This is a genomic window from Tabrizicola sp. TH137, assembly GCF_002855575.1.
Classification (GTDB): Bacteria; Pseudomonadota; Alphaproteobacteria; order Rhodobacterales; family Rhodobacteraceae; genus Paragemmobacter.
The window spans coordinates 337,284-382,779 of record NZ_PKRQ01000005.1 but is presented as its reverse complement, the minus strand read 5'-3'; the positions used below and the strand labels follow the sequence as shown (position 1 = coordinate 382,779).

Genomic DNA, 45,496 nt, shown 5'->3' with positions numbered 1-45,496 from the left:
CGGCCCGGGGCGGGGCGCAAGTCTTGGGCCGGGTGGGTGAGCCGGAGCGGGGGGCTGTCCCCGGCTTTCGGGATCGCGGGGGGGTGTCTGTCTGGCGGGGCGCGGGGTGGAGGCGGCGGACCGGGGGCCTGCCCCCGGACCCCCGGAGTATTTTGGGCCAAGATGAAGGGGGAGGGTTTGGGGTGGGTGTCGGGGGCGTGTCTGGCTGGCGGGGAGCGGGGTGTGGGTGGTGGACCGGGGGATGTTCCCGAACCCTCGGAGGTTTTCGGTCCAAGATGAAAGGAGAGGGTTTGCGGTGGGGGGCGTGTCTGACTGGCGTGGCGCGGGGTGGGGTTTTCCTTCGGGCCGCTTTCTCCTATCCCATGGGGAGGTTTTTGCGGAGGCTGCGAGATGATCCCGGTTCTGGGCTATCAGGGGCGGAAGGTGGCGGTGCTGGGTTTGGGGCGGTCGGGGCTCGCGACGGCGCGGGCGCTTCTGGCCGGGGGGGCGGAGGCGTTGCTCTGGGATGACAGCCCGGAGGCGCGCGGAAAGGCCGAGGCGGAGGGGTTCGCGACGGTTGACCTGACGCGGCACGGGGCCTTGGAGGGGGTGGCGCTCCTGGTGGTTTCGCCAGGGATTCCGCATCTTTACCCCGCACCGCACAAGGTGATTGCCCGCGCGATGGAGGCAGGGGTGCCGGTGGACAATGACATCGGCCTGTTCTTCCGCAGCTATGCGACGAAGGACTGGGACGGGTTCGATCAGGCGCCGCGGGTGGTGGCGGTGACGGGGTCGAACGGGAAATCCACCACGACGGCGCTGATCCGCCATATCCTGGACGAGGCGGGGCGGCCGGTGCAGATGGCGGGGAATATCGGGCGGGGGGTTCTGGACCTTGATCCGGCGCAGGAGGGCGAGGTGGTGGTGCTGGAACTGTCGTCCTATCAGACGGAGCTTGCCCGGGCCCTTACCCCGGATGTGGCTGTTTTCACGAACCTTTCGCCCGATCATCTGGACCGGCATGGCGGGATGGGGGGGTATTTCGCGGCGAAGCGGCGGCTGTTCACCGAAGGCGGGCCGGATCGGGCGGTGGTGGGGGTGGACGAGCCGGAGGGGCGGTTCCTGGCCGATCAACTGGCGCAGGGGGCGGGGGATGACCGGGTGATCCGGGTGTCTTCGGGAGCCAGGCTGGAAGGGTTCGGCTGGGCGGTCTTCGCGCGCAAGGGGTTTCTGGCGGAATGGCGCAAGGGGCGGCAGGTGGCAGCGATAGACCTGAGGGATATCAAGGGCTTGCCCGGTGCGCATAATCACCAGAACGCCTGCGCGGCCTATGCGGCCTGCCGGACTCTGGGCCTTGGGCCGAAGGAGATCGAGGCGGCGTTGCGGAGTTTTGCGGGGTTGCCGCATCGGAGCCAACTGGTGGGCGAGCGGGGGGGCGTGCGCTTTGTCAATGACAGCAAGGCGACGAATGTGGACTCTGCGGCCAAGGCCTTGCAGGCCTTTGACAGGATCCGCTGGATCGCGGGGGGGATGGGCAAGGAAGGGGGCATTGCCGCCTTGCAGCCGCTGCTGGGATCGGTGGTGAAGGCCTATCTGATCGGCCATTCGGCGCGGGATTTCGCCTTGCAGATCGGGGACTTGCCCCATGAGATCTGCGAGACGATGGAGCGGGCCGTGGCGCGGGCGGCGGAAGAGGCGCAGGCCGGGGAGGTGGTGCTGCTGGCCCCGGCGGCGGCGAGTTTCGACCAGTATCCGAATTTCGAGAAACGGGGCGAGGATTTCATGGCGCGGGTGCGCGGGGTGCTGGGCCAAGGGCCTGCGGACGCTGGATAAATCCGGGGGAGCGGGCGGTTTCGGCTGTGCCGGATGCTGTGCCGCAAACTGTGCAGCAGAGTGTGGCCACGCACGGGCGGGTCATGGGGCGTTAAGGTTAACGGTTTGGCGCGCGAGTCGGGCTGCCGGGGGGCGCTGGTGGCTGGAGGGAGGCACGTGGTTCGGGCGGCAGAGGCCCGGAGCGCGGAGGTGCCGGGAAGGTGGCCGGGTCGGACGATGTGGCGGCGGCGGGTGCGCGGTCACGGGGGGAGGCGGATTTTCGGAGCGGATCGCGGCAAGGGCTGCCCATGGGGTGCCAGTGGAGCCTTGCGGGTGGGGAATGGGTGAAGCGGCCAAGCGTCAGGAACGGCCCGCCGCTGCGGGTGGCAGGACGCGGCGCGGCGAAGGCGGACAGGCGATGCTCCGCCGGGCGGCCGGGTTGCGGGGGTGATGCGTTGCGAGGGGATTTTGCCCTGGCAGCAGGCCGTCACGAAACTTCGGGCAGGCAGAGCGGCGCTGTGTCGTGACCCTCGACATGGATGGCATAGGTGAAGAGGAGACGGTTTCCGTCATAGGCTTGCAGAAGGTAGCGCCCTTGCGGAAGCGGTTCGCCGAAGGCGGGCACCCGGCCGAAATAGACTGTTCCGTCCGGGTCGATCTCCTGATCCCAGAACCCCACATCGCCGACCGGAGGCTGGATCCTGACGGTCACGATCTGCCCGGCCCTGTAGCCGGAGATGCGGACCCGAATGCCGATGCCCAGTCCCAGTTGCGCCGGAAGCACATCGCCGCGAATGACATAGGGAATATCCTCATAGTCCCGCCAAAGCTGACCCTGGCTGGCATTCGGCGACGGGATCAGGGCATCGGGCGGCTCGTCGCATTGGCCGCCGACATCAATGACCTGAACCGGCACGGGGCTTTTGAGCATTTCCGCCAGCGCCGGAGACGCGCCCGCCAGTGCAGCCAGAAGGATGCCGATGCGGAGGGTGGTCATTCCTGCTCCCGTTTTGGCGACGGCTGACCGGTTGGTACCGGCTTCTTCTGGATGCCTGCACATCCGGTGTCTTTTGGAGCAGGCTTCGAAAAGGGCTGTCAAGAAAAAGCAGGCATCGGGCGGTTGATCGTCCTGTCGGACGGAACGGCTTGCGCCTGCCATGATTGTATCCGGAGCCAGTCGCGGCGGCTATGGCGTGGGTCGCGGCGCGGGGGGCGGCGGGGGCTCCACGGCTTCGGCGGTGGCTTGTGCGAGGTCGAACAGGTCTGCCGCCGTCAGGCCCATGGACTGTGCTGCCGCCTTGACGGTTGACAGGCCTTCGATCATCGCGACGATCCGGGTCGCGGCGCGGTGGGCGTCGGATGGCGGCATGTCGGCATGACGGCGCATGAGGATGTCGCGGACTGTTCCGAGGTAGAATTGCATGAAGCGGTGCAGGGCGCGTTCGGTGGCTGCATCGTGCCGTGACCGGGCTTCCAGCATGGCGAAGAGATCGCCTGTCCTGTCGTCGAGCGTCTGGCGGACGGCATGGGTGATGAATTCCGCCAGTTCCCGATCCGGGGTGCAGCGGGCGCGGAGGGCCGCGACCTCTTTGCGATAGCCGTCGAGCAGGGAGTCCACGAAGGCGGCGGTGAGGGCGGTCTTGCTGGGGAAATGATATTGCAAGGCGGCGAGGGATATCCCGGCCCGCTTTGCGACATCCCGCATGGAGAGGGCGTCGAGCCCCTTTTCGAGGGCGATTTCGGCCATCAGGGCCAGGACGCGTTCGGCCGTGTCGGGCAGTTCGGTTCCGTCCTTCGCTGTCTTTTGCACGCAATTCCCCCGCCAGTGCCTTGCCATGCGGGGGAGGCTGTCACTTGACAGGTGAAGGGTCAATCGCCAGTTTACCTGTCAACTGACAGGTAGCGGGGCATGGCCATGACACAGCGTTCGGCATCGCGGCGGGCGGGTTCTGCGGGGGGCGCAGGTGGCGGGATGGCACTGCCCATGGTTCGGGCGCCGGGCGCCGGGGCGGACGGGGCAGCGGATGTGATCGTGATCGGCGCGGGTCTGGCGGGACTGTCTGCGGCCCGGCAGCTTTTGGCGCAGGGGGTGAGGGTGCTTGTGCTGGAGGCGCGGGGCAGGGCGGGTGGTCGTGTCCTGTCGCAGCGGCTGCGCGCGGGTGGGGTGATTGATCTGGGGGCGCAGTTCATGGGCGATGCGCAGAGGCATGTTGCCGCGCTTGTGGAGGAGGCCGGATTGCGCCGTGTGGCGGCGGCGGTGGCGGGGGAGGGGATTTACCTTGCCGGCGGTGATGCGGTGCCGCGCCGGGGGGCGCGGACGGGGCCGCCGCTTTCGATGATCGGGCGGCTTGATGCCTTGCAGGCCTCGTGGCGGATCGAGCGTTCGGCGCTGTCGCTGCGCCGGGAGGATCGGCTGCGGCTGGACGGGATCGACGCGGCGTCCCATCTGCGCGGCAAGACCTTCCTCGCCCCCGCCTTTCGCGCGATCTCGGGATATATCGAGGGCGAGATGTGCATGGCGCTGGCCGGGATATCGGCCTTCGAGCTTTTGGATCAGGTGGCGTCCATTGGCGGAATGGCGGGCGAGGCGGCCTCTGCGCAATGGTATCTGGCTGAGGGTGCCGAGGGGATGACGCGCCATCTGGCCGATGCGATTGGACCTGCGCTGCTGCTTGATGCATCGGTGTCGGGGGTGGTGCAGGATGAGGGTTCGGTGACCGTGACGGCCAGAACAGGCCGCTATCGGGCGTCCCGCGTGGTGGTGGCGGTGCCGCCGCAGCTTTATGGCGCCATCGGCCTGTTGCCGGAGCTGCCGCCGTCCTGGCAGGCGGTGCTGGGGGCCTGGCGGACGGGGGCCGTGGTCAAGACGATCCTGGTGTTCCGGGAGCCGTGGTGGCGCAGATCGGGCCTGTCCGGCGCGATCCACAGCCCCGGCGGGCTGTTCGGGGCCGCGATCGACGCCTCGCCGGAGGAGGGTTTGGGGATACTGGTCGTCTTTTCCACCGGGGAGGGCGCGCGGGCCCTTGGACAGATGGGCCGGGAAGAGGAGCGCATCGCCGCCGCCTTGCGCTGGCTGGGCCAGGCCTTTGGCGGGGCGCTGCCGGAGCTGGTGGAGGCACGGTCCATCGACTGGACGGGCGATCCCTTCAGTCTGGGCGGCTATGCCAGCCGGAGGGGGATCGGCGGCTGGACGGCGGCGCCGGAGCTTTTCGCGCCGCTGGGGCGGATCCACTTTGCCGGGACGGAGACGGCGCGGGGCTGGCGGTCGTTCATGGAGGGCGCGGTGGAGTCGGGGCTGCGGGCGGCGGCGGAGGTTCTGTTGGCCGGTTCTGCGCCAGCGGGGGGGCGGGCCGCCTGACGCGGTGCGGGGGGCGTGATTGCGCCGGTTCGGGCCTTGCGGAAGGGGGGCGGGAGGTCCCGGCGCGTGCCACGGGCGGGACAGTCTGTTTCCGTCCGATTGCGGATAAAACGGCCCTTTGGCGCTCCGTTACCGCATCTGTGAACCCTTCAACTGCCATTGGAGATCTCTGGATGCGTTTTCGTATTGCCCTGTTCGGTGCCGCCGTTTGCGCGGTGCTGGCAGGTCCCGGCCTTGTCCATCCGGTTCAGGCCGAAAACATCAGTTTCAGCCCTGTTGCCAAGCATCGCGCCGCCGGTGTGACGATCGGCGAGGGCCCCTCCGCGCCGGGCGCGGGGACGGCTGTGGCGCTGGGCCGCCCCGATCTGGCCCCCGAGCGGAGCGCCTCGCGCACGACAACGGCCCAGAGCGCGGCACGGCCGACGCTTCAGCCCTGGATGCATGGCGATGTGGCTGCTGCCTGGGCGGCGGGCTTTCGCGGGCAGGGCGTCACGATCACCGTGGTGGATGACTTTACCAGCGGAAGCCGCAGTGTCGGCAACCTTGGCACCGGGCAGCAGGTGCTGCGGCACGGGGAATGGACGCGTCTGGAAGCGTCGCTGATCGCCCCGTCGAGCACGACGGTGGCGCATGACTTCGCGTCGGGCCGGGCGGTCGCGCTGACGCCGAACCGACTGAACGTCGTCAATCTGAGCTATGGGATGATGGCGCGGGCGGGCTTTAGCGCGGCGCAGATCCGCTGGTCGGCGCAGGAAAACTCGATCATCAGCCATGCGCGCAATGGCAGTGCGGTGATCGCCAAGGCGGCCGGGAATGACGCGGTTGCGGTGGGGGCGGCGAACCGGTCCGGCAATGCCGATTACCTGAACATGGCGCTGGTCGGCACCCGGTCCACGATTTTTGTCGGGGCGCTGGATCGCAATGGCGCGGTGAACAACCGGGCGAACCTTGCCAGCTATTCCAACTTTGCGGGCAGCAACACCACCGTCCAGCGGCAGTTCCTGACCGTGGGCGTGCGTGGTGACCTGACCGGGCTTTACGGCACGTCCTTTGCCGCGCCCGTGGTCGCCGGTTATGCGGCGGTGCTGGGCAGCAAGTTCACCACGGCGACCCCGGTGCAGATCACCAACCGCCTGCTGGATACGGCGCGTCAGGACACGATCAACAATTACAACGCCGCGATCCATGGGCGCGGCGAGGCGAGCCTGTCGCGCGCCATCGCGCCGTCCAGCATCCGCTGATGACCGAATTGCCGGTGCCCGGCAGAAGCGGGGCCGCAAGGCCCCCTGTCGCCGGGCACCGGTGCCGTTTTCCTGTACTGGCCGGATCCTTGTCGCATGCCCGAACCCGCATCCCGGCATGGGCCGGAGAAGACCCTGCGGCACCCGTCCGGCAGATATGCGCTGCCGGGCGCGGCGCTTTGTGCCGCGCTGCTGGCGGCCCCGGCTGCAACTGCCAGTGAAACCCATCTGCTGGATGTCTATCTCGGTTCGTCGCGGTCCGATCTGGTCGGGTCGGTGCGGGCGGGGAGCTATGAACTGGCCGATGGCGAGGTGATCCGCTTTGACGAGTGGTATGCGCCCGCCATTCCCGACCTGACCGTCCTGATGCTGACGGAACTGACGGACAATCTGGGGTTGATCTGGGGCGCGTCGATGGGCGAGCGCGGCGAGAAATACCGGATCGAGCCGGCCATCCATCTGGGCCTGACCTGGCAATTGCGCCTGTCCGAGACGGCGATACTGTCCACCAGCCTGCATACCTTGATCGGCGGCGACCTGCGCGAGAGCAGTTGCAGCGCCGATTACGGGACCTTCGGGGTCAGCGAGGTGAATTGCCGGCTGGCGGCATCGCTGCTGCCGCCGGAAGAGACGCTGGACTACATGCTGGACATGCCCGGCTGGAAGGAAACCCGCCTGTCGGTCCGTTTCCAACTGCTGTTCTGAGCCTGGCGGGCCGGTTGCCCTTTACAACTTGATTTCGACTTTCGGCGCCTTTGCCTGTTCGGCTTTCATCGCCTCTTCCATCTTCCGGCGCATCGCGTTCTGGTCCATCAGCCGCGTGACGAAGAGATCGCTGACCGCGCCGTCCAGGGGCGGGTTCGTCACATGGGTTGCCCAGCTTCGCATGATTTCGGCCCGGACGGTTTCCTTGCAGCCCGCCTCGGCCCCGGTGCTGGCACCGAGGCTGTAGATCAGGTTGGAGGAGCGCGCGAGGACGAGCACCTCGGCCGCATAGGCCGGATCGGTTGCGGCCCGTGTCGGGTCGATCGGCGAGGTTGCCATGGCGGCGCCTTCGATCAGGGGGGCACCGACCCAGGAGAGGGTATATTGCGCGCCGCCATCGGCACAGCCGTAAAGCCGTGGCGATTCAGAGAATTGCCAGCCTGCCCCCGGTTCCGGATCGCCGTATTTCCCGATAAGCTGCTTTGCCAGATCGCCATCGCTGACGACGCCGGAGGGCAGGAAGAGGTTGCGGGATATCGCCATGACGGTGGGCGTGAGGGCGACCGGGCCATAATTCACGATGATGAACTCGTTGCCCGTGTCGTTGATGTAGAGGCGGACCATCTCGCCCACGCTGTTGGGAGGCACGGTTTCGCTGCGCCATTCCAGCACGCGCGCCACTGTCATGTGCTGCTTGATGGCGGCGGCGGCGTCTTCGAGTGTCATGCCGAGGGTGAGGCCCACGATATCGAAGGTGATCTCGGGCGGCTGGGGAGCCGGGGCTGCGGCGGCCGGTTCGGGCGTCGTGGGCGGGGCCTCTGGCGCGGCGGCGGCGGTGTCTTCGACCGGGGCCGGGGCCGGGGCGGGGGCCTCCTGCGCGGCGGCCTGTGGTTCCACGACGGCAAGCCGCCGCGTCTTGTCATCGGGATCGGCCAGATGCAGGGCGATTGCGGAGGCGTCGATGACATAGCGTCGGCGTCCGTCACTGTCGCCCGTGATCTCTTCGCTGGCGGTTTCGAGGCGCAGTTCGAGCGCGGCTTCGAAGTTGCGCGACGGGTAGGCCGCCGCCAGGGCGCGTGCCGCGTCTCGCTCCATCGGGAGGTGCTTCATCGCGTCGATGTTCGTGACACGGATCTGGGCCGTGTCGCCGGGCAGCGAATAGCCCGATGGCGAGGCCGTGTCGTGTCGGAAAACCTGGATATCGGTGATCGGGAAGCCGCCGCTGCCATATTGGCCCAGAGACACCTTCGCCGGGAACAGGACCGCTTCGCCCGGCGCCGGGGTTTCCTGCGCCATCGCCACCAGTTCATCCGCAATCTCGGGCCGGGTGAATTCATCCGCGCCCGACCTGCCGGCCGAGCGGTTCGCATTCTCGGTCAGGATGGAGGGATCGGCCCCATTCTCCAGCGCATAGGCGACGAGGCTGGTCTGCGTGGGAAATTCGCCGTCGGGCATGGCCGAGCCGGCCACCTCGCCCGGTCTGGGTTCGAGGCGTTTCAGCGGCATTTCCCGGATCGGGCGGGTCAGCGCCGCGTCTTCGTAGAACATGGCCTGCGACACGCTGGACTGGAAGCTGAGGGTCGTGTCGGATTGTCGCTGCCCCCTGCCGGCCATCAGGCCGTAATTGGTGCTGGAGGTTTTCGCCTGCACGGAATCGAGCGTGAGGTCGAAGGCGAGGAAGATGGTTTGCTCGAGGTCCGGCATGGCGCCGACTTCGGATTTGAGCCGGGCGTTCAGCGCCTTTGCCTCGTCCACCGGCATGGCGATTTCGGCCTTGCCCAGGGCGACGTCCATCCTGAGTTTGCGGAAATCCGGCTGCGCCGTGAGATCGAGGACGAAGGGCCGCACCTGTTCTGCCTCGTCGTCATAGGGGTTGCTGCTTTGCGCCAGTCTGACGGGGAAGACCTGGCGATCGAAGTCATAGTTGCCGAGCCGCACGGGAAGAACGAGGCGCGCGGCGACGGGCAGTTTCGGCGCGCGGGCGCGCAGGGCGGGGCCAAAGGTCGTTTCGAAGCGGCCCCTGATTTCGGCGAGGGCAAATTCGTCATTGTGGATGGCATAGCCGTATTGGCCATCGTCAAGATTGCCGCCGAAGAGCGTTCGCTGTTCCTCTTCCGTGAGGAACGAGGTGCCGTAATAGGCGATCTCGCTCATCGAGAGGGTGCTGTCGGGGGAATTCAGCAGGGTGAGGTAGTCGAGGGCCGGTTCGAGAAGCTGTTGCGCCTGATAGTTCAGCGCCGGGATCACCAGACGTTCGTCGGCGACGACGGCGCCGAGGCGGGACCAGCTTTCCACCGCGTCGCGGGCCGGTCCGAGATCGGAGACGGTTGCGGCGGAGGGGGCTTGCGCCGGATCGGGCACGACCAGCAGGGTCGGACCGATGATGTTGGCGGAACGATTGGCGGTATCATGCAGCGAGACGGTTTCCACGGAAAGGTCGCTGACGGCGAAGCCGTCGGCGTTCTGGCGGAAATTGCTGAAGGTCATGCGCATCACGACGTCCACGAAGCCGTTGGCGGCATGCACCTTGCTGGCGAGGATTTCGGCTTCGGCTTCGGGGACGGTGAGGGATGACACCTCGGCCCAGCGTCCGGGAGTGGCGAGGATGGTGATGCCTGCGCCGGGGCCGAAATAGGTCGGGTCGCCGAGGTTGAAGATCTTTGCAAGGTCGAGGGGGAAGCGGCCTTTGTTGAAGTCGTATTCCGGGAAGTGAATCCGTTTCACCGTGACCAGTGAGAGCGGCGCGTTGCTGGCCTGGTCGAACAGGAAGAGGGTGAAGGCCTCATGGGCTTTCTGACGTTCGAATTCGGTCCCGCGGGAGGCCTGCTCGCTCCATTCCACGACGCGGGGGTCGGCGAAGGCGTTGTTCCTGGCGCTGTTGAAAAGGACCGTCCCGATGAAGGCCGCGTCATCGGCGCGTTCGGGGACGGCGCTGAGGTAGCGCAGCAGGAATTCGCGGTAGAGACGCGCGCGCATCTCGCGCGTTATGGCGGCATTCTCGGCGTCGATCAGCAGGTCTGGCCCTGTCAGGGCCTGGTCGATGGTGGCGGGATGAGCCGTTGCGACCGCCGGTTGCGCGGGCATGCCCGGTGCCGCAGGGTCGAGGGAGGGTGGCGCCATGGCGATGAGGCTGTCGGCCTGTTCGCGTGTCAGATATCCCGACCCGTCCGCGCCGACCGAGCTTTGCCATGCCGCGATGGCGGATCGGCTTGCCGGGCCGATCGCGCCATCTATCGCGCCGTTGTAGAGACCGGCGGCGGCCAGGGCGCGCTGCACGGCCATCCGTTCGGCCACGTCCATGCTGGGTTGTTGCGGCCCTTCGACGGCGCGGGGGGCCGTCCCGCCCTGCGCTGTCTGCCCAGAATTGGCGGCGCCGCCATTCCGCATCGCTTCGTTCAGGATGAAGCCGAATATGGCGCCCGCGATCTGATCCTTGTTCTGGGACCAGACCGGAGTTGAAACGGATTGCACGGCCACCAGCGAAAGAGCGGCGAGAATAAACTTTTTCAAACCGCTTCTCCCCCAAAAAGGATGCAATTCCTTGAGGGTAAAGGGCGGTTCTTCGATTCTGCAAACTATTCCTGACTGCAAAATGCCAGTCGATGATGCATGAACTGACCTCGGGTTGAATGGCGAAATTCGGGCTCATCCATTGGCAGGCGGGGCCATCAATCCCGGATGGAAAGGCGCGATTGGAGGGGCGGATTTTCCTTTGCGTGACTGGCCGAAGGGGGGTGTTTCTCTAAGCGCTCGACTCGAAAATCAAAGTTCAGCATAGTTTCTGCATGTTGAATTTCGTCATCCCGACCCTGACCCTGTGCCTCTGTCTTGCCCTTGCGGGGGCGCCGGGGGCCATGGCGCAGCAGGCCGTGGATTTCGATGTGAATTACGAGGAATGGGATCCGGTCTGGCCGGTCTCGGGGCAGGTTGTCGTCGGGTTGAATGTGGAGGGCGAACCCACGGCTGATCCTGTCGTTTCGGTTCTGACCGGAACACTCGCCCCTGCGTCGCTGTGTCTGGAGATCGCAAGCCGTTTCCGGAACTACCGGATGCAGGCGGAATCGAAGGAGGCGTCGGAAAATCCGGTCACCGTCTTTACCATCTACAATTCGACATCGCGGGTGGACGAGTTGAGGAAATTCGCGGCGGAGGAACTGGCGATACGCGGCTTTGTCGGCAGTTGCGAAGAGGCATCGGGGGCCTTGCCGGTTTATCTTCTGTCGGCCTGGGGCGAACCGAGCGAGGGCGGGGTCACGGAATTCGACGTGCTTCTGAATGCCCGAAGCGATGAGGCCTATCTGATGATCGGGTCCGATCCACCCAGCCCCTGCATCCGGCAGCCCGATCCGCGCCAGACGGGTTTTGATTTCCGCTGCGAAATCACCACTGCGGCTGTCGGGGAGCTTACGGCAACGGTGTTCCGCCGTCAGTCGGGCGTGGCCCTGGAAAGGACGAGCTTCAAGATCGTTCTGCCATGACGGACGGGGCGGGCAAGAGGGGAGCGGGCCGAAGCGTGGCGCAGGGAAAGGCGCCGGGGGCGCCTGCCAGCCGACCCGCAGGTCGGAGCGCGCAGGAGAGGGCATCCGGGGAAGGACAGGTGCCGCCCCCTGCACGCCGCCGATGGCTGGTGGAGGCGGTTGCCGGGCTGGCAGCGTGGGCTGGGCGCCATCGTCCGACGCGGCTCCATCTTCTGATCGTGGTCGCGGCGGTTCTGCTGCTGGTGGTGATTGCCGCCTTCAACCAGCATCGAAGCGGTTTCGTGATCCATGCCCGCAGCGAGGCGGTCCGTATCGGGGCGATCAAGCCCTTTCCGAATGATGGCTGGCGCATCGACGGTGCCGAGCTGTGCGAGGATCGTCCCTTTACCGCAGCCGAGCCGGAACCGCCCCCGATCTGTCTGGCGGCGCTTCCGCCGGAGCCGTTCTTTACCCCGGCGGATGGAAGCGCGGTGACGATCCGCAGTCTTGAAAAGGGGCGGCTTGAGGTGGTGATCGTTCCTGACGTCGCGGCGGCCGGGGAGGCGGAGGCGGCGGCTGCGGGCAAGGGATCGCGGCTGCGCCCCTATGCGGGGGGCAGCGCCGAGATGCGGTTCAGCGGCACGGTGCGCATCACCTGGACCGGGGTCGCGCCGCAGAGCCCGCTGGTCTTTCTGGGTCCGGCGCAGATCGGCTTTTCGCCCGAGAGCGGGACTCCGGGCCTGACGATGGGAGGAACGGCGGCGGGCTATATGGCGGCACGCGGGGGGGCGCCGAGATTCGAGGTGTCACGGGCGGAGATCGTGCCGGGCGATGTCATTTCGGCGGAAATGCCGGGCCGCCGATCCCTCCTGCATCGCCAGACATGCGACCTGCTGGCAGGGCTGCGGATCATCGACCGGGAAAGCTGTGAAACCGCGGGTCCGATGCATGGCGTGATCCTTTTCGATCCGGAAGAGGATGAGCGGGGGTTCGAGATCGTCTATGCCGGTCCGGCGCAGCGGATCATCGTGGACAGGCTGGGCGCGCGCTTTGAACTGGCGCCGGATTGGACGAGCCGCATTCGCAACGATCCGCTTCTGCTGATCCTGTTCGGGGCGATCACCCTGGCGATCAGCATTGCGGGGCTAGTCCTTGGCCAGAGAAAGGGAAAGTGACGATGCGGTGCGCAGGTCTTGCGGTGATGGCGGTGCATCTTGGCGCCTTGCCCGTGCTGGCCCCGGCGGCCTGGGCGGATCAGGCGCATGTCACGGCGGGAGCGGAGGTCGGGCAGGCGGTTCTTTTCCTGGATGGCGGCACCTGCTTTGGCCTGACGCCCCAGCATGTGATTGATGCGGGGAACGGCTTTGGCAACCTGTTCCTGCGCGATGGTGTGCTGAAGGATGGCTGGGCGCAGAGGACCATGGACCTTGGCCATGACCTTTCGCTGCTGACCATCGACGGGGCGGTGACGGATGCCTGTTCCGCGCCGCTTGTGCCGCATGACGAGGCGATGGCCCTTGTGCTGGCTGCTGGTGGCAAGATGAAGATGCGGATCGTCCTGGCCAGCGGCGAGACCATCTTCCGGGATGTCGAACTGGTCTTCCAGAGCAAGGACAAGCTGACCTTCCGGGAGATCCAGGACGCAAGGCAACCGCCCTGGTCGGTGCAACCCGGTGACAGCGGGGCGCTGCTGATGATCGGCGATGTTCCGGTGGGGATCGTGCAGACACAGGGGGCGGCGGACAGCCTGCCGACGGCCATTCCCTGGCCCTATGCCGTCTATCTGGCGGATTGGCGGTCCAAGGGCGCGGTGGCGCCGCCGGAACCCGCCGCAACTGTTGCCGCGGCGGCGGCTGTTGCGGTCGAGCGGACGACGGCCCGTCCCCTGGCCCCGGATCAGGCGGCGGAAGTCCTGACCCTGCCGCGCGAGGCCGGGGGGGAGTGGCATGCAAGCCCGGTCGAATGGCCTGTCGAGGTCGTGCTGGCCTTGACGGGCGAGGATGTCGGGCGGGTTTCGGCGCTGACCTTCGTGCGGGCGGCCGGCGCGCCGCAGGCGCATCCGCGCGAGGTGGAGGTCTTTCTTACACGGGATGCCGAGGGCGAGGGATCATGGCAATCCTTCGCCAATGCCGTGCTGAGCAAGGATATCGAGGTCCAGACCGTCGATTTCGGCGTGCCGCGTCTGGCCCGGCGCATCCGTATCCTGATCCACAGCGGATGGAGTGCGGATGGCACCGTCAGCCTGGGGCGGATCGAGGTGGGCGGGGAGTGAGGGCGGACCTTACATCCCGCGCAGGTTGACCTCGATCGGCAGTCTCTGATCGGTGCAGATCTGTTCGCCGACAAGGGCATCATCGTCGTTCAGGACAAGTTCCAGGATGCACTGGTTGTATTCGATCACCACCTGGAGGCCCTGCACGCGCCCCGGCCTTCTGGAGCCCGACTGGGCGACGAATTCGCCGTTGCTGTAATCCCTTTCGATCAGGCGGTAGGCTTGCGGCGGCAGGTCCGTCCCCGGAAATTCGACGAGGATGGCGTCGCGGTCGAAGAGGCTGTAGCGCAGGGCGAGCATCCGCATGGTTGCATCTGCCGCGGAGAAGCCTTCGTCAAAGGCCATCTGGCGCACCAGCGGATCTTCGACGACGGCCAGTTTGGTGAAGGCGGAATGGCGGATGTCGGGATCGGGATTTCGCAGGATGTCCCGATACTGGTTCATGAGCGCGCCCTGTTCGTCGGCCCCGGCAAGCAGGCTTTCGGGGCTGGGCAGGTCCTGGGCGGGGAGGGAGGTCGCGCAGACAAAGGACAGGGCAAGGGCCAGAGAGCAAAGTCGGGCTAGGTGCAAGGGGGCCTCCAAGGGTTCTGTCCTGCCTGGCGCGGCAAGGGTCTGTGCCGCGGGAACGGTGTCATGTGATGGCCCTGCCGTCTTTGGATCAACAGATGTGAATCGGGCGGGGCCAGTCGGGTTGTTCCGGTGACTATGGGAGTTGACCTTCTTGTCGGTCAAGCCGGGGCCAGGGGCGGCGCCGTCGTTCCGATGGGGGACGCCGGGCCTGTCGCCTGTGGGTCCTGCGCGGATCAGCGAACGCGCGGCAAGCGCGCGGGGTCAGGGGTCGCGGTCGGCATCGAGGAATTTGCGAAGTGCTTCGAGATCGGGAAGCAGCCGTGCCACCCTGTCGGGGGGAAAGGCGGCGGCGATCCGGGCGATGTCGGGGGCGAAGGCATCCATCGCCGCCTGCCGGAAGCTGCGGCCGGCCTCGGTGATATAGACCAGCTTGGACCGGCCATCCTGCGGATTGGGGCGCATCTCGATCAGGCCCGCGCGTTCCAGCACCGTGAGGGAATGGGTCATCGAGTTCTTGGGAACCTGAAAGGCCTGCGCGATGGCCAGGGGGGTGCGGCCATCGCCGACCCGCACCAGATGGTTGAGCACGGTGAACTGCGCCATGACGAAGCCCGGCGGCAGCCGGGCCTCCAGCAGGCTGCGCGACAATTGTCCGATGATCCCGATTTCGTTGAAGAGCCGGAAGTAATCGGACATTTCGCGTTCAGGCATGGATGATCCTGCTTTCCAAGGGCCAGCGCGGGCTGGTGCCGACGGCGGGACCATAGCCGATGCGCGCCAGCATTTGAACCGTGCCACCTTCGGGTGCAAGGCGTTCATGCACGCGGGCATAGGGTTCGGCCATTTCGGGGAATTCCTGAAGGGCCTGGCTGAGGGGCTGGAACCCGAGGCCCTGCGCCGTTGCGGCGAGGTTGACCCGCAGCCAGTCCGCGCCGGTTGCAAGCTGCGTCTCGCGGCTGTTGTCGGCGGTGACCAGCCAGACATGGCCCATGGCGGTATCGGTATTGGCAAAGACCGCATCCAGCCCGGAGCGGAAGGCGAAACTTGACGGGTCGGCGGCACTTTCCCGGCTGAATTGCCCGGTGAGGCGCAGGGTTTCGAAGAGGGGGCCGGAGAAATCAATGCCATCGGGGTTGGCATCCACCTCGCGATGGCCAATGCGGAAGAGATCGACGCTTTCCTGAAAGGTATGGGGGCGTTTCCACCTCGATCCGCAGCGCCTCGCGGGTGAGGTCGCGCCAGTGCCGAACCTCGGTCTCGTCCACGGTGCCGCCGAAGCGCGCGCCGTTGCGGACGGCGGCCGCCAGCGGGTCCAGCATCGCGGGCGCGACCGGGCGGGTGAGATCGAAGGGTTCCTTGTTGGACCGCCGGTCGGGGGCCTGTGCGAAGAGCGGGTCGCGGGCGATGGCGGGATCGGCGGTCAGGGTGATCCGGGCGACGGGGCGCGCGTCGAGGCCCGTGGCGGCGCTGCCCTGCGGGAAGAGGGCCGTCTCGGCGCGGAAGCCGTCTTCGGCGGCGGCCATGCGGAGGAGTTCGAGGAAACAGCCGAGGCCGATGGTGATCTGCCGGTTGAACGGGTCGGTGTGGGGCAGCAGCCGGTCGCGATCCACATAAAGGGTGATGACGTCCGGTTCGGACAGGTCGGCCAGCCAGGGCTGGCGATTGTGGGGATTGGGGGCGAGCAGCGCCCAGGACAGCGCCCGCATCCGCGGATCGTCATAGCTGCCGGCCCTGTCCCAGGGCAGGTAGGCGCTGCGCGGGCTGCGGGTGGCTGCACAGCCGAAGCCCGCGCCGGCCGCGAGGACGGCCCCGCCGCCGAGGAGAATGATCATCTTGCGTCTTGTCAGGGTCATGGCTCACTCCTTGGTTCGATGAAGAACTATAATGGTTCTTTGTAGAACTAAAATCAAGGGGCATCGTGATCGGACCAGGGGGACGGGCCAGAGCGGGGGGGCGGGGTGGTTGCGGGAGGGGTGGTCTTTGGTCTGGCTGCCCCTTCAAACGGGACCGGTCGGCCATCCGAAGCGCGGCAAGCGCAGGGCCGGACGGCGGGAAAAATCGCTGTTTTACGCCCCTCCGTTAAAAGTTACCTGCGACACTCCGTCCTCTCCTGCAGGTTGTTCCTGAAATCTCGGAAGGAGATTGCAATGAAACTGCTTGGTCTCGTGGCGGTGCCTCTGGCATTGATCGCCACCGTTTCGGTCGCGCAGGATTATGATGCGGCGATGAAGGACTATCTGGATGGGTCGATCCGGACCTGGGCCAATGATCCGGTTCTGGTGGAGGCCATCACGGCGGCGAATGCCGAGCGGGCCGGGTTCGATCAGGCCAAGATCGACAGTATGGACGCGGCCTGGCGGGCCGAGGTCGGGCAGTCGGACAGCCCGACCATCACCCCTGCGCTGACCAGTGCAGCGGCGGATTTCCTGCGCGCGCAGGTCGAGGCATCGGGCGGGAAGATCACCGAGGTCTTCATCACCGACAATCTGGGCCTGAATGTCGCGGTGTCGGCGCCGACGTCGGACATGTGGCAGGGTGATGAGGAGAAGTTCACCAGCGTCTTCCCGGCCGGCCCGGATGGCGTGCTGTTCGGCGAGATCGAACTGGATGAATCGACCCAGACCTATCAGGGCCAGATTTCCATTTCGATCACCGATCCGGCCAGCGCGCAGGTGATCGGCACGATGACGATCGGGGTCAATGCCGAAGCATTGATGTGATCCTTCGCCTTTCTTCCCTCCAGACAGGATGACTGCATATGGCCGTGCCCTTTCCGCGTCGGTTCAGACTATCGGTCTTTGGCAAGTGTCTTGTTATGATGGTGCTGCTCGCAATGATCGTTGCGGGCAGCATTACCTATAGCGCGGCGGGGCTGCTGCGCAGCGTCGCGATGGAGGGGTTGCAGGCCCTTGCCTTCGACAGCACGCGCAGCACCTCGCGCGAGGTGGCGGGGGCGATCAAGTTCGGCAAGACCGAGGTGATCGACGCGGTCTTTGCCGATCTGGAGACGCGGGCCGCCGACAAGCTGACATCGGCGGTTGCCTTTGACGCGGAATTCGGCGTGAGGGCGCAGAGCGGCGATCTTGACGGGCCGGCGATGGAGCGCGCCTCTGCGCTGGCGCAGAAGGCCATCGCCTCGGGTCAGGTGGAGCGTGCGGAGGAGGGGCTGCTGATCGCCTCGCCCGCCCTGTTCGGGGAAAAGGGCGATGTGACGGGCGTGGTCGTCACGCATTGGTCCGCCACGGAGATGGAGGCGAAGTCGGAGGCGAAGCTTGCGCGGATCGTCTGGCTTGCGGTCGGTATCCTGGCCGTCCTGCTGGCGCTGGCGGCGTGGTTCCTGCATCGGACCCTTTCGGTTCCGCTGAAATCCATCGCGGTGATCGGTCGGCGCGTCGCCGAGGGGGATCTGAGCGAAGTGGCGCCGCAGAAGGGGAGCGACGAGATCGCGCAGTTGCAGCGGACGATCAGCGAGATGGTCGAAAGCCTGCGCGATGTGGTGGGCAATGTGGCCCAGGCGATCAATGGCGTCACCGATGGCAGCGCGGCGATTGCCAGTTCGTCCACCCAGTTGAGCCAGAGCGCGAGCGTGCAGGCGGCGGCCACGGAACAGGTTTCGGCTGCAATCGAGCAGATGACGGCGAATATCCAGCATTCGGCGGAGAATGCCTCGCAGACCGAGAAGATCGCGGCGCAATCGGCCGTCGATGCCCAGAAGTCGGGGCAGGCGGTGGCAGAGGCGATGGCGGCGATGGCGCGCATCTCGGACCGGATCACGGTGGTTCAGGAGATTGCGCGGCAGACCGATCTGCTGGCGCTGAATGCCGCGGTGGAGGCGGCGCGGGCGGGCGAGAACGGGCGCGGCTTTGCCGTGGTGGCGGCGGAAGTGCGCAAACTTGCCGAGAAGAGCCAGGCTTCGGCGGGCGAAATCTCGGGCCTGGCGACGCAGACGCTGCGGATGGCGCAACTGGCCAGCGACATGCTGCATCGGCTGGTGCCGGCCATCCAGCAGACATCCGAGCTTGTCACCGGCCTGTCGGCCAATGCGCGCGAGCTTTCCCTTGGGACGTCGCAGATCGCCACGGCGATCCAGAGCCTTGACAGCGTGACGCAGCAGAACACCTCGGCGTCGGAAAGCCTGTCGTCCAGCGCGGTGCAGCTTTCGGCGCAGGCCGAACAGGTGCGGGGAACCATCGCCTATTTCCAACTGGCCCGGACGGAAGATCCGCTGGACCGGGCGGTGGTCGACGAGGAGGAGGCACCGCCCGCCGCGGCGTGACATGGCCGCCCCCCGGAGGTCTTGCGGGGGGCGCGCGGCTGCGGATGAGGGTCACCGCAGAAGGCAGGCGGTCCGGCCAGGGCGCGTGAGCGCGTGAGAGGCGCGTCTGCCGGGGGGGGCGGTCGGGAAAGCAGGCATTTCGGGGCGGCGCGGGGGCGCCTTTGCACTGGCATGGGGCGGGAAAGTCGGCTAGACTTTCGCCCAAGCCCGGAGAAACGGGCATCGAGCAGTGCAGGCGACAGGCGGTTCATCCATGACTGAGATGGTCTATGGCTCCATGCCCTCACGGGTGACGGAGCCTGTTCTTCCCCGTTGGTGGCGGACGATCGACAAATGGTCGATGACCTGCATCCTGATCCTGTTCGGGATCGGGCTGCTGCTTGGTCTGGCGGCGAGCGTGCCTCTGGCAAGCCGGAACGGGCTGGAGCCCTTCTTCTATGTGCAGCGGCAGGCGTTTTTCGGCGGTGTCGCGCTGGCGGTGATGGTGGGCGTGTCGATGATGAGCCCGGCCATGGTGCGGCGGCTTGGCATCCTTGGCTTTGTGCTGGCCTTCATCGCGCTGTGCCTGCTGCCCTTCGTGGGGACGGATTTCGGCAAGGGGGCGGTGCGGTGGTTCTCGCTTGGCTTTGCGTCGGTGCAGCCGTCGGAATTCCTGAAGCCCGCCTTCATCCTTGTCGTGGCCTGGCTGATGGCGGCGAGTTTCGATCTGAACGGGCCGCCGGGAAAATCGGTGAGCTTTGTCATCTGCATGGCCATCGTGGCGCTGCTGGCGATGCAGCCGGATTTCGGGCAGGCGGCGCTGGTTCTGTTCGGCTGGGGTGTGGTCTATTTCGTGGCGGGGGCGCCGATGACCCTGATCGCCATCGTGGTCGGGATGGTCGCGGTGGGGGGCTTTGCCGCCTATGAGAGCAGCGAGCATTTCGCGCGCCGGATCGACGGGTTCCTGACGCCCGATGTGGACCCGCGCACGCAGCTTGGCTATGCCACGAATGCCATCCAGGAGGGCGGGTTCTTCGGCGTGGGCGTGGGGGCGGGGCAGGTGAAATGGTCGCTGCCCGATGCCCATACCGATTTCATCATCGCGGTGGCGGCGGAGGAATATGGCCTTGTCCTCGTCCTGCTGATCATCGCGCTTTATACGACGGTGGTGGTGCGGTCGTTGATGCGGCTGACGAAGGAGCGGGACCCGTTCATCCGGCTGGCGGGGACGGGGCTGGCCTGCATCTTCGGCGTGCAGGCGATGATCAACATGGGGGTGGCGGTGCGGCTGCTGCCCGCGAAGGGGATGACGCTGCCCTTCGTGAGCTATGGCGGGTCTTCGGTCATCGCGGCGGGGATCACGGTGGGCGCGCTGCTGGCGATGACGCGGGCGCGGCCGCAGGGGACGATGGGCGACATCTTCGGGCGCGGAGGGCGCTGATGGCGGGGCCCTTGCTGTTGATCGCGGCGGGGGGGACGGGGGGGCACATGTTCCCTGCCCAAGCCCTGGCCGAGGCGATGGTGCGCAAGGGCTGGCGGGTGAAGCTGTCTACCGATGCGCGGGGCGCGCGCTATACCGGCGGGTTTCCGCATGTGGTGGCAGTGGAGCAGGTGGCGAGCGCCACCTTTGCGCGGGGCGGGGTGGCGGCCAAGCTGGCGGTGCCGTTCCGCATTCTGGGCGGTGTGGTCGCGGCCATCTGGGGGATGCTGCGGGACCGGCCTGCGGTGGTGGTGGGCTTTGGCGGCTATCCCACGATCCCGGCGCTGGCGGCGGCCTGGGTGCTGCGGCGGCCCCGGATGATCCATGAACAGAATGGCGTGCTGGGCCGGGTGAACCGGCTTTTCGCGCGGCGGGTGGACAAGGTGGCCTGCGGGACATGGCCCACAGACCTGCCCGCGGGCGTGGAGGGCATCCATACCGGCAATCCGGTGCGGGCGGCGGTGCTGGAACGGGCGGCGGCGGGGTATATTCCGCCGGGCGACTATCCCATGAGCCTGCTGGTCATCGGGGGATCGCAGGGGGCGAGGGTGCTGTCGGATGTGGTGCCTGCGGCGGTGGCGGCGCTGCCTGAGGGCATCAGGCGCTATCTGCGCGTGGCGCAGCAGGCGCGGGAAGAGGATATGGCGCGGGTCGTCGCCGCCTATGAGGCGGCGGGGATCATGGCGGAGGTGGAGCCCTTCTTCCGCGATATCCCCCGCAGGCTTTCGGAGGCGCAACTGGTGGTGAGCCGGTCGGGCGCGTCCTCGGTGGCGGATATCAGCGTGATCGGGCGGCCTTCGGTGCTGATCCCCTTCGCGCAGGCGACGGGAGATCACCAGACGGCCAATGCGCGCGGGCTGGTTGACGCGGGGGCAGCGGTCCTTATTCCGGAAAAGCTGCTTGACCCTGCGACGCTCTGCGCGCAATTGGGGTCGATCCTGGCCTCGCCCGATGCGGCGGTGGCGATGGCGCAGCATGCGCTGGGGCAGGGGCGCCCCGATGCGACCGAGCGGCTTGTGGCGCTGGTCGAGGATTTGGCGAAGGGAATTTCACGATGAACGCGGCGACGAAGCTTCCGGGGGAACTGGGTCCGATCCATTTCGTGGGGATCGGCGGGATCGGGATGTCGGGGATTGCCGAGGTTCTGATGACGCTGGGCTATCGGGTGCAGGGGTCGGACAGCAAGGCCAGCAAGATCACCGATCGGCTGGTGGGTCTGGGCGCGGTCTTCTTCGAGGGGCAGCGGGCCGAGAATATCGGGGAGGCGGCGGTGGTGGTGATTTCCTCGGCCATCAAGAAGGGGAACCCGGAACTGGAAGAGGCGCGGCGGCGCAAGCTGCCGGTGGTGCGGCGGGCCGAGATGCTGGCCGAGCTGATGCGGCTGCGGTCGAATATCGCGATTGCCGGGACGCATGGGAAGACGACCACGACGACGATGGTGGCGACGCTTCTGGACAAGGGCGGGTTTGACCCGACGGTCATCAACGGGGGCGTGATCCATGCCTATGGATCGAATGCGCGGGCCGGGGCGGGCGAGTGGATGGTGGTGGAGGCGGATGAGAGCGACGGGTCCTTCAACCGCCTGCCTGCGACCATCGCCATCGTGACCAATATCGACCCCGAGCATATGGAACATTGGGGATCCTTCGACGCGCTGCGGAAAGGGTTCCTCGATTTCGTGTCGAACATTCCCTTCTACGGGCTTGCCGTCTGCTGCACCGATCACCCGGAGGTGCAGGCGCTGGTGGGCAAGGTGACGGATCGGCGGATCGTGACCTTTGGTTTCAACGCGCAGGCGGATGTGCGGGCGGTCAATCTTTCTTATCGGAATGGAAAGGCCCATTTCGACGTTCTTCTTCAGAACGAGGGGGAGGATGCGATGATCGAGGGCTGCACCTTGCCGATGCCGGGGGATCATAACGTGTCCAACGCGCTGTCGGCGATTGCCGTGGCGCGGCATCTGGGGATGAAGAAGGACGAGATCCGCGAGGCGTTGGCGGGATTTGGCGGGGTGAACCGGCGGTTCACGCGGGTGGGTGAGGTGAATGGCGTCACCATCATCGACGATTACGGCCATCACCCGGTGGAGATTGCCGCCGTGCTGAAGGCGGCGCGGCAGGCGGTGGCGGGCACGCCCGGCGCGCGGATCATCGCGGTGCATCAGCCGCATCGCTATACCCGGCTGAGCAGCCTGTTCGAGGAGTTCTGCACCTGCTTCAACGAGGCGGATGTGGTGGCGATTGCCGAGGTCTATGCGGCGGGCGAGGACCCCATTCCGGGGGCAAGCCGGGATGACCTGATTTCCGGCCTGATCGCCCATGGGCATCGGCATGCGCGGGGGATCACGGACGAGGCCGATCTGGCGCGTCTGGTGAAGGAACAGGCGCGGCCCGGCGATATGGTGGTCTGTCTGGGCGCGGGGACGATCTCCGCCTGGGCGAACAACCTGCCGGGGCGGTTGATGGGAGCGGCGGCATGAACTGGGCGCTGATCGCGGCCTTTGTCTGGCTGATCGTGGCGAATGTGGCGGCGATGCTGCCGAGCCGCAACAACCATTGGCGGCGGGCCTTCGCCCTGATCATCGTGGGGATACCGATCCTGGGCTGGGTGACCTGGACGGCTGGGCCGATCTGGGGGATGGTGGTGCTGGCGGCGGGGACGAGCGTGCTGCGCTGGCCGGTGATCTATCTGGTGCGCTGGCTGCGCCGGAAGGGTGCGGAACCGGCGGAGTAGTGGCCGGGGCGGACCTTTGCGGTGGCGCGGGGTATCGGCCTGCCGGTTGCCGCCACGGCTTGCATTCGGGGGGCGCGGGCGGCTACGAAGCGGCATGGCGCAGCATCTTCCCCATCCCCGTGGCACCCTGACCGAGCAGCGGCCCTTGGCCGATCTGACATGGCTGCGGGTGGGCGGGCCGGCGGATGCGCTGTTCCAGCCTGCGGATGAGGCCGATCTGGCGGCTTTCCTGCGCGACCTTGACCCTGCGGTGACGGTCTTTCCGATGGGGGTCGGGTCGAACCTGATCGTGCGGGATGGCGGGATACGGGCGGTGGTGATCCGGCTGGGGCGGGGGTTCAACGGGATTTCGGTCGAAGGGGACCGGGTGACGGCGGGGGCGGCGGCGCTGGATGCGCATGTGGCGCGGAAGGCGGCGGAGGCGGGGCTGGACCTGACCTTCCTGCGCACGATCCCCGGCAGCATCGGCGGCGCGGTGCGGATGAATGCGGGTTGCTACGGGTCCTATGTGGCGGATCACCTGATCTCGGTCCGGGCGGTGACGCGGGCCGGGGATGTCGTGACGATCCCGGCGGCGGACCTGGAGTTGCGCTATCGGCAATCGACGCTGCCGGAGGGATGGGTCATCATCGAGGCCACCTTCCGGGCGGGGGCGGGGGAGCCTGCCGCGCTGGAGGCGAAGATGGCCGAGCAGATCGCCAAGCGCGATGCGAGCCAGCCCACGAAGGAGCGCAGCGCGGGGTCGACCTTCCGCAATCCGCTGGGGCGGTCCTCGACGGGGCGGGCGGATGATACGCATGAGTTGAAGGCCTGGAAGGTGATCGACGGCGCGGGCATGCGCGGCGCACGGCGGGGCGGCGCGCAGATGAGCGAGATGCATTCCAATTTCCTGATCAATGCGGGCGGCGCGACGGCGGCCGATCTGGAAGGATTGGGCGAAGAGGTGCGAAAAAGGGTTTTCCAACACAGCGGGATCACGTTAGAATGGGAAATCATGCGCGTCGGTGAACTGACGGCGGAATAATGAAAAATCGGGCGCAAGACCCGGGTTTGAGGCGAAATGGCGGGCGGTTCGGGCAGAAGCGTCCCCCTTGTGGCGGTGTTGAAGGGTGGGCTTTCCGCAGAGCGGGAGGTCTCTCTCGTTTCAGGGCGCGAATGCGCCAAGGCATTGCGCGAGGCGGGATATGAGGTTGTCGAGGTCGATTGCGGCCTCGATCTGGCTGCGCGCCTGACGGAGATTTCCCCCGACGTCTGTTTCAACGCCCTGCATGGCCGCTGGGGCGAGGATGGCTGCGTGCAGGGGATGCTGGAATGGCTGCGCATTCCCTATACGCATTCCGGGGTCCTGGCCTCGTCGCTGGCGATGGACAAGCAGCGGGCCAAGGACGCCTATCGCGCGGCGGGGCTGCCCATCGTGGAGAGCGTGGTGGTGCCGCGCGAAGAGGTGGAGGCGGGGCATGTGATGCCCGCGCCTTACGTGGTGAAGCCGGTGGCGGAAGGGTCTTCGGTCGGGGTCTATATCGTGCATCCCGGATCGAACGCGCCGCGGCTGGCCGCCGAGATGCCGGCCACGGTGATGGTGGAGGCCTATGTTCCGGGGCGGGAACTGACGGTTTCGGTGCTGGGCGACCGGGCGCTCTGCGTGACAGATATCCTGACCGATGGCTGGTATGACTATGACGCGAAATACAAGCCGGGCGGGAGCCGCCATGTGGTGCCTGCCGAGGTGCCGCAGGAGATCACCGATGCCTGCCTCGACTATGCGCTGCGGGCGCATCGGGCGCTGGGCTGCCGGGGCCTGAGCCGGACCGATTTCCGCTGGGACGAGGCGCGGGGGATCGACGGGCTGATCCTGCTGGAGACGAATACCCAGCCGGGGATGACGCCCACCTCGTTGAGCCCGGAACAGGCGGGGCAGGTGGGGATGAGCTTTCCGGAGCTGTGCCGCTGGATCGTGGAGGATGCGTCATGCAACCGCTGAGATCCGAGCCGCGCCTTCAGGCCCGTGCGGCGCGCCGTGACCCGGCGCCGACGAAATGGCAATACAAGATGCAGCGGCTGTGGCTGACGCCCTATTTCCGGGTGCTGGCGCGGGTGGGTCTGCCGGTGTTCCTGATCGCCGCCGCTGTCGGGCTTTATGCCGGGGATGAGGGGCGGCGGGCGGCGCTGCTGGGCACGTTCACCGAGCTGAAGGAGAAGTTCCAGAACCGGCCGGAATTCATGGTGAAGCTGGTTTCGGTGGATGGCGCCTCGCCGGAACTGGCCGAGGCGATCCGGGCGCGGCTGGGGCTGAAGCTGCCGCTGTCGTCCTTTGATATCGACCTTGCCGCCGTGCAGGCGCGGGTGGAGGAACTGGACGCCGTGGCGCAGGCCGAATTGCGGGTGCGGTCGGGCGGCGTGTTGCAGGTGCGGATCACCGAACGGATGCCCGTCGTGCTGTGGCGCGTGGGCGAGCGGCTGGAGATGCTCGACGAGGCGGGGAACCGCGTGGCGGGGCTGGCGGCGCGGACGGACCGGCCCGACCTGCCGCTGATCGCGGGCGAGGGCGCGGATCAGGCGACGGGCGAGGCGCTGGAGATCTTTGCGGCGGCGCAGCCGATCCTGCCGCGGGTGCGGGGTTTGGTGCGGATGGGCGAGCGGCGCTGGGACCTGATCCTGGACCGCAACCAGCGCATCCTGCTGCCGGAGCGGGACGCGGTGGCGGCGATGGAACGGCTGATCGCGCTGGACCGGGCGGAAGACCTGCTGGCGCGCGACGTGCTGAGCGTCGATCTGAGGAATGACAAGAGACCCACCCTGCGGCTGGCGCCATTTGCGCTGAACGAGCACCGCAAGGCGATGGGCATTGATGTGAGCGGGAGCGAACTATGACAGGTCTTTACGAATCCCAGCGGGCGATGCGGCATATGCGGCGGGCGGCGATGCAGCGCGGCGTGGTGGCGGTGCTGGATGTCGGGACGACGAAGATCGCTTGTCTGATCCTGCGGTTTGACGGGCCCGAGCGGCTGCGCGAGGTGGAAGGCGTGGGGCCGATGGCGGGGCAGTCCTCGTTCCGGGTGATCGGGGCGGCGACGACGCGGTCGCGCGGGGTGCGCTTTGGCGAGATTTCCGTGATGAACGAGACGGAGCGCGCGATCCGGACGGCGGTGCAGGCGGCGCAGAAGATGGCCAATGTGCGGGTGGACCATGTGATCGCCTGTTTCAGCGGGGCCGAGCCGCGCAGCTATGGGCTGGCAGGCGAATGGGACCTTCAGGATTCGGTGGTGACGGAGCAGGATGTGGCACGGGTGCTGGCGGCCTGCGATGTGCCGGACCTGGGGCCGGGGCGCGAGGTGCTGCATGCGCAGCCGGTGAATTTCGCACTGGACCATCGGACGGGGCTGGGCGATCCGCGCGGGCAGATCGGCAACCGGCTGGCCTGCGACATGCATCTTCTGTCCGTCGATGGGTCGGTGGTGCAGAACCTGCTCTATTGCATCAAGCGCTGTGACCTGGAACTGGCCGGGATTGCGTCTTCGGCCTATGTGTCGGGGATCTCCTCGCTGGTGGAGGATGAGCAGGAACTGGGCGCGGCCTGCATCGACATGGGCGGCGGGTCCACGGGCATTTCCATCTTCATGAAGAAGCACATGATCTATGCCGACTCCGTGCGGATGGGCGGGGATCATGTGACCTCGGACATCTCCAAGGGCTTGCAGATCCCGCTGGCGGTGGCGGAGAAGATCAAGACCAAGCATGGCGGCATTCATGCCACCAGCATGGACGACCGCGAGATGATCGAGATCGGCGGGGAGAGCGGTGACTGGGAAAAGGACCGCCGCCAGATCAGCCGGACGGAACTGATCGGGATCATGCGGCCGCGGGTCGAGGAGATTCTGGAAGAGGCGCGGGCGCGGCTGGATGCGGCGGGGTTTGACCATCTGCCGAGCCAGCAGATCGTGCTGACCGGGGGCGGAAGCCAGATCCCCGGCCTTGACGGGCTGGCTGCGCGCATTCTGGGCCAGCAGGTGCGGCTGGGCCGTCCGCTGCGGGTGCAGGGCCTGCCGCAGGCGGCCACGGGCGCGGCCTTTGCCAGCGCGGTGGGGCTGTGCCTCTTTGCCGCTCATCCGCAGGATGAATGGTGGGACTTCGAGATTCCGAGTGAGCGCTATCCCGCGCGGTCGCTGAAGCGGGCCTTCAAATGGTTCAAGGACAACTGGTAAGGTCAAGATGCTGTGTCTGTGGCGAAATCCCGCTTATTGAGGCGGCCGTTTCCCCATATTTTGTGGTGTTTTTGCGTTTTTCGCGTGACCTGAGGCGACCTTGTGGATAGAATCGTGGATAAATTCGGATTCCTGCGCCCGGGACAGGCGCGAATAACAGCCGGACGGCAAAAGACGGCGGCACAACGAACAGCAGGCGGAGTGGCAATGACCCTGAACCTCATGATGACCTCGCAGCAGGATGAGCTGAAGCCGCGGATCACCGTCTTTGGTGTTGGTGGTGCGGGTGGCAACGCCGTCAACAACATGATCGACAAGAACCTCGAAGGGGTCGAGTTCGTTGTCGCCAACACGGATGCGCAGGCGCTGAAGCACAGCCGGGCACATGCGCGCATCCAAATGGGGCTGAAGGTGACCGAGGGGCTGGGCGCAGGGGCGCGGCCGACGGTGGGCGCGGCGGCGGCGGAAGAGACGATCGAGGAGATCGTGGATCATCTGGCCGGGGCGCATATGTGTTTCATCACCGCCGGGATGGGGGGCGGCACCGGGACGGGTGCGGCGCCGATCATCGCGCAGGCGGCGCGCGAGCTGGGCGTGCTGACTGTGGGTGTGGTGACCAAGCCCTTCCAGTTCGAGGGCGCGAAGCGGATGAAGCAGGCCGAGGAGGGCATCGAAGCCCTTCAGAAGGTTGTCGATACGCTGATCATCATTCCGAACCAGAACCTGTTCCGTCTGGCGAACGAGCGGACCACCTTTACCGAAGCCTTCGCCATGGCTGATGACGTGCTGTACCAGGGCGTCAAGGGCGTGACGGACCTGATGGTGCGGCCGGGCCTGATCAACCTCGACTTCGCCGATGTGCGCGCAGTGATGGACGAGATGGGCAAGGCGATGATGGGCACGGGCGAGGCGACCGGCGAGGATCGCGCGGTGCAGGCGGCCGAGAAGGCCATCGCCAACCCGCTGCTGGACGAGATTTCGCTGAACGGCGCCAAGGGCGTGCTGATCAACATCACCGGCGGCTATGACCTGACGCTGTTCGAACTGGACGAGGCGGCGAACATCATCCGCGAGAAGGTGGACCCGGACGCGAATATCATCGTTGGCTCCACGCTGGATGAAAGCATGGGCGGCGCGATCCGCGTGTCGGTCGTGGCGACCGGCATCGACGTGACCCGGTCGGCCAAGCAGGAGGCGCCGGTGGCGCGGCGCAGCATGGCGGCCCCGCTGGCCCATGCGCCGGAGCCGCGCCGCGAGGTGCCGGTGACGGTGCAGGCCGTGGCCCCCGCGCCGCAGCCGGCGCCTGTGCCGCAACCCGCGCCGATGCCGATGGCCGAGCCGGTGGCCGTGGCCCCGGCGGCGGCGGCCCCGTCGCTCTTTGATGCGGCGCCCGCTTTCGAGGCAATGCCCGAGGATGAGGCGATGGACGATCTGCCGCCCCCGGCCTATCGCCCGCAGCCAGTGGCGCAGCCGCGCCCGGCGCCGACTTCGGTGGATCAGGATGCGGCGGCCTTCGTGGCCCCGCGCCCGCGTGCGCCGGGAACCCCGTCGCCCGAAGCCATTGCCCGGCTTCAGGCCGCGGTCAGCAAGTCGCCCGGCGCCGCCCCGGCGCAGCGCCCGATGGCGGCGCAGCCGCGCGTCAGCACCCCGCCGGCGAAACCCGCCGCCGAGGCCCCGCGCCCGCGTTTCGGGATCGGGTCGCTGATCAACCGCATGGCGGGCGGCGGCCAGGCCGAGGCGCAGCCGCAGCGCGCCCAGCCGCAGGTGCAGGGCTATGACGACGAGCCGGAGATGAGCGCGGATCAGGAACGGATCGAGATTCCGGCCTTCCTGCGGCGTCAGGCGAACTGAAACGAGCAGTCACAAGATGAAGAAGCCCGGGCAGAAAAGCCCGGGCTTTTTCTTTTGGATCAATGGTTTGCATTGTTTCAGCCCCTGTCACACTTCGTCACAAAGAGTGAGTTGAGTTCGCAGGTGCAGCAAATTAGCTAAAAGGCGCGGAACCGTGGGGGCTTCGCCTTGCCTGTGCCGGATCTGACCGGCGGGTGAAAGAGTGATCTGGAAAGACCTGACGTGCAACAGACCCTGACATCGTCCGTGACCTTTACCGGGCTTGGCCTGCATGGCGGCGCGCCGGTGCGCATGGTCGTGAATCCGGCTCCGGCGGGGCATGGGATCGTCTTCCTGCGGACGGATGTGGCCGGGCCGGAGGCGCGGGTGCCTGCGACATGGGACGCGGTGGTGCCGTCGAAGCTCTGCACCCTGATTGCGAATGCGGCGGGCGTGTCGGTTTCCACCATCGAGCATGTGATGGCGGCGCTGGCGGGTTGTGCCGTCCACAATGCGCGGATCGAGATCGACGGGCCGGAAGTGCCGATCCTTGACGGGTCGTCGGTGCCTTTCGTCGAGGCCTTTCTTGCGGCCGGGACCGAGGCGCAGGATGCGCCGGTCATGGCGATCCGTGTGCTGAAGCCCGTGGAAGTGCGTGAGGGCGAGGCTTGGGCGCGGCTGGAGCCGGCCGATACGTTGGAGATGAGTTTCGAGATTGATTTCGACGTGCCGGCCATCGGGCGGCAGGTGAAGCGGCTGAACCTTGCCAACGGGGCCTTCGTGCGCGAGCTTTCGGACAGCCGCACCTTCTGCCGTCAGGTGGATGTGGATGCGATGCGTGCCAATGGGCTGGCCCTTGGCGGCACCTATGAGAATGCGGTGGTCTTCGACGAGGACCGCGTGCTGAGCCCGGGCGGGCTGCGCCACCAGGATGAGCCGGTGCGGCACAAGATGCTGGATGCCATGGGTGATCTGGCGCTGGCGGGGGCGCCGATCCTGGGACGCTATACCGGGATGCGGGCGGGTCATGCGCTGACCAATCGGCTGCTGCGGGCGCTGTTTGCCGATCGGGATGCCTGGACCGAGGTCGAGGTCGGCGGGTCGGCGGGCCGGAAGCTGCCGGGGATCGGCGTGCATGCGGCGGATTTGCCGAGCCGGGCCTGACCCCGCGCGCCGACGCGAAAGCCGTTTTGCGCCCCGGATTTTTCTGTGCTAGGACGACTGCAACAACACCGGCGCTGCGGGCGGGCCTGCGGCGTTCAAGGACTCACGTGGGGTAGGCGGAAGATGGCAGTCGTGAAGTCGGGCGCGCGTTTCCTGGGCGTGATGCTGCTTGCCTTTGGCCTTGCGGCATGTGGCGGCCAGCAGGAACGTCCGCTGGACAGCTATACCGCCGAGGAAATCTACAAGATGGGTGAGCTGCGGCTGGAATCGTCGCGCCGCCCGGATGATGCGATCCGCTATTTCCAGGAAGTGGAGCGTCTTTACCCCTATTCGCAGGTGGCCAAGCGCGCGCTGATCATGCAGGCCTTCGGCTATCACAAGGCGAAGAAATACGAAGAGGCACGGGCGGCGGCGCAGCGCTACCTGGACTTCTATCCGGGCGACGAGGATGCGCCCTATGCGCTCTATCTGATGGCGCTGAGCTATTATGACCAGATCGACGATGTGGGCCGCGATCAGGGCGTGACCTTCCAGGCGTTGCAGGGGATGCGCGACGTCATCGAGACCTATCCCGACAGCGATTATGCCCGTTCGGCCATGCTGAAATTCGAGCTGGCCTTCGACCATCTGGCCGGCAAGGAGATGGAGATCGGGCGCTATTACCTGCGGCGCGGGAATTACACGGCGGCGATCAACCGGTTCCGCAGCGTGGTGCAGGATTTCCAGACCACGACGCATACGGCGGAGGCGCTGCACCGACTGGTGGAGGCCTATCTGGCGCTGGGCTTCACGCAGGAGGCGCAGACGGCGGGGGCGATCCTTGGGTATAACTACCAGTCTTCGCCCTTCTATGATGACAGTTTCCGTCTGCTGAAGGGCCGGGGTCTGAACCCCGAGGCGGTGGGCGATAGCTGGCTGCGGGCCGTCTATCGCCAGATGATCAAGGGCGAGTGGTTGTAACCTTTGGGGGGGATGGGCGGATCGCCCATCCTACGGCTGGCGCGTGCTGCGGACGCTCGAAATCCGGGATGTGCTGATCATTGACCGGCTGGACCTTGAGTTCCGGCCGGGTCTGAACGTTCTGACCGGCGAGACCGGGGCGGGCAAGTCGATCCTGCTGGATGCGCTGGGTTTCGTGCTGGGTTGGCGCGGGCGGGCGGAACTGGTGCGGCAGGGGGCCGAGCAGGGCAGCGTGACGGCGGTCTTCGATCTGGCGCCGGGCCATGCGGGTCGGGCGGTGCTGGAGGCGGCGGGGATCGAGGTCGAGGAGGGCGAGGTCATCCTGCGCCGCGTCAATACGGTGGATGGGCGCAAGACGGCCTGGGTCAATGACCGCCGGGTATCGGGCGAGGTGTTGCGGGACCTGTCGGAGACGCTGGTGGAACTGCATGGGCAGCATGATGACCGGGGGCTGTTGAACCCGCGCGGGCATCGGGCGCTGCTGGATGCCTTTGCGGGGCTGGACCTTGCCGCCTGTCGCGCCGCGTGGCGGGCGCAGGCGGTGGCGCGGGGGGCCCTGGCCGAGGCCGAGGCGGCGCTGGCGGCGGCGCGGAAGGAAGAGGATTTCCTGCGGCACGCGGTGGCGGAACTGGATCGGTTGAACCCGGAGCCGGGCGAGGAGGCCGCGCTGGATGCGCGGCGGCGGATGATGCAGGCGGCGGAGAAGATCCGCGCCGACATCGCGCGGGCGCATCAGGCGCTGTCGGAGCAGGGGGCGGAGGGGATGATGCGCGACGCTGTCCGCTGGCTGGACGGGGCGGCGGAGCGGGCCGAGGGGCGGCTGGAAGGGGCGCTGGCGGCGCTGGACCGGGCGCTGATCGAGTTGGGCGAGGCGCAGCAGGGGGTGGAGGAGTGCCTTGCGGCGCTGGATTTCAACCCGTCGGACCTGGAGGCGCTGGAGGAACGGCTGTTCGCGATCCGGGCGATGGCGCGCAAGCATGGCGTGCTGGCGGATGAACTGGGCGTTCTGGCGGGCGAGTTGCGGGCGCGGCTGGCGGCACTGGACAGTGGCGAGGCGGGAATTGCCGTTCGCGCCAAGGAGGTGGTGCAGGCCGAGGCGGCCTATGCGGCCGAGGCGGCCCGCCTGAGCGCGGCGCGCAAGGCGGCGGCGGCGCGGCTGGATGCGGCCATGGCGGCGGAACTGGCGCCGCTGAAGATGGAACGCGCGGTCTTTGCGACCGAGGTCGCGCCGGGTGAGCCGGGGCCGGAGGGGGTGGATGCGGTGACCTTCACCGTGGCGACCAATCCGGGCGCGCCGTCGGGGCCGTTGAACCGGATCGCATCGGGCGGGGAGTTGAGCCGGTTCCTGCTGGCGCTGAAGGTCTGTCTGACGGGGGATGCGCCGGGGCTGACCATGATCTTTGACGAGATCGACAGGGGCGTGGGCGGGGCCACGGCGGATGCGGTGGGGCGGCGGCTGAAGGCGCTGGCGGAGGGGTGTCAGGTTCTGGTCGTGACCCATTCGCCGCAGGTGGCGGCGCTGGGTGGGGCGCATTGGCGGGTGGAGAAGCGGGTGGCGGGCGATGTGACGCTGTCCACCGTGACGCCGCTTTCGGAAGCCGAGCGGGTGGAGGAAGTGGCGCGGATGCTGGCCGGGGATACGGTCACGGATGCCGCGCGGCAGGCGGCGCGGGCTTTGCTGTCGGCCTGAGCGTATTTCGCGCGCGACGGATGGTTTCCTATGCGTTTTAGTGATGAGCTTTGCGCCTGATGCATGGCGGCCTTTGCATTGCGGCATCTACTATGCTGCGTCGCAGCATCCTATCTTTCGGTCATCGGAAGAAGGAGACAGTAAGATGTTCGAGCAAGTGAAGAAATTCGTCCGGGCCTTTCACCTTCCCAGCGTGGAAGAGCTGGAGCGGGAGTATCTGAACGGCGCAGCCAACCGCGTGGACCTGGAGTTCCGCCAGCGGCAGATCGACCGCGGGATGTTCCGGAACATGGGAATGTAACCCATCCTTGGGGTTGGTGCGTGCGAGCACGCACCCTACGGCTTGCCGTCCCGGTTCGGGGCGGCTTTCGTCTTTTCAGGGGGTCAGGGTGGCCAGCGCCGTGGTCAGGTCGCCATAGCCGGTGAAGCGGCGTTCATAGGCGAGGCCGAGGCGGGCGGCGCAGGCGCGGGCCTTGGCATCCAGCGCGGGGTCGTCGGTCTGGGCCTGATAGACGAGCTTGGTGTAATTGCCGAAATACATGTCGCGGAGTTCCGGGTGCCGGTCGAGGCCCATGGGGCGCCAGACGAAGGCATCAAATTGCCGGACGAGGAAATCGGTCAGGTAGAAGGCTGTGAATTCCTCTTCCGCCTTGGCGGCGAAGGCGGCGTTGCCTTCAAAGAACGAATAGCAATGCGGGCCTTCGACCATTTCGACGCCCAGTTCCTTGCACTTCTGCTGCAAGAGGCCGCCCGTGCCGCAATCGGCATAGACGATGAAGAGCCGGTCATAGGCGGCGCGATGTTCGGTGACGGCCTGTTCCACCGCCGCGGGGATGCGGTCGGGCCAGAGGTGGAGATTGGCGGGCAGGCATTGCAGATCGAGATGGTCCCAGCCATTGGCGCGTTTCAGCGCGAGGATCTCATGCGCCAGCGCCCCGCAGGCGATGAGCAGGATGCGGCCCTGGGCGGCGGGGGGAAGGCCCTGTTCGGTGAGGGTGTCGTCGTCGGGAAGCGCGGGGCCGGGCATCGGCGCCACGGTCAGCGCCACTGGCGCGCGCCGAGGATCAGGCTGCCCGCCAGCGCGGCCAGGCCGAGCGCGACGAGCGGAAGGTCGGCCCAGACGGCAAGGCCGATCGTGGCCCCGGCGGCGAGGATCACGAAGGCGATCAGCATGAGGAAATGGGTGAGCGGCATCATGGGCAGCATCCTTTCCCGATCAAGATGGCGCGGCGCGCTGCGCTTGCCAAGGGCCTGTCGCGGAAGGGTGATCGTGGTGGTCCCGGCCCTCCCCCGCCGGGCGGGGGAGGGGGAAGCGCGTCAGGCGCCGATCTGGTTGTGCTTGCGGGCGACGAATTGCTTGGCGGTTTCCACCGCCACGGCGGCATCGCGGCAATAGGCATCGGCGCCGATGGCGCGGCCGAATTCCTCGTTCAGCGGCGCGCCGCCGACGAGGACGATGTAATCGTCGCGCAGGCCCTTTTCCTTCATCGTGTCGATCACGACCTTCATATAGGGCATTGTGGTGGTCAGGAGGGCCGACATGCCGAGGATATCGGGCTTTTCGGTTTCCAGCGCTTCGAGATATTTCTCGACGGCGTTGTTGATGCCGAGATCGACCACTTCGAAGCCCGCGCCTTCCATCATCATGGCGACGAGGTTCTTGCCGATGTCGTGGATGTCGCCCTTGACCGTGCCGATGACCATCTTGCCCATGCGCGGCGCGCCGGTTTCGGCCAGGAGCGGCTTGAGGATGAACATCCCGGCCTTCATCGCGTTCGCCGAGAGCAGGACTTCCGGCACGAAGAGGATGCCGTCGCGGAAGTCGTTGCCGACGATGGTCATGCCCGCGACGAGCGCCTTGGTCAGCACGTCATAGGGTGCCCAGCCGCGTTCGATGAGGATGTTGACGCCTTCCTCGATCTCTTCCTTCAGGCCGTCATAGAGGTCGTCATGCATTTGCAGGACGAGTTCGTCGTCGGAGAGTTCGGAAAGGATGATCTCGTCTTCGTCGGCCATGGGGGCGGTCCCTTCGGGATAAGCGTTCGCAGTCTGCATGGGCTGAAAGCGTCATGTGGACTTTTCGGATTGCGACATGCCCCGGATGAAAGCCGACAGCAAGGGGTCGCGGGTGAAATAAGGGTGGCGAATGTTCCTGTTATGTTCTAGATTTGCACCATGGCGGAGGGTGACGGGATAGTGCCGGGGCGGCGGCTGCGGGCGCGGGGAGCCTTGTCCAATGTGGCGGGGCGGTTCGAGGCGCATGTGGTGGAGGGGGTTGCCGATGGCTGGGAGCCGGGGGAGGAGCGGCTGATCCGGACGGAGGTGCGGGTGGAGCGCGCGCGGTCGGCGCTGAGCTGGAACCGGTCGCCGGACCTGCCCTTTGACCGGTCGGTCAACCCCTATCGGGGCTGCGAGCATGGCTGCATCTATTGTTTCGCGCGGCCGACCCATGCCTATCTGAACCTGTCGCCGGGGCTGGATTTCGAGACGAAGCTGATCGCGCGGCCGGGCATCGGGGCGGTGCTGGCGCGGGAGTTGCGGGCGAAGGCCTATCGCGTGGCGCCCATCGCCATCGGGACGAATACGGACCCCTATCAGCCCTGCGAGGCGGAGTGGCGCGTGATGCGCGAGGTGGTGGAGGTGCTGGCGGGCTGCGACCATCCGCTGGCGATCACGACCAAGGGGACGCTGATCGAGCGGGACCTTGATCTTCTGGCGCCGATGGCGGCGAAGGGGCTGTTGCGGGTGGGGGTGTCGGTCACCACGCTGGATGCGGGCCTGTCGCGGCGGATGGAACCGCGGGCGGCACTGCCCGCGCGGCGGCTGGAGGTGATCCGGCGGCTGGCGGCGGCGGGGGTGCCGGTGCGGGTGATGGTGTCGCCGGTGATCCCGGGGCTGACGGATCATGAGCTGGAGGGGATATTGGCGGCCGCGCGGGATGCGGGGGCGGTGGGGGCGTCCTGGATCATGCTGCGCCTGCCGCTGGAGGTGGCGGGGCTGTGGCGCGATTGGCTGGCGCGGGCAGAGCCGGGGCGGGCGGCGAAGGTGATGGCGCGGGTGAGGGAGGCGCGGGGCGGGAAGGACTACGATGCCGAATGGGGCAAGCGGATGCGGGGTGAGGGGCTGTTTGCCGATCTGATCGCGGCGCGGTTTGCCAAGGCCGTGGCGCGGCTGGGGCTTTCGGAGGCGCTGCCGCCGCTCCGCTGTGATCTGTTCCGGCCCCCGGTCCTGCCGGGGGATCAGTTGGCGCTGTTCTAGGGCGTGGGATTACAGCGCCCGCCAGCCGATATCGCGGCGGCAGAAGCCTTCGGGCCAGTCGATGGCATCGACCATGGCATAGGCCTTCTGCTGCGCCTCGGCCAGGGTCGCGCCACGGGCGGTGACGTTCAGGACGCGGCCCCCGGTGGCGGTGATGGTGCCGTCCTTTGCCGTGGTGCCTGCGTGGAAGACCATCTGGGAGGAGGTTTCGGGCAGCGCGTCGAGGCCGCGGATGGTGCTGCCCTTGGGGTAGCTGCCGGGATAGCCTTTCGTCGCCATGACGACGGTCAGGGCGTGATCCTCGGCCCAATGGACCTGCGCCTGATCGAGGCGGCCTTCGGCGCAGGCCAGCAGCAGGTCAAGCGCCTGCGCGCCGAGCCGCATCATCAGGACCTGACATTCCGGGTCGCCGAAGCGGGCGTTGTATTCGACGAGGCGGGCGCGGCCCTTGTCGATCATCAGACCGGCATAGAGGACGCCCTGATAGGGCGTGCCGCGCCGGGCCATTTCGCGGATGGTGGGAAGGACGATTTCCACCATCGCCTGCGCCGCGATGGCATCGGTCAGGACCGGGGCGGGGGAATAGGCGCCCATGCCGCCCGTGTTGGGGCCGGTATCGCCATCGCCCACCCGCTTGTGATCCTGCGCGGTGCCGATGGGCAGGGCGTTGGTGCCGTCGGTCAGGATGAAGAAGGAGGCCTCTTCGCCCTGCATGAATTCCTCGATCACCACTTCGGCCCCGGCCTGCCCGAATTCGCCGCCGAACATGTCGTCGATGGCGGCGAGGGCCTCGTCCACCGTCATGGCGACGATGACGCCCTTGCCTGCGGCGAGGCCATCGGCCTTGACCACGATGGGGGCGCCCTCATTGCGGACGTAATCGCGGGCGGGGGCGGCCTCGGTGAAGCGGGCCCAGGCGGCGGTGGGGGCGGCGCAGGCGTCGCAGATTTCCTTGGTGAAGGATTTGGAGGCTTCGAGTTTCGCCGCCGCTGCGGAGGGGCCGAAGGTGAGGATGCCCGCGGCGCGGGTGGCATCGGCCACGCCTGCGGCGAGGGGCGCTTCGGGGCCGATCACGACGAAGTCGATGGCGTTTTCCTCGCAGAAGGTGACGACGGTCTGGCCGTTCAGGATGTCGATATCGGCGCATTCGGCGAGAAGCGCGATGCCGGCATTGCCGGGGGCGACGATGAGGCGGTCGGTCTTGGGGTTCTGCTTGATCGCCCAGGCGAGAGCATGTTCGCGCCCGCCGCTGCCGAGGATGAGGATGTTCATGGGTGCCGCCCCCTTCGCTGCCTTGGGCTGGGCTATAGGGGGGGTGGGGATGCGGTGCAAGCGGGGTGGGCGCGGGGGGCGAAATCTGACGCAGATTTCGCGACGATTTTTGCACGCAAAAATCGGATGGGGAGGGCGCGCGGGGTGGGGGCGGAATTTGCGTCAAATTCCGCTGGGATTTGTGCGTCACAAATCGCCTTTGGGGCGGTTTCCTTCGGGCCTCGGGCGACCTAATGTCGGGGCGGATCATGGAGATGCGCATGGACCTGTTCGAGGATGCCCCCGCCCCGCAGGGCAATCAGCCGGAATATACCGTGTCGGAACTGTCCGGCGCGGTGAAGCGGGTGATCGAGGGGGAGTTCGGCCTTGTCCGGGTGCGGGGCGAGGTGGGGCGCGTGTCGCGGCCTGCCTCGGGGCATCTTTACTTTGACCTGAAGGATGATCGCAGCGTGATTGCGGCGATTTCCTGGAAGGGGCAGGTGGCCCGGATGCAGGTGCGCCCGGAAGAGGGGATGGAGGTCGTGGCCACGGGCCGGATGACCACCTTTCCGGGACAGTCGAAATATCAGCTGATCGTCGAGGATGTGGCCCCTGCCGGGGCGGGCGCCCTGATGGCGATGCTGGAGAAGCGGCGGGCGGCGCTGGCGGCGGAGGGGTTGTTCGATCAGGAGCGGAAGAAGCCGATCCCCTATCTGCCGGGGGTGATCGGGGTGGTGACCTCGCCCTCGGGCGCGGTGATCCGGGATATCCTGCATCGGCTGCGCGACCGCTTTCCGCGCCATGTGCTGATCTGGCCGGTGGCGGTGCAGGGGCAGGCCTGCGCGCCGGAGGTGTCGGCGGCGATCCGGGGCTTCAACGCGATCGAACCCGGCGGGCCGGTGCCGCGGCCGGACCTGATCATCGTGGCGCGGGGCGGCGGGTCGCTGGAGGATCTTTGGGGCTTCAACGAGGAGATCGTGGTCAGGGCGGCGGCGGCGTCGCGCATCCCGCTGATTTCCGCCGTGGGGCATGAGACGGATACGACGCTGATCGACTTTGCCGCAGACCGGCGCGCGCCCACGCCCACGGCGGCGGCGGAAATGGCGGTGCCGGTGCGGATGGAGCTGCTGGCGCAGGTCGATGGGTTCGGCGCGCGGGCGGTGCGGGCGGTGGTGGCGGGCGTCGGCCTGCGCGGGCAGAGGCTGCGCGATCTGGGCCGCGCCCTGCCGCGGGCGGAGGCGCTGGTGCAGGGACCGGCGCAGCGGCTGGACCTCTGGGCCGGGCGGCTGGGCGCGGGGCTGGGGATGGCGGCGGCGCGGAAGCGGCGGGTCTTCGAGGCGCGGGCGGGGCTGGTGCGGCCGGAACTGCTCTTGGGGCTGGTGGCGCATCGGCGCCGCGATCTGGGCGAGCGGGTGGCGCGGCTGGACGGCGTGGCGGAGCGCCGGGCCGAGCGGTTGCGGGCGCGGCTGGACGGGTTGGCCGGGCGACTGGAGCCGTCCCTGGCGCGCATCGTCGGAGATGCGGAGCGCAAGGTGAGGGACGGGCGGGGCAAGCTGGCGGATTATGCCGAACGTCTGGAGGCGGCGGTGGATGCGCGCTTCGCGCGGCTGGATCAGCGGCTGGAGGCGCTGGACCGGACGCGGGTGACGCTGGGCTATGCCGAGACGCTGAAGCGCGGCTTTGCCGTGGTGCGGGGCGATGGGGCGGTGGTCACCTCGAAGGCGGCGGCGGAGCGGGCGGCGGCAATCGAGATCGAATTCGCGGATGGGCGGATGGCGCTGGGGGCGCGGCCCAAGGCGAAGAAGCCGGGCGAGGGGCCGGAGCAGGGGAGCCTGTTCTGACCCAGCCTCCTTTGCGGAGATGCCGCCTGCGGCGGTCAAAAATCTTGGAAGATTGTTGCAAATTTCTTCGAAGAAATTTGAAGGGTTACACGCCGACCTCGGGGCCCGGGCAGTTGAGCGGTGTCGTGCTTTGTGCCACTTCCGACAGCGAGGTGCCGCCATCCGCGCCCATGAAGATGGCGCGCAGGCCGGTGGCTTCGCGGAAGAAGCGCCAGCATTGCGCTTCGGGGTCTTCCTCATAGACGAAGCAGATATTGCCCTGATCCTCGAACCAGTGGCCGTATTGGCAATCATCTTCGGTGAAGGCCCAGATCACCTTGCGGCCGGGAAGATATTGTTCCGATCCCCAGACCATCCCGTCCTGTGCATAGGACAGGGTCTTGCCTGTCGCATAGGCCTCGAACTCGGCGGCGGAGAGGGGGGCGTCGGCCACGGGGCGGGCGGTTTCGGCAAGGCCGGGGCCGGCGGCGAGGAGGAGGCAGAGGGCAAGACGGTAGGGACGAAGCATGACGGGTTCCTTGATCGGGCGCGACCATGCCAGATCGGAAGGGATTTGGCCAGTCACGCCGGAGGGCGGGGCGGGCCTGCGTCAAGCCGGGCGAGATGGGGTTTCATCAGCCGGTGCCAGAGCGGCGGGACCAGGGCTATGGCGGCGGCAAGCGGCAGGGGCCAGGGCAGGCGGGGGGCATCCTCGGGCAGGCGCAGGGCCGGGTAGGGGCGCGCGGGATGGGTGTGGTGGTCGGAATGGCGCGGGGCGTTCAGGAGGAGCGCGGCGGAGAACCAATGTGCGCTGTTCCAGGAATGGCGGGCCGTCACCGGTTCGGGACGCCCGTCCGGTTGGACCGCGCGGGTCAGGCCGTAATGCTGGATATAGTCTGAGAGGTGGATCTGGAGCTGGGCATGGGCTGCGATCAGCAGCCAGAGGGCGATGCCTGCCGGACCGGCGAGGCTGGCGGCGAGGGTGAGGGCGGTGGCCGAGATCAGCGCATAGAGGAGGTAGGGATGCGGGCCGGGATGGGCGCTGCGGCGGCGGAGGTCGTTCTCGGCCCGCAGCCCGGCGCGGAAGCCGCCCCAGGCGGCGCGGGGGAGGTAGCGCCAGAAGCCCCGCCCTTTGGGGGCCGAGGCGGGATCGGCTGGGGTGGCGACATGGCGGTGATGGACGAGGCGGTGGCTGGAGGCGTGATGGCCGATCAGCATCCAGGCATAGACCGCGATGCCGAGCCGGACCTGGGCACGGCGGGCGCGGTGGATCAGCTCATGCGCGGTGGGATGCGCGATCTGGCCCAGCCAGAGGCCGGTGGTGAAGACGAGGGCGGCCTTTTCCGTCAGCGAAAGTAGGGGGTTGGTGGCGCCGAGAAGGGCCAGCGGTGGCAAGGCGAGGGCGAGCAGGCCGAGGATGGCCAGCAGGGCGTCGGCGGCCGGGAATTCCGATCCTTCGGCTGCGCCGCGGTCCACGAGGGGGAGAAGCTGGTCGAGGAGGAGGGACAGGAGCCCCATGTAGAGCAGCCCGGCCCAGAGCCAGGGGCCGCCGTGAAGGCCGCCCAGAGCGAGCAACGGCAGCGGGGCCAGGGTCGCCGCGGCGAAGGCGGCCATGGGAAGGGGGGACGGGGTGCTACTCATGACGCAGGGAAAGTAGCATCGGCGGCGGGGTGCGTCATGCGGGGCTTTGTCGCGGTTTCTGTGGGGGGGGGCGGGGAGACCGCCGCCCTACGGGTGGTGGTCGGGGGATCGGGCGTGGTTGGGGGTGGAGAAGGTGCGGTTGAGTATTTGGGCCAAGGTGAAGAGGCGGGGTTGACGGGGCGCTTTCAGCGCCTGGGGCCGGGTGGGGGCGAGAGGGGGGTGTTTGTCGGGACTTCCGTTCAAGGGCGGAAGGGATTAGGTGACGGGAAGGCCATTGGCGGAAAGGGGCGGCATGTCCTTCTTCAAGAAACTGCGCGACCGGATGTTCCGGTCTTCCGACAAGATCGGCGAGGGGCTGGAGGCGCTGGTCGCGGAAGAGGGCGGGGCGGCGGAGGCGCCGCCTGCTGCGGATGCGCCTGCGGCGGAGACGGCCGCGCGGGCGGAGCCGGAGGCGACGAAGCCGGGGCTTCTGGGGCGGCTGTTCGGCGGCGGTGCCGCGGCGGAGGAACCCCGGCGGCTGGTCGATGACGCCATGCTGGAAAGCCTGGAAGAGGTGCTGATCCAGGCCGATATGGGGGTGGAGACGGCGACACGCGTCACGGCCAATATCGCCGAGGGGCGGTTTGGAAAGCGCATCTCTACCCGCGAGCTGAAGGCGGCGCTGGCGGGTGAGGTGGCGCGGATCATGGAGCCCGTGGCGCGGCCCTTGCCGCTTTACCCCAAGCGGCCGCAGGTCGTGCTGGTGGTGGGGGTGAACGGGTCGGGCAAGACAACGACCATCGGGAAGCTGGCCAGCCAGTTCAAGGCGGCGGGGAAATCGGTCGTGATCGCGGCGGGCGACACCTTCCGCGCGGCGGCGGTGGAGCAGTTGCAGATCTGGGGGCAGCGGGCCGGGGTGCCGGTGCTGACGGCGCCGGAAGGATCGGACCCGGCCTCGTTGGCCTTCGATGCGCTGACAAAGGCGCAGGAGCAGGGGGCGGATCTTCTGCTGATCGACACGGCGGGGCGGTTGCAGAACCGGCAGGACCTGATGGAGGAACTGGCCAAGATCGTGCGGGTGATCCGCAAGGTGGATGCGACCGCGCCGCATAACACGCTTTTGGTGCTGGATGCGACGACGGGGCAGAACGCGCTGAGCCAGGTGGAGATTTTCCGCAAGATTGCGGATGTGACGGGGCTGGTGATGACGAAGCTTGACGGCACGGCCAAGGGCGGCGTGCTGGTGGCGCTGGCGGACCGGTTCGGGCTGCCCATCCATGCGATCGGGGTGGGGGAGCAGATCGACGATCTGGCCCCGTTCGACCCCGAGGATTTCGCGAAGGCGCTGGTCGGGCAGGAGTGAGCGGCTGGCTGATCTCGCTGGAAGGGACCGAGGCGGGGCGCGATCTGGCGCTGGCGCTGGCCCTGCTGGCGGCGGTGCTGCATGCGCTGTTCGGGGCGTTGCAGAAGGGGCGGCATGATCCGTGGATGTCACGGGCGGTGATCGACCTGTGTTACGGGGTGATCGCCATTCCCTTCGCGCTTTTCGTGGTGCCCTGGCCGGAGCCGCATATGTGGGCGATCTTTGCCGGGGCCTTTGTCATCCATGCCGCTTACAAGCTGTTGCAGGCGATGGCCTATGACCGGGGGGCCTATACGGTGGTCTATCCGGTGGTGCGGGGGACGGGGCCGTTCTTTGCGGTGATCGGGGCGGGGATCGTCTTTGGCGAGACCTATGGCGCGGGGCAATGGGCGGGTGTCGGCATCCTGATGGCGGGCATCTTCGGGCTGGCGGCCTGGAACCTGCGGCATGTGGAGGTGGACCGCGAAACGCTGGTGCCGGCGCTGGGGCTGGCGGTGGTGACCGGGGCCTTCGTTGCGCTTTACACCACCTATGACGCCTATGGCATCCGGGCGACGGCGGACCCGTTTACCTTTCTGGCCTGGTTCTTCATGATCGACGGGGCGCTGTTCCCGGCGCTGATGGCGCGGCGGATGCTGCGGCTGAACCGGGCCGAGGCGGTGCCGCTGTTCCGGCGGGGGGTGATGGGGGCCTTCGTGGCCTATGCTTCTTTCGGGTCGATCATGCTAGCGACGCGGCTGGACAAGGTGGGGGAGGCGGCGGTGTTGCGCGAAACCTCGACCGTATTCGCCGCCTTGATCGGCTGGTGGGTTCTGGGCGAGAAGGTGGGCGCGGTGCGTGCCGCCTTGATGGGATTGATCGCGGCGGGCGCCGTGGTGATGGAATGGGCGGGGTGAGGCGATGGCCGAGAAGAAACTGCATCCGGGGGTGAAGCTGGCGCTGGAACTGGGGCCCATTGCCCTGTTCTTTGCCGGATATGTGATGCTGAAGGATGAGGTCTTCCCCATCGGTGGCACGGAGTATGACGGCTTCATCGTGGTGACGGCGCTGTTCATTCCGCTGATGGTGGTGACGACGGGGATCCTCTGGTGGCTGACGGGCAAGCTGTCGAAGATGCAGATCGCGACGGTGGTGCTGGTGATCCTGTTCGGCGGGCTGTCGGTCTGGCTGAATGACGAGCGGTTCTTCAAGATGAAGCCGACGATGATCTATGTCCTCTTCGGTGGCGTGCTGGGGTTCGGCCTGCTCAGGGGGCAGAGCTATCTGCGGGTTGTGATGGAAGAGGCGCTGCCGATGCGGGCGGAAGGGTGGATGATCCTGACGAAGCGGCTGATGCTGTTCTTCTTCGCGCTGGCGGTGGCGAATGAGGCGGTGTGGCGGTCGATGTCCACCGAGGCCTGGGTGAATTTCAAGACATTCGGCCTGACGGCGGCGCTGTTTTTGTTCTTCATGACGCAGGGCGGCGTGTTGAGCCGCTATGCCATCGAGGACGAGAAGAAGGAGTGAGGGCGGAGGGAGGTGTTAACCTGCGCCGGGGTTGGGTGGCGTGAAACACGTCTCCGTCGGGCTATTGGAGGGGTGCGTGGATCACGCACCCTACGGAAAATGGAAAAGGGCGGCCCCGGGGGGCCGCCCTTTTCGGTAACTTGCGCCCGTGGCTTATGCCAGAGCGAGGTTCGTCGCGGATTCGCGGCCGTTGCGGTCACGCTCCAGATCGAAGGTGACGGCCTGACCGTCGTTCAGGGCACGGATGCCCGCACGCTCCAGCGCGGTGATGTGGACGAAAACGTCCTTCTGGCCGCCTTCCGGAGCGATGAAGCCGAAGCCTTTGGTGGCGTTGAACCATTTCACGGTGCCGTTGGCCATCGTGAGATCTCCTGTCTTGGGTGCCACCCGCGATGTGCGATGGCCTGGCTCAGGGTCGTGTCAAGGTCGCGTCTGACAGCCCGAGGGAAGACAGAAGGTCGAAAGATCGAATAAAGCCCGCAAGCCCTGCGCCCTTTTCGGGACAATAGCAAGCGAATTCGCGTCATGCGCGAAAAAGGGCGGCGTTTTGCGCGCCGCCCTTTCATACTTGTTCGAAGGAAATTGCAATTTCCTTGAGGAAAACCGGTGTTTCAGCGCTTGAAGAGGATTTCCTGCGCCTTCTTGTCGGTTGTGGTGTCGGAGCGGCGTTCCATCCCGACGGCGGCGCCTTTTTCGAAGGCGGGGCGGGCGGCGAGTTCCTCCAGCCAGCGCTTGAAGTTGGGCTTGTCGTCCAGGGTCTGTTCCTGCCCCTGCCAGCCCATCGCCCAGGGCCAGATGGCGAAATCGGCGAGGGAGAGGAAGTCGCCCGCGGCGTAGCGGGTTTTCGCAAGCTGCTTGTCGAGGACGCCGTAGAGGCGGCCCACCTCGCGGCGGTAGCGGTCTTTCGCATAGGGCAGGTCGTGGGGCGGGTCCATGCTGGGGGCGTATTTCAGGAAATGATGCGCCTGACCGGCCATCGGGCCGACACCGCCCATCTGCCACATCAGCCACTGTTCCACGGCGGCCTGTTCGCGGGCGTTCGATCCGCCGAATTTGCCCGTCTTGCGCGCGAGGTATTGCAGGATCGCGCCGGATTCGAAGATCGAGATGGGCTGGCCATCCGGACCTTCGGGATCGGTGATCGCGGGCATCCGGTTGTTCGGCGCGATGGCGAGGAAGTCGGGCTTGAACTGGTCGCCCGCGCCGATGTTGACGTAGTGGACATCGTAGGGAAGGCCCATTTCCTCGAGCGCGATGGTGATCTTCTTGCCGTTGGGGGTGGGCCAGTAGTGGAGTTGGATGGGGGCTGTCATGGGGACTCCTGTTCCTGTCGTGCTGATGTTGCGGCTGCGGCGGGCGGGAGCAAGGTGCAAAATGGGGCGCAAAATGCGCCACTGGTCTGTGCGTGGCTGCGCGGGCGGCGTTGACCTTTCTGCGGCGCAGGCGTATCGGGCGGATGTGGCGCTTTGTTACCGGATTGCGGGCCACGTTAAACAAGCCGCTAAAGAGGTGAGGGGATGATGCCCCGGCACCTCTGGGTTTGCCGGGGCTTTTTCTTGGCCGGGGGCCGCAGACGATGACCGACTGGAAGACGCGCACGAAGCTGGTGCATGAGGGAACCCGCCGCAGCCAGTATGGCGAGATGGCGGAAGCGATCTTCCTGACGCAAGGCTTCGCCTATGAGAGCGCCGAGAGCGCCGAGGCGCGGTTCGTGAAGGCGGGGGAGGATGAGTTCATCTATGCCCGCTATGGCAACCCCACGACGCGGATGTTCGAGGAGCGGATCGCCGCGCTGGAGGGGACGGAGGATGCCTTTGCGACCGCCTCCGGCATGGCGGCGGTGAACGGGGCGCTGACCGCGATGCTGCGGGCCGGGGATCATGTGGTGAGTTCCCGCGCGCTGTTCGGGTCCTGCCTTTACATTCTGGAGGAGGTGCTGACGCGCTATGGCGTGAAGGTGACCTTCGTGG

The 45,496-nt window shown here is 67.2% G+C and carries 43 protein-coding genes and 1 riboswitch (1 of these 44 running past the window's edge); of the genes, 28 read left to right on the top strand and 15 right to left on the bottom strand.

The window, feature by feature from the left end; translation table 11 throughout:
* The first annotated feature begins 390 nt into the window (after nt 1-390).
* Entirely contained in the window at nt 391-1,812 is a 1,422-nt protein-coding gene (gene murD / locus C0V75_RS16790) for a UDP-N-acetylmuramoyl-L-alanine--D-glutamate ligase (protein ID WP_101922106.1), read from the top strand.
* Nucleotides 1,813-2,278: 466 nt separating this feature from the next.
* Here the strand turns inward: murD and C0V75_RS16785 are convergent, their stop codons facing one another.
* The gene (locus C0V75_RS16785; protein WP_101922105.1) at nt 2,279-2,788 is read right to left on the bottom strand and encodes a hypothetical protein; all 510 of its coding nucleotides are present in this window, start codon (nt 2,786-2,788) and stop codon (nt 2,279-2,281) included.
* Between the two features lie 189 nt (nt 2,789-2,977).
* A complete protein-coding gene (locus C0V75_RS16780; protein ID WP_158241866.1) occupies nt 2,978-3,601 on the bottom strand; it encodes a TetR/AcrR family transcriptional regulator in 624 nt (207 codons plus the stop codon).
* A 162-nt stretch (nt 3,602-3,763) separates the two neighbouring features.
* Between C0V75_RS16780 and C0V75_RS16775 the strand changes: the two genes are divergently transcribed.
* The 3 genes from C0V75_RS16775 to C0V75_RS16765 all read left to right on the top strand — a co-directional run bounded on the left by C0V75_RS16775 (nt 3,764) and on the right by C0V75_RS16765 (nt 7,095).
* On the top strand, nt 3,764-5,149 hold the full coding sequence (locus tag C0V75_RS16775) for an FAD-dependent oxidoreductase (protein WP_158241865.1): 1,386 nt from the start codon (nt 3,764-3,766) through the stop codon (nt 5,147-5,149).
* Nucleotides 5,150-5,322: 173 nt separating this feature from the next.
* Complete coding sequence (locus C0V75_RS16770; protein ID WP_216821472.1) at nt 5,323-6,390, top strand: S8 family serine peptidase; 1,068 nt, start codon at nt 5,323-5,325, stop codon at nt 6,388-6,390.
* Nucleotides 6,391-6,486: 96 nt separating this feature from the next.
* On the top strand, nt 6,487-7,095 hold the full coding sequence (locus C0V75_RS16765; RefSeq protein ID WP_101922102.1) for a hypothetical protein: 609 nt from the start codon (nt 6,487-6,489) through the stop codon (nt 7,093-7,095).
* A gap of 21 nt (nt 7,096-7,116) precedes the next feature.
* Here the strand turns inward: C0V75_RS16765 and C0V75_RS16760 are convergent, their stop codons facing one another.
* Nucleotides 7,117-10,605: a peptidoglycan-binding protein gene (locus C0V75_RS16760; protein ID WP_101922101.1), complete on the bottom strand. Its 3,489-nt coding sequence runs from the start codon at nt 10,603-10,605 to the stop codon at nt 7,117-7,119.
* 275 nt (nt 10,606-10,880) lie between these two features.
* Between C0V75_RS16760 and C0V75_RS16755 the strand changes: the two genes are divergently transcribed.
* From C0V75_RS16755 to C0V75_RS16745, 3 genes are all read left to right on the top strand, one after another.
* Nucleotides 10,881-11,573: a hypothetical protein gene (locus C0V75_RS16755; RefSeq protein WP_101922100.1), complete on the top strand. Its 693-nt coding sequence runs from the start codon at nt 10,881-10,883 to the stop codon at nt 11,571-11,573.
* 119 nt (nt 11,574-11,692) lie between these two features.
* Entirely contained in the window at nt 11,693-12,727 is a 1,035-nt protein-coding gene (locus tag C0V75_RS16750; protein ID WP_143710442.1) for a hypothetical protein, read from the top strand.
* A 2-nt stretch (nt 12,728-12,729) separates the two neighbouring features.
* Nucleotides 12,730-13,824 (top strand): hypothetical protein, encoded by a 1,095-nt coding sequence (locus C0V75_RS16745; RefSeq protein WP_101922098.1) that lies wholly within the window; start codon nt 12,730-12,732, stop codon nt 13,822-13,824.
* A 9-nt stretch (nt 13,825-13,833) separates the two neighbouring features.
* On the opposite strand, the gene C0V75_RS16740 is transcribed toward C0V75_RS16745, so the two are convergent.
* The 4 genes from C0V75_RS16740 to C0V75_RS23735 all read right to left on the bottom strand — a co-directional run bounded on the left by C0V75_RS16740 (nt 13,834) and on the right by C0V75_RS23735 (nt 16,247).
* Nucleotides 13,834-14,394, bottom strand: a complete 561-nt coding sequence (locus tag C0V75_RS16740) for a hypothetical protein (RefSeq protein WP_143710441.1) — start codon at nt 14,392-14,394, stop codon at nt 13,834-13,836.
* A 261-nt stretch (nt 14,395-14,655) separates the two neighbouring features.
* Nucleotides 14,656-15,105 (bottom strand): MarR family winged helix-turn-helix transcriptional regulator, encoded by a 450-nt coding sequence (locus C0V75_RS16735; RefSeq protein ID WP_101922096.1) that lies wholly within the window; start codon nt 15,103-15,105, stop codon nt 14,656-14,658.
* Nucleotides 15,098-15,538, bottom strand: coding sequence for a hypothetical protein (locus tag C0V75_RS23740; RefSeq protein WP_254216508.1), 441 nt, complete (start codon nt 15,536-15,538; stop codon nt 15,098-15,100). The genes C0V75_RS16735 and C0V75_RS23740 overlap by 8 nt, the downstream gene beginning before the upstream one ends.
* Complete coding sequence (locus C0V75_RS23735) at nt 15,513-16,247, bottom strand: hypothetical protein (RefSeq protein ID WP_254216507.1); 735 nt, start codon at nt 16,245-16,247, stop codon at nt 15,513-15,515. Before C0V75_RS23735 ends, C0V75_RS23740 begins: the two co-directional genes overlap by 26 nt.
* Nucleotides 16,248-16,541: 294 nt before the next feature.
* On the opposite strand from C0V75_RS23735, the gene C0V75_RS16725 reads away from it, so the two are divergent.
* The 15 genes from C0V75_RS16725 (at nt 16,542) to C0V75_RS16655 (ending at nt 33,009) form a co-directional block, all read left to right on the top strand.
* Nucleotides 16,542-17,114, top strand: a complete 573-nt coding sequence (locus C0V75_RS16725; RefSeq protein ID WP_173861089.1) for a hypothetical protein — start codon at nt 16,542-16,544, stop codon at nt 17,112-17,114.
* 95 nt (nt 17,115-17,209) lie between these two features.
* Nucleotides 17,210-18,670, top strand: coding sequence for a methyl-accepting chemotaxis protein (locus C0V75_RS16720; RefSeq protein ID WP_158241864.1), 1,461 nt, complete (start codon nt 17,210-17,212; stop codon nt 18,668-18,670).
* A 253-nt stretch (nt 18,671-18,923) separates the two neighbouring features.
* Nucleotides 18,924-20,090 (top strand): putative peptidoglycan glycosyltransferase FtsW, encoded by a 1,167-nt coding sequence (locus C0V75_RS16715; RefSeq protein WP_101922094.1) that lies wholly within the window; start codon nt 18,924-18,926, stop codon nt 20,088-20,090.
* Entirely contained in the window at nt 20,090-21,187 is a 1,098-nt protein-coding gene (locus C0V75_RS16710; RefSeq protein WP_101922093.1) for a glycosyltransferase, read from the top strand. The genes C0V75_RS16715 and C0V75_RS16710 overlap by 1 nt, the downstream gene beginning before the upstream one ends.
* Nucleotides 21,184-22,608, top strand: coding sequence for a UDP-N-acetylmuramate--L-alanine ligase (murC, locus tag C0V75_RS16705; RefSeq protein WP_101922092.1), 1,425 nt, complete (start codon nt 21,184-21,186; stop codon nt 22,606-22,608). Before C0V75_RS16710 ends, murC begins: the two co-directional genes overlap by 4 nt.
* On the top strand, nt 22,605-22,862 hold the full coding sequence (locus tag C0V75_RS16700; RefSeq protein WP_101922091.1) for a DUF2484 family protein: 258 nt from the start codon (nt 22,605-22,607) through the stop codon (nt 22,860-22,862). The genes murC and C0V75_RS16700 overlap by 4 nt, the downstream gene beginning before the upstream one ends.
* 94 nt (nt 22,863-22,956) lie before the next feature.
* The gene (gene murB / locus C0V75_RS16695; protein WP_101922090.1) at nt 22,957-23,886 is read left to right on the top strand and encodes a UDP-N-acetylmuramate dehydrogenase; all 930 of its coding nucleotides are present in this window, start codon (nt 22,957-22,959) and stop codon (nt 23,884-23,886) included.
* 36 nt (nt 23,887-23,922) lie between these two features.
* Nucleotides 23,923-24,843 (top strand): D-alanine--D-alanine ligase, encoded by a 921-nt coding sequence (locus tag C0V75_RS16690; RefSeq protein WP_173861088.1) that lies wholly within the window; start codon nt 23,923-23,925, stop codon nt 24,841-24,843.
* Complete coding sequence (locus C0V75_RS16685; RefSeq protein ID WP_101922089.1) at nt 24,831-25,733, top strand: cell division protein FtsQ/DivIB; 903 nt, start codon at nt 24,831-24,833, stop codon at nt 25,731-25,733. The genes C0V75_RS16690 and C0V75_RS16685 overlap by 13 nt, the downstream gene beginning before the upstream one ends.
* Nucleotides 25,730-27,064 carry a cell division protein FtsA gene (ftsA, locus tag C0V75_RS16680; protein WP_101922088.1) on the top strand — a complete coding sequence of 445 codons (1,335 nt, stop codon included), beginning with the start codon at nt 25,730-25,732 and terminating at the stop codon, nt 27,062-27,064. Before C0V75_RS16685 ends, ftsA begins: the two co-directional genes overlap by 4 nt.
* A gap of 207 nt (nt 27,065-27,271) precedes the next feature.
* Entirely contained in the window at nt 27,272-28,915 is a 1,644-nt protein-coding gene (ftsZ, locus tag C0V75_RS16675) for a cell division protein FtsZ (RefSeq protein ID WP_101922087.1), read from the top strand.
* Between the two features lie 222 nt (nt 28,916-29,137).
* Nucleotides 29,138-30,058, top strand: coding sequence for a UDP-3-O-acyl-N-acetylglucosamine deacetylase (lpxC, locus tag C0V75_RS16670; protein ID WP_101922086.1), 921 nt, complete (start codon nt 29,138-29,140; stop codon nt 30,056-30,058).
* 123 nt (nt 30,059-30,181) lie between these two features.
* Nucleotides 30,182-31,018, top strand: coding sequence for an outer membrane protein assembly factor BamD (locus tag C0V75_RS16665; protein WP_101922085.1), 837 nt, complete (start codon nt 30,182-30,184; stop codon nt 31,016-31,018).
* 43 nt (nt 31,019-31,061) lie between these two features.
* Nucleotides 31,062-32,708 (top strand): DNA repair protein RecN, encoded by a 1,647-nt coding sequence (recN, locus tag C0V75_RS16660; protein ID WP_101922084.1) that lies wholly within the window; start codon nt 31,062-31,064, stop codon nt 32,706-32,708.
* Between the two features lie 145 nt (nt 32,709-32,853).
* Complete coding sequence (locus C0V75_RS16655) at nt 32,854-33,009, top strand: DUF3563 domain-containing protein (RefSeq protein WP_101922083.1); 156 nt, start codon at nt 32,854-32,856, stop codon at nt 33,007-33,009.
* A gap of 75 nt (nt 33,010-33,084) precedes the next feature.
* Here the strand turns inward: C0V75_RS16655 and C0V75_RS16650 are convergent, their stop codons facing one another.
* From C0V75_RS16650 to C0V75_RS16645, 3 genes are all read right to left on the bottom strand, one after another.
* Entirely contained in the window at nt 33,085-33,735 is a 651-nt protein-coding gene (locus C0V75_RS16650) for a DUF1638 domain-containing protein (RefSeq protein ID WP_101922134.1), read from the bottom strand.
* An 11-nt stretch (nt 33,736-33,746) separates the two neighbouring features.
* Nucleotides 33,747-33,905: a hypothetical protein gene (locus C0V75_RS23030; protein ID WP_158241863.1), complete on the bottom strand. Its 159-nt coding sequence runs from the start codon at nt 33,903-33,905 to the stop codon at nt 33,747-33,749.
* 120 nt (nt 33,906-34,025) lie between these two features.
* The gene (locus C0V75_RS16645; RefSeq protein WP_101922133.1) at nt 34,026-34,724 is read right to left on the bottom strand and encodes a B12-binding domain-containing protein; all 699 of its coding nucleotides are present in this window, start codon (nt 34,722-34,724) and stop codon (nt 34,026-34,028) included.
* Nucleotides 34,725-34,883: 159 nt separating this feature from the next.
* Here C0V75_RS16645 and C0V75_RS16640 point away from each other — a divergent pair, with 159 nt between their 5' ends.
* Complete coding sequence (locus tag C0V75_RS16640) at nt 34,884-35,966, top strand: PA0069 family radical SAM protein (RefSeq protein ID WP_101922082.1); 1,083 nt, start codon at nt 34,884-34,886, stop codon at nt 35,964-35,966.
* Between the two features lie 9 nt (nt 35,967-35,975).
* Here the strand turns inward: C0V75_RS16640 and purD are convergent, their stop codons facing one another.
* The gene (gene purD, locus C0V75_RS16635) at nt 35,976-37,238 is read right to left on the bottom strand and encodes a phosphoribosylamine--glycine ligase (protein ID WP_101922081.1); all 1,263 of its coding nucleotides are present in this window, start codon (nt 37,236-37,238) and stop codon (nt 35,976-35,978) included.
* 260 nt (nt 37,239-37,498) lie between these two features.
* On the opposite strand from purD, the gene xseA reads away from it, so the two are divergent.
* A complete protein-coding gene (gene xseA, locus C0V75_RS16630; RefSeq protein WP_101922132.1) occupies nt 37,499-39,058 on the top strand; it encodes an exodeoxyribonuclease VII large subunit in 1,560 nt (519 codons plus the stop codon).
* Between the two features lie 85 nt (nt 39,059-39,143).
* Here xseA and C0V75_RS16625 read toward each other — a convergent pair whose 3' ends face one another.
* Nucleotides 39,144-39,566, bottom strand: coding sequence for a hypothetical protein (locus C0V75_RS16625; protein WP_101922080.1), 423 nt, complete (start codon nt 39,564-39,566; stop codon nt 39,144-39,146).
* A 53-nt stretch (nt 39,567-39,619) separates the two neighbouring features.
* Entirely contained in the window at nt 39,620-40,651 is a 1,032-nt protein-coding gene (locus C0V75_RS16620; protein ID WP_101922079.1) for an alkane 1-monooxygenase, read from the bottom strand.
* Between the two features lie 319 nt (nt 40,652-40,970).
* Between C0V75_RS16620 and ftsY the strand changes: the two genes are divergently transcribed.
* From ftsY to C0V75_RS16605, 3 genes are read left to right on the top strand one after another with little or no spacing between them, the layout of a single operon-like run.
* Nucleotides 40,971-42,020, top strand: a complete 1,050-nt coding sequence (gene ftsY, locus C0V75_RS16615; protein WP_101922078.1) for a signal recognition particle-docking protein FtsY — start codon at nt 40,971-40,973, stop codon at nt 42,018-42,020.
* On the top strand, nt 42,017-42,916 hold the full coding sequence (locus tag C0V75_RS16610; RefSeq protein WP_101922077.1) for a DMT family transporter: 900 nt from the start codon (nt 42,017-42,019) through the stop codon (nt 42,914-42,916). The genes ftsY and C0V75_RS16610 overlap by 4 nt, the downstream gene beginning before the upstream one ends.
* A 4-nt stretch (nt 42,917-42,920) precedes the next feature.
* On the top strand, nt 42,921-43,526 hold the full coding sequence (locus C0V75_RS16605) for an inner membrane-spanning protein YciB (RefSeq protein ID WP_101922076.1): 606 nt from the start codon (nt 42,921-42,923) through the stop codon (nt 43,524-43,526).
* A 153-nt stretch (nt 43,527-43,679) separates the two neighbouring features.
* Here the strand turns inward: C0V75_RS16605 and C0V75_RS16600 are convergent, their stop codons facing one another.
* Both C0V75_RS16600 and C0V75_RS16595 read right to left on the bottom strand, forming a co-directional pair.
* Entirely contained in the window at nt 43,680-43,886 is a 207-nt protein-coding gene (locus tag C0V75_RS16600; protein WP_101922075.1) for a cold-shock protein, read from the bottom strand.
* 251 nt (nt 43,887-44,137) lie between these two features.
* Entirely contained in the window at nt 44,138-44,839 is a 702-nt protein-coding gene (locus C0V75_RS16595) for a glutathione S-transferase N-terminal domain-containing protein (protein ID WP_101922074.1), read from the bottom strand.
* A gap of 135 nt (nt 44,840-44,974) precedes the next feature.
* A riboswitch (SAM riboswitch) is annotated at nt 44,975-45,052 on the top strand.
* A gap of 50 nt (nt 45,053-45,102) precedes the next feature.
* Between C0V75_RS16595 and metZ the strand changes: the two genes are divergently transcribed.
* A protein-coding gene (gene metZ, locus C0V75_RS16590) for an O-succinylhomoserine sulfhydrylase (RefSeq protein ID WP_101922073.1) crosses the window boundary here: on the top strand, nt 45,103-45,496 show its beginning. Its footprint extends 785 nt past the window's final position; only the first 394 of its 1,179 coding nucleotides appear in the window; the start codon lies at nt 45,103-45,105; the stop codon falls past the right edge of the window.

Coding starts and splice junctions, on each gene's coding strand:
- C0V75_RS16725 (WP_173861089.1), top strand. CDS start 16,542: ATGAAACTGCTTGGTCTCGTGGCGGTGCCTCTGGCATTGATCGCCACC.
- C0V75_RS16770 (WP_216821472.1), top strand. CDS start 5,323: ATGCGTTTTCGTATTGCCCTGTTCGGTGCCGCCGTTTGCGCGGTGCTG.
- C0V75_RS16710 (WP_101922093.1), top strand. CDS start 20,090: ATGGCGGGGCCCTTGCTGTTGATCGCGGCGGGGGGGACGGGGGGGCAC.
- C0V75_RS16640 (WP_101922082.1), top strand. CDS start 34,884: ATGGCGGAGGGTGACGGGATAGTGCCGGGGCGGCGGCTGCGGGCGCGG.
- C0V75_RS16645 (WP_101922133.1), bottom strand. CDS start 34,724: ATGGCCGACGAAGACGAGATCATCCTTTCCGAACTCTCCGACGACGAA.
- C0V75_RS23735 (WP_254216507.1), bottom strand. CDS start 16,247: ATGACCCTGACAAGACGCAAGATGATCATTCTCCTCGGCGGCGGGGCC.
- murB (WP_101922090.1), top strand. CDS start 22,957: ATGGCGCAGCATCTTCCCCATCCCCGTGGCACCCTGACCGAGCAGCGG.
- C0V75_RS16605 (WP_101922076.1), top strand. CDS start 42,921: ATGGCCGAGAAGAAACTGCATCCGGGGGTGAAGCTGGCGCTGGAACTG.
- C0V75_RS16720 (WP_158241864.1), top strand. CDS start 17,210: ATGATGGTGCTGCTCGCAATGATCGTTGCGGGCAGCATTACCTATAGC.
- C0V75_RS16690 (WP_173861088.1), top strand. CDS start 23,923: ATGGCGGGCGGTTCGGGCAGAAGCGTCCCCCTTGTGGCGGTGTTGAAG.
- C0V75_RS16655 (WP_101922083.1), top strand. CDS start 32,854: ATGTTCGAGCAAGTGAAGAAATTCGTCCGGGCCTTTCACCTTCCCAGC.
- C0V75_RS16700 (WP_101922091.1), top strand. CDS start 22,605: ATGAACTGGGCGCTGATCGCGGCCTTTGTCTGGCTGATCGTGGCGAAT.
- C0V75_RS16595 (WP_101922074.1), bottom strand. CDS start 44,839: ATGACAGCCCCCATCCAACTCCACTACTGGCCCACCCCCAACGGCAAG.
- C0V75_RS23030 (WP_158241863.1), bottom strand. CDS start 33,905: ATGATGCCGCTCACCCATTTCCTCATGCTGATCGCCTTCGTGATCCTC.
- murD (WP_101922106.1), top strand. CDS start 391: ATGATCCCGGTTCTGGGCTATCAGGGGCGGAAGGTGGCGGTGCTGGGT.
- C0V75_RS16665 (WP_101922085.1), top strand. CDS start 30,182: ATGGCAGTCGTGAAGTCGGGCGCGCGTTTCCTGGGCGTGATGCTGCTT.
- C0V75_RS16685 (WP_101922089.1), top strand. CDS start 24,831: ATGCAACCGCTGAGATCCGAGCCGCGCCTTCAGGCCCGTGCGGCGCGC.
- C0V75_RS16775 (WP_158241865.1), top strand. CDS start 3,764: ATGGCACTGCCCATGGTTCGGGCGCCGGGCGCCGGGGCGGACGGGGCA.
- C0V75_RS16600 (WP_101922075.1), bottom strand. CDS start 43,886: ATGGCCAACGGCACCGTGAAATGGTTCAACGCCACCAAAGGCTTCGGC.
- xseA (WP_101922132.1), top strand. CDS start 37,499: ATGGACCTGTTCGAGGATGCCCCCGCCCCGCAGGGCAATCAGCCGGAA.
- C0V75_RS16620 (WP_101922079.1), bottom strand. CDS start 40,651: ATGGCCGCCTTCGCCGCGGCGACCCTGGCCCCGCTGCCGTTGCTCGCT.
- ftsZ (WP_101922087.1), top strand. CDS start 27,272: ATGACCCTGAACCTCATGATGACCTCGCAGCAGGATGAGCTGAAGCCG.
- C0V75_RS16765 (WP_101922102.1), top strand. CDS start 6,487: ATGCCCGAACCCGCATCCCGGCATGGGCCGGAGAAGACCCTGCGGCAC.
- C0V75_RS16650 (WP_101922134.1), bottom strand. CDS start 33,735: ATGCCCGGCCCCGCGCTTCCCGACGACGACACCCTCACCGAACAGGGC.
- C0V75_RS16785 (WP_101922105.1), bottom strand. CDS start 2,788: ATGACCACCCTCCGCATCGGCATCCTTCTGGCTGCACTGGCGGGCGCG.
- C0V75_RS16715 (WP_101922094.1), top strand. CDS start 18,924: ATGACTGAGATGGTCTATGGCTCCATGCCCTCACGGGTGACGGAGCCT.
- purD (WP_101922081.1), bottom strand. CDS start 37,238: ATGAACATCCTCATCCTCGGCAGCGGCGGGCGCGAACATGCTCTCGCC.
- ftsY (WP_101922078.1), top strand. CDS start 40,971: ATGTCCTTCTTCAAGAAACTGCGCGACCGGATGTTCCGGTCTTCCGAC.
- ftsA (WP_101922088.1), top strand. CDS start 25,730: ATGACAGGTCTTTACGAATCCCAGCGGGCGATGCGGCATATGCGGCGG.
- C0V75_RS16755 (WP_101922100.1), top strand. CDS start 10,881: ATGTTGAATTTCGTCATCCCGACCCTGACCCTGTGCCTCTGTCTTGCC.
- C0V75_RS16625 (WP_101922080.1), bottom strand. CDS start 39,566: ATGCTTCGTCCCTACCGTCTTGCCCTCTGCCTCCTCCTCGCCGCCGGC.
- C0V75_RS16735 (WP_101922096.1), bottom strand. CDS start 15,105: ATGCCTGAACGCGAAATGTCCGATTACTTCCGGCTCTTCAACGAAATC.
- C0V75_RS16745 (WP_101922098.1), top strand. CDS start 12,730: ATGCGGTGCGCAGGTCTTGCGGTGATGGCGGTGCATCTTGGCGCCTTG.
- murC (WP_101922092.1), top strand. CDS start 21,184: ATGAACGCGGCGACGAAGCTTCCGGGGGAACTGGGTCCGATCCATTTC.